The organism is Lentzea sp. NBC_00516 (genome assembly GCF_036346835.1).
In the GTDB taxonomy this organism is placed as follows: Bacteria; Actinomycetota; Actinomycetes; order Mycobacteriales; family Pseudonocardiaceae; genus Lentzea; species Lentzea sokolovensis.
The window spans coordinates 7,700,926-7,757,530 of record NZ_CP107840.1 but is presented as its reverse complement, the minus strand read 5'-3'; the positions used below and the strand labels follow the sequence as shown (position 1 = coordinate 7,757,530).

Sequence of the window (56,605 nt, the reverse complement as noted above, 5' to 3'; positions counted from 1 at the left end):
CAGGTAGATAGACCAATCACCCGCCGACAAGACGGCTGCCTGTAGTTGTGTTGTCACCGAACCTGTAGCCAATACGGCGCTTCACAGCAAGGACTCAGCGAGATGTCGGCCAAGACCTAGCCAGCCGTGCACAGGCGGAACATGTTTGGCGCAACCCAGTCGGCGCTACGCTGACAGGTGACATCCTCGCCGGATGCGGCCCACGGTTGGCCACCGGGGGCATCGGTGGGGACACATCCGGCGATGAGGCGGACCTATGGTGAACTCGGGTTTTCCTGCCCCTGCGCACACCACGATCGGGCAGCGCATCAGGTGGGCGCGAGAACGTGCCGGCATGTCGCGCCCCGTCCTCGGTGGTCTGGTCGACAGGAGCGCAGAGTGGGTCAAGGCTGTCGAAAACGGTCGGCTGCAAGCACCGCGCCTGGCGATGCTGCTCCGCATCGCGCACGCGCTCGGTGTGCAGGACCTAGCTGACCTCACCGGCAACGGCCATGCCGTGCCAGTCTCCGTGTTCGCTGGAGAGAAGCACGTAGCGCTAGCCGCGGTACAGGCCGCGCTGACCGACTACCACCTGACCAGCGATGCCCGCCCGCCGAACGTCGCGCACCTTGCGGTGCGCCTGGACCAGGCGTGGCAGGTGCGGCACGCAAGCCCCGATCACCGCACCCAACTCGGCCTGCTCCTCCCCGACCTGATCCGGGATGCTCAACGCGCAGTGCGCGTTATCCGCGGCGAGGAACGCCGTGACGCACGCCGCGTGCTCGCCGGGGTGTACCGGCTCGCCGACTTCTTCTGCGCGTACCAGCCGGCCGCGGAACTGGTGTGGCTCGTCGCAGACCGGGCGATGAACGAGGCGCTGGAAGCTGACGACCCACTTGCGATCGCCGGAGGCGCGTGGGCGAAAGTCCAGGCTCTGCGCGACGTCGGCCGTTGGGATGAGGCCCTGGACGTAGCGGCGTTCGGTACACGCGAGCTTGAGCCCTACCTCGATAGCGGCGACGAGTGGCGAGGTATGTGGGGCGCGCTGAAGGTCGAGGTTGCGTACGTCCACGCCCGCCGCGGCCGGCACGGTCAAGCCTGGGAAGCGTGGGAACTTGCAGACCGCATCGCGCAGGAACTCCCGGTCGGTTATCGGCACACGCAGTCCTCGTTCAGCCGTCCCGTGATGTCCGCGCACGCCACGACACTCGGTGTGGAGTTGCGGCGTCCTGCCGAGGCACTGCGTGCGGCTGACCAGATCGACCCGGACACCATCGTCTCGGTACCGCGCCGGGCCCGGCACCTGATCGAAGTCGCCCGTGCCCACGACCAGCATGGCGAGCGGCATGCGGTGTGGGCGCTGCTCAACCACTCGGAGCGCACTGCCTCCGAGACGATCAAGTACAACGGGTTCGCACGGGAGATGTTGATCGGCCTGCGCAGCAACCCACCGGCTGGACTACGGCAGGACGTTCACGACCTGTGCGAGCGAGTCGGTATCGCAGCTTGACCTGATCAGGTGGGGGTACAGGTTGTACCCCTTGGCATGTTGGAGCAGTTCTACGTTCCAAGCATGTGTTCGGTCAGCAATGCTTGTGGCGCAACGGTGGGCGAGGCATGAGCCCGCTCACCGACGCCGAGGCGGTGAAGCTCTTTCCCAGCCTCCAGTACCTGATTCTCATCCGCGAGGCGGACTGGATCTTCCTGCCGGTCGACGATCCCGGCGATCCCAACGCGGTGCTTGACGGTGCCAGGGTCTGGCCGGCCGGTTGGAGGGACTGCATCCGTGTTCGCGACGAGAGCGATGCGCTCGGCCTACGCATCCGCGTCATCACCGGACAGCCCTCCGAGATCGTGTGGGAGCGAAGCGGCACTCTCGCCGATGTCGTCCTAAAACTGCTGGAGCTTCCAGAACCTGGCACCCGACTCGCGCCAACGCTGGTCGTCGGCAAAGCGCAGAAGCTTTGGACGCCGTGACCGGGATGGACCTCACTCAAGCTGGTCGCATAGTCGCGCCCTACGTCACCGCGAGCACAGCCGAGCAGGACTTGAAGTGCAGCCTGGTCGTGCGGCCCGGCGGCCTGGGAATCGGGTACACCCAGGAGCTTCCTGGCGATCGCGACGCTCTCGGCGTCCTGTGGCAGAAAGTCGCTGAGCGGCCGAAGGAAGGCAAACCGGAGTTCGCCAGAGTGCACCCGGCGCGGCAGCGGCGTGCGATGAGCGAGCTTCTGTGTCAGGTGTGCGCGGGGCCTGCCGACCAAACGCCGGACGGTGCACTGTGGCTGCTGCGGGACCATCGAGGGGATTGGCCACGCTGGCCCGAAGGCATGGCTTCCGTGGAGCCGCCTGTTTGTGTGCGGTGCGTCGCGACCTCGCTGCGGCGCTGCCCGTCTCTTCAACGCGGCGCTGTAGCAATCCGGGTTCGAGGCTTCGAGGTTGTGGGTGTGAGAGGAACGCTCTACCGGCCAGGCACGTTCGCGCCGGCTCCGGTCGGGGCCGCTCAACTTGACTACGGCGATCCCAAGGTTCGGTGGATGGTTGCTGTGGCGTTGATCCGCGAACTGCGCGGTTGCAGCGTCGTCCCGTTTGACGAGCTGTGTGACGCGAGATAACCAAGATGGCAAAGGACTTCCGAGCCACGACGCTCGAACGCGCCATAGGGCGACAGCTGGCCGGATGGCGCGATGAACGCGACTTGAGCCTCACCGAGGCCGGCCAGCGTGTGGGCTTCAGCAGCGCCAAGCTGTCCATGATGGAGAACGCCGTGCAGTGCTCACGACCCGTGGACATCATGGCGCTCGGATTCGTCTACAAGGTGCCCACTCCGGAATGGCAGGCCGTGGTGTTGCGCGCGCAGTACGCGGAACGAGCACGCACGCATGGGAGCAACAAGGAACTGAACTTCGATCCGGCGGCGGACTTCGCGAACCTCGTGTCCGACGCGACGGTGCTGCGCGCGTTCACAACAGATCTCGTTCCCGCCGTGTTTCAGGTTCCCGGTTACACGAACGCTGTCATGCAGGACAACGATCCGGTCCGTACTGCGCAGCTGGCAATGGTGCGGGAGGCATGGGCAGCGCGTCTAAGCGACAAGGATCCGCTCGCGGTCCAAGCGGTGTTTCCGGATAGCCTGTTGCGACTGGTGATCGGTGGGCCGCGGGTGATGAGAGCGCAGCTGCTGCACCTCATGGAGATCAGCGAACATCCAACGGCGAGCGTGCTGGTGGTACCGCTCGCTGCCGGGGCCTATCCGGCAATGGGCTCCCCTTTCACGTTGCTCGGGTTCCCCCACCGCCAACACAACGACGTGGCGTATCTGGAGACAGTCATCAAGGGCGAGTACGTCGAGGACCAGGCGGTCACGGAGCGACTGGCACAGCGGTTCGCTGAACTGCAGAAGATCGCGCTAGGCCCTGGCGAGTCGCTGGAACGCATCGCCGAGGCTGCCGCAGAGCTGTAGTTCAACCACAGCCTGGTATGTCACTGAAGCCGCCATCATGAGCACACACGCCGTTGATCTTTGTCGAGCTTCAGGTGAAGGTTGACGATTCGGCTTCACCTGAGACTTGACACCAGACCTAGGCAATCCCGGTACAGCAGCAGCTTCTCCTGGCAAGCGTCGATCACGGCTACGGTGGTACGTGCGACAAGCGACGATATTCGGGGAGCCATGGAGATCCAAGCGCGGAGCAGGTACGACATCGTTCACTGCCTGGTGATCGGCCATGCTCGGTACGGGATCTTGATTGAATCTGAGGACAGCGAGCTTGGCTTTGTGGACAGTTCGTACATCACAGACCAGCCGGGCGAGCCGTGGCCTGAGGTAGGACAACGGTTGCGCTGCATGGTTTTGGGCTATGCGAAGGATGGCCGGCTCCGTGTAGCGGCAACACCGTTATGCGTCGAGATGGTGGCCGCGTCAGACGATCCTGCCGCCGCTGTGGAGCGGTGGAGCGTGCTGGCTGGGCGGGGACGACAAAGCGAGTGAGGCACAGGATTGGCCGCCCGCTGTCGCGCTGACGTGGGCCTGGAGGTCGAGTCGCCAGAGAGGCGATGTTCGGCGATCAAACCTGTGGCCAGCGGTGTCAAGCATCAGGTGAAGCCAATGTGTCAAGCATCAGCCGAAACACGACACACGCCGTTGATCTTGGGGTGTTCAGAGTTTCTTTTCGTCATCAAGGCGGCCCCTGCGGGCCGCTGGTCGTTCGTGTCTGCATCCGTCGCGGAGTTCATGTTGTTCGACGCCTCCAAGCGGGCCTAGCGGCCCGCGTCGGTGTCGGCGAGGCAACCGGGCCGTCCGCGACGAACGAGGCCACGACCAGCAACCCCCACAGGGAACCGCGAGGCACCGGAAGCCGCGGAACATCATCCCGACGCGCCCATCAACGGCCATAGTCAGTCGCTGCTCGTCAGGACTGGGCAGTACGTCGGTGTTTCAGCACCGATGCCCACAGAGCTAGATCGGGACGACGCTCGGATGCACATCGCGTTGGGGCGAGCGCCAACGGGTCAACTTGCCAAGCTGGTCAGGGCGCTCGGCTGCCGCACCTGTGGACAGCTCGCAGCCTTGCCGACATCGACCAGCACACAGGCTTGCCCTCGCAAGCCTTGCTGCCGAAGTGCTCCGTCCGGGCTACCGCAGAGGCAAGACCAGCATGATTGCCCCATAATGTCAGTGTGTAGGACAGTTAGATGGTGGACTGAGTACCGACCCGAGGGAGGCGACACACGTGACCAAAGTTGTCGATGTGACACGTGAGCAGCTGCTTGAGCGGCGAGAAGCCATCCTGAAGCGGCACGACACGAATCTTGAAACCCTCTCTGAAAAGGCAGCCAATTTTGAGCTCGCCGGTGAAGAGTGGGAGGCCTGGGACAGTCTCCAGGAAATCGCTTTCCTGCTAGGGGACAAGTGACCGACGATAGAGACGAACTCGAAGGCGCCGACGCAGACGATCTTGAGGGCAAGGTAAATGTCTTTGCCGAAGAAATATCCACTCTGCTGAACGCCGTCTTCGATGACGTTCCGTCAATCCTCGTTGAGCGACACCAAACCAAACGCGTTGTTCGCACTGAGTCTCCAGTGCCACTGCGCGGCAGCAACGGTGCAGAGCTGGGCAACCTTGACATCTCCTTGTGGTGTCAGATTGACGCCACAAAGAAGTATCTCGCAGTGTTCAAATCGTACGTGAAACTGGGATCTAGCGTCGATCGAATCCCGCTTATTCGCTGGGAATATGAGCGTGATGCCCACAGTAAGCCATGTGCGCACATTCAGGTGCACGCACATCGTGGCGCCCTTTCTCATCTTTTATCAAAAACCGGACATTCAACGCCTCACAGCATGGAATCACTTCATTTGCCTGTAGGTGGCGCGCGATTCAGGCCAGCTCTTGAAGACCTCATAGAGTTCTTGATCCGAGATTGCAAGCTGAGCGCGAAGCCAGGTTGGCGAGATGCCGTCCTAGAGGGTCGTGAGCGGTGGCGGCGCTACCAAGCGCGGACCGTGGTTCGTGACATGGCGGCTGAGGCAGCTGACGTTCTCAGGGGGTTGGGCTACACCGTCCTGCCGCCCCCTGATGGAGATCGTCCCGACTCCCTCAAGGCCCTGCAAGGCTGGTGAGATCAACTTCCCCCGTTTGTCCCTCGTTTTTATGGGCGCCAAACGTCCGCAAGAGCAACCACACGTATCAAGGGGCCGTCCCAGTGCATACTCCGGACATGCCGAAAAGTCCCCTTGACACGCGCGGTTGGGCGGAGCCGGGTCGGCGGGATAGGTGCGAGGCCCCTCTGATTAGAGAAAGCCTGGCTCAAATCAAGCCCTAGTTCACTGCTCGAAGAAGTCGATTCTTCCTGGTGGTGAATTCATCCATGAACTGAGTGCGCTTCATCCCGAGAACCTTCGCAAGTTCATCGGGTGTATAGTCATGATCATCGAGATGAACTTGAACTATGTCATTTAGCACAGTCGGATCTTCCCTTGGAACCGGGAAGGGTTCCGCTGAAAGGTATCCAAGCTTGTTCATGTAGGCATGAAGACTTCTGCACCTTGCCTGCGTAATGATACCAAGATGCTCAGCGCGTATAATAAGTGACTGCATCGAGACTTTCCAATACGGCTTGAGCACGGCCGCGCGCTTGAGATCTATGCTTCTTAGGTCACTGGCAACTTCAGCGGCAGGCATTAGGAATTCTTCCGCAAACCGGTCCGCTTCGCGCTCTGCGTCATCACGCGGCGGCTCCCCTTCGTGCATGACCATATGCCCCAACTCATGCGCGAGGACAAATCGCTGCTGCTCAGGGGTTAGTGTTGCATTAACCACGAATAGCGCAGGTGAGCCAGGGTGCCATACGCTAATCGCATTAATTCTGTGCGTTTTAAAGTCGTGTCGAACAATGACGCCACCAGCGCATTCGATGGCGTTGACAACGTTGCCCACTGGACCGATTGGAATCCGCCAGGCAGCACGAAGTCTCTTAGCGGCTTCCTCGGGTCCACCAATTCCGTCAGGATCAAGGTGAGGGATGGTCATCGCGACATCTACCTCAATACCCTGAGAGAGTCGCTGCACACGCATACGCAGAAAGTTGACTTGTGCCTGAATTTGTCGCAGTGTTTTCTGACTCAAGCTCTGTTGCTTACGATGGAAGAAACTTGCACTTCCAAACCCATGGACGTCATCAGGCCAGCTCAGAAGGTCGACTGTTACTCCAAGGCGATCTGCAATACGCCTTGCTTCGTCCGCCGTCAGTTCCTTCGTCCCGTTCTCAGCCTTGCTGATGTTCGACTGAGCGATACCGCAGGCTTCCCCCAGCTCCTTCTGAGTAAGACCCTGCGCATCCCGTGCCACGGTCAGCATGCGCGGGTTCATGTCACGCTCCTTCGATGTCCTTCTTGCGCCGGGTGCTACGCACACGAGGCTTGGCGGAGGTCGGATCTCCGGCAGGGCCGGAGTGAACCGTTGCAGTATGTCCGGTGGCCACGCTTGAGATCTCGATGGGAGCCCAGTAGTGATCCCCATCAACCAGACAGGTGACAGCCACCTTCTCGATGCCGGCCGCCAGCTCATCGAGCAGGTAGCCAGCAACAAGGTGAGTAACCGGCTGAACCGAGGTTTCCGGCAGCTCAAGCTGGTGCGTCTCAAACGCTGCCGTCTGCTGGTTCCAGTTGCCGGACGTCTTCAGCGACTTGCCGCGGAACTTCTTGAAGCGGATGACGACACGGTCGTGGAAGCACACCACCAACAAGCCACGCTTGTCCTTGATCTTCACCCCAGGGACCCCAAGGAACTTCTTGATCACCTCGGCCCTGATGAAGTCGTGCAGCGCCATCGCCCGCGTCAGCGCTGAGACATCGGCGGGCGAACCCTTCACGTTCGGAAGCCACTCCTGCCAGCGCTCCCAGGCCGTGAGGAAGCACTGATTGAGCACCTCAGCATGCGCCGACAGCGTCGATTCACACTCGTCGCGCGTCAGCAGGGTCGGTTCGGTCACGGACGCATCGTGACAGGTTGCAGAACACCTGTCAATTATTCAGCTTCCGATTCGTTCCGGTCGTCTACTAGCTCATATTACCTGTTCAGGGTCGCTATGCGTCCCTTCGTCATCGACACCATGAGCTTGCCGGTTGACGCGCAAGACCCGAAGTGTCAGGAGATCTCCACTGCTTTGGGGTGAGTATGCCGACGACGGATGAGTCGCCCGTACTGTCCGCGTGCTGTGAGCTCTGGCCGGTCCGGTATGCCACAGCCGCACCCGACTAACCTCCCGCGCAGGGCAGGGCCTGCACGTGCACTGCCGCAACGGGTTCCCAGGCTGTTGACGCGGGACAGTCACGGGACGATGACTAGCCTGTCGTGCGTATCCGCAGGTCAACGGCCAGACTGCTTGCGTTCCAAACGCCACGATGGAACTTCAGAGCAAGTCACCTACGTCGAGGCCTGGTAGCTAGCGACCTATCTGTGCGGCTTCCGTTAGAAGAAGTCAGCGGCGGCGGAGCAGTTCGTCCATCGCGTCTGCGGCAACCACGCACCTGAAGCCCGTGTCGTCGTCCTTCATGGTTGCGTTCGCGTCGTTGAAGGACGACGGAGTTGACCGGTTGAACGGGCTCGTCCAGGCGCCGCCCTTGAGTTCGTGGCGACCTGGCTTCGTCTCGGTGGAGCACCACTCCCAGACGTTTCCGCACATGTCGTACACGCCGTACGGGCTCACGCCACTCTGGTAGCAGTCACGTGGCGTGGTCAGTCCGACGCCGTTTTCGCGCACGTTGCACTTGGCCGGCGTCGGCTGGTCACCCCACGGGTAGACCGTGCCGCGCGTTCCCCGAGCAGCCTTTTCCCACTGCTGGCCTGTCGGCAGCGACTTCCCCGCCCAGGCGGCGTAGGCACTCGCGTCGTTCCACGTCACGAAGACCACTGGGTGGTCTCGGGTCTCGGCAGGGCACCAGCCGTCAGGCCAGTGATCCGGGGCCTGATGTCCAGTCGCAGCAACAAACCGCGCGTAGTCCTCATTGGACACAGGGAACACGTCGATGTAGTAGCCAGGTATCCAGGCAGGGGTGTTGCTGGGGCCGCTGAGAAAGACGCTTCCCTCAACCATGAGCATCGCGCTGCCGTCGGTCGGGTGGTGGACCTGGCCGCTCCCGATTGGCTCGACCTGTACGTCCTGCTCCCCTGCCCGAACCACGGAGTCGCCCACCAGGAAGGTGAAGCGCGCGTGCGTGTCAGGGTCGCTGCGGGTCAAGCACGTGTCCAGCGCCGCCTGGTTCACGGGCCGCGGCTGGATGTTCTCGCGGCCGGCCTCCCACTTCGAGACCATGCGCTCACTCACACCGAGATGAGCTGCAAACTCTCGAAGGCTCATGCGCATTGCATCGCGTAGGGCGCGAACTTCCACGCCGGTCCAGCGTTGCACGGTCGGCATTGCACACTCCCCCTTGGAGACCCTCCAAGGGAGCCTAGCGGGCCGAAAGCGCTGCCTATACCGGTTCCGCCGGAATGTCGGCATACAGCTCCCTCAGCTCCTTCAGAACGGGGTGAGTCTCCGAAGACCACTCCGTCGAGTCGATCGATGACACTGCTCGAACGCCGGTTGCGGCGTTGGTCGCGAAGGCCGCGTCCATGCTCGGAAGGTCCGAAAGCGTCAGAGGTTCTGTCACGATCTGCTCGTCCAATTCCTGGTGAAGCAGCGTCATAGTGATGCCTGCGAGGTACGCGGAACGCGGCCAAATGACGTGACCGTCGCGAACAAATCCGATGTTCGAGGTGGCAACCTCAGAAATGGTGCCGTCAGGATTGAGAAAAAGGACATCGTCGTAACCGTCTCGCTGTGCAGCCCGACGGCGCTGCATGGTTCCCCAAAGACCGACATGCTTCACAGACGGCATGTCGCGTTGATACGCAGCCGCCTGAAGCCGCCACGGCGCCGGAGATCCACTTCCCGCCGAGCGGTGCGTGACGAGCACATGAGGGTTCGAGTCGTGCCCGATGGTCCCCAGATCCAAAGCAGGATCGAAGACCGTTACACGCACGACCACACGGCCACCTGCGTGTTCACCGAGCGCCTTCCGCACGTAGCCGCGGACCTGCTCGGTGTCGAGGTCTTGATCAAAAAGCTGCAGGCAGTCGCGGGACAGCCGAGCCATGTGCAACGACAGTCCCCGCACTTCGCCGTTTTCCACCAGCATTGAGGTGAAGTGCCCGTAGTTCGTGAGGGCAAGCGCCTTCATCTGATCGAGGGTGGCGGGGACGCCATTCAGGTCCATGCACCCAGGCTGCCACCCCGTAGGCGGATTCAAAAGGTGAGCGCGCCGAAGTTCGGTGAAAGTTCAGTGCGGGAAGTTCAGCGGAAGTTCGGCATTGAGGTACTACTCGGGCAGTTCTCGTGTGACGCGGATCGCATCAAGCTTGGTGCAGAACGAACCGCCACCGAGAACGGAGCACCGAGATGGCTAGGAAACAGACGATGATGCCGCTTCCCACTGGAGGCGGAACCGGACGGCGCGCAGTGCTCACCTTGGCGGCCCTGGTCGTGCTCGCCTTGGTGATTCGGGACCCAGCCGGCGCAGCGGTCATCGCTCGCCAGTTGGCAACGTGGGGCGGAGCAGTGCTGGACGGCCTGGTCGCCTTCTTCCGCGCGCTGTCCTGATGTCCAGGGTCAGCGGTTCAGCTCTTCGACATGCGGGCGACCTTCGCGCTCAAGCCTTCGAGGCCGGCGCGCAGCTCCGCAACCTCGCCTCGGAGAGCTTGAACCTCGTCGTGCAGGTCTCGCGACGCATCGTCACTTGGCACCGGTCGGCCGGCGGCGACGTCTCCAAGGTGATCAGCCTTCCAGCCGAGCGCCGTGGACACGGCCGCAAGCGTGGTCGCGGACCGCGATGCATCCGCTCCCTGCTGCATCAGGCGGAGCGTCGCCGTACTCACCTTCGAGCGCTCTGACAGCTCCTTCTGCGAGAGCCCGAGTTGCTCCATTCGGGTGTTAATCGCGTCGGCCACGGCCTGCCAATCCTTCGCCATCCGAACCCCCGCCTAGCGCCAGTACCAGCGCAAATTCTAGCGCAGCACATCCGAAATCCGCACTAAGCGGCCTCATCATGTCCAGGTGATCGCTTGTTCTAGCGCTTGTTCTAGCGCTAGCGTTGGCGCATCACCTTCGAAAGGAACCCGGTGAACACCACCAGCAACTACCCCGATGGCATCACCGCCGAGGCTGTCACCAGCATCGTCAAGGAGCTGTCCGACGAGATCGGCTCTTCCTTCGCCCCGACCGCAGCACTGATGGACGGTTCGGCGGTTGCCCGGCGAAACGCCCGGATGTTGGCGCGTGCCGCTGCGGGGGTCTCGCCGAAGTACGGCATCTCGCTGGCGCAGGCCGTGCAGGAAGCAACGACGCCGATTCGGGCCGTTCCGACCGCCACGACGCCGACGCCCGTGCGCGGCAAGAAGCACAAGGACCGCCGGACTCGCCGCAAGGAACTGCGGGGCCAGGCCATCAACCGAGGCACCGGAACCGAGGCCGCCTAGTTGCCCCGGACCGGCGGACTCCCGCCAAGAAGTCACCGCCGGTCCGGGTTCTCGCACCACCATCCGATCTTGCAACCAGAAGGGGCACCCAAGTGTCCACCACGATCAACGCCCGGTCTTCGGGCTCCGAACCCACGATCTGCGAGCTTCTCACCACCTGGCAGGAGACGGCGCCACCGATGACCGCCCCGGACATCGAAGCCGCCGCCTGGTTCGAGCGGTCCGTCCACCTGCTCGCACCGATCACGGGGAACCCGGCGCACCCGCAGCACGCCGAGGCGTGTGCGCTCGCCGCAGAGAACTCCCACGACGCGCTCGCGCTGCGCGAGTCCGCACGTTCGAAGGGAGCGATGCGCTGATGGACGAGCCGATGTTGTTGCTGCTGCTGGGTTCTGGCGTCGCGTTCGTGTTCGCCGTGCTGCTGTGGAAGCTGTTGATCACCACGCTCGGCATCGCCTCCATGCAGTGGGCCGTGATCACGGGCCTTCCTGACGAGCCCGTGGCGCAGGTTCTGGCCTTCGGTATTCCCGCGCTGCTGGCCGCGTTCGCACTCCTCTACGTCCCGCGCATCGCCGCCCGTGGCACGGCGCACTCAATCACTCGCGTTCGCCTGAAGGGAGTTCGCCGATGACCAGCGCTTACCCCGTGCGCCTGGAGGAGCTGATCCCGCGAGTGCGCACGCTGGCGGAGGAGTCCGGAGAGAAGCCGTCCATCCGCAGCGTGGCGGGGACGTTCAACGTCGGCGCGAAGAAAGCACGTGCCGCGCTCGTCGCGCTCGGCTACATCGGCAGCAGCGAGCACGGTGCGACGAGCGAACGCCGGTTGCAGTCTGTCCCCGCAGTTGCAGACGTGGTCGTGAACGCACGAGAAGTCCACGACGACGTAGCGGAGGAGGTTGCAGAGCCGCACGTCACCACGGTCGTAGACGCACCGATGTCGCCCTCGAAGTCTGCGGGCCGCGTGGGCTCGCCACGAGCCCGCTCACAGGTCCGCCGGTGGCCGATCGTCCTCATCGCGCTCGGTGCGTTCGTCTCGATCTGGGGTGGATGGGTCGAGTTGGGCAAGCTCACCGGATTCGGCGAGATCACCCCGCTTCCCGGCATCGCGGACGGCTGGACGATCAACTCCGCGATCACGCTGCCGCTCGGCATGGAGGCCTACGCGGCGCTCGCGTTGCAGGTGTGGTTGTCCGGTCGCACCCGATCTGACAAGGCGCGCTCGTTCGCCAAGTGGTCCGCACTCGGTGCGCTCGTCCTCGGTGCGGGTGGCCAGGTCGCCTACCACCTGATGAAGGCCGCGGGCATGGCCGTTGCTCCGTGGCAGATCACCACCGTCGTGTCGTGCCTGCCCGTGGTCGTCCTCGGGTTCGGTGCGGCGCTGGTTCACCTGATGACCGACAACCCGGAGGAGGTGCGCTCATGAACAGCCCCGACACGCGGCCCGACCGCACCAACGATGCGGGCGCAACCGTCTACGACCTGAACGCTCGCCGGGCGGCAGCCAGCTCCGAACTCGAACCGCAGTACGTGATGGAGGGCGTTCTCCTCACCGACGAGGAGAACGCCGCACTTGACCGCCGCATCGAGCGGGGCGGTGGCATCGCTCGGGTACGGCAGGCTCACGCCACGGTCGTGCGCACCGTGCGGGTGGTGCGTCAGCACGAGCCGACCGTCAAGGCCACTCGGACCGTGCTCAGCAACTCCCTGTACGTCGTTCAGGGCTTCGAGTCCTGGGCACGGCGGCTCTGGGACGCGGGCACGTTCGGTGTGTACCGCCGCCAGATCAAGGCCGCTGAGGCGATGGGTGACCGGGAAGCGTTGCAAGAGTGGACGGAGCGCAAGGAACTCGCGCAGGAACGCCGTCACCGTCGGCTGATGGACCTGCCCGGCATGGCCGCCGGACTCGCCAGGGTCACCGCGGGATCGGTCGCGGCGCTTCTGGTGATGCTGCTGGTGGTCTCGACTCTGGTTCAGGTCACCGACACCGGCCGGTTCCTCGCAGTGTGGGAAGGAGTCCTGAACACGATCGGCTGGATCATCACCGCCGTGACGGTGGTGTGGACACCGTTCGTGCTCAGCCTGCCCGCTCTGGTCTTGCTCGGGGCATGGCGTGAGGGCCGCCGCCAGGGCACGGCTCCGGGCTGGCTGGCCACTGCGGCTGATGCCGATGCGGACGTCACGATCGATGAGACGACGATCGCGCGTGCGTTGGAGGCGCTGCGGATTCCGCAGATCACCGCGTACATCAAGCAGGGCTTGCCGTTGCAGTACATCACTACGGCACGCAAAGACGGGCGCGGAACTCACGCGGTGCTTCGGCTCCCGGCCGGCGTCACCGCCGAGAAGATCGCTCGCCGCCGTGGTGACCTGGCCACCGGTCTGCACCGGCTGTCCAAAGAGGTGTGGCCGACCACGGGCAGCGAAGCCGGAATCCTGGATCTGTGGGTGGCGGACAAGGGCGCGCTTGCCGAAGGAGCTGGCGCATATCCGTTGCTGTACGAAGGAAGCGTTGACATCTTCAAGGGTGTCCCGTTCGGACGGACACTACGCGGCGAGCCGATCACGGCTCCGGTGTTGGAGCGCAACACGATCGGCGGCGGCATGCCCGGCCAGGGCAAGTCATCGGCGGCCCGGTGCGTGATGGCAGGCGCTGCACTGGACCCGACCGCAGAACTTCGGATCTGGGTTCCCGACGCGAACTTCGACTTCGAAGCGTTCAAGCCGCGGTGCTCGCGCTACGTCATGGGTGCCGAGGACGAGAAGATCGCGGAGATCCTCGAACACCTACGAGAGCTGCACGACGAGGTGCAGACCCGCGGTGAACTGCTCATCAAGCACGAAGAACCAGCGGTGACGCGCAAGCTGGCCAGCGCCGGAATTGGCCTGCACCCGATTGTTGCGCTGCTGGAAGAGGCGCACGTGGCGATCCAGCACGCCGTCTACGGAGCCGAAATCGCCCGGCTGCTGGTGGACATCGTCAGGCTCGGGCGGAAGCGCGCCATCCACCTGTTCCTGTCGACGCAGGCACCGACGAAGGACAGCATGCCGCGCGACGTCACCCGCAACTGCTCCAACGGAATCGCCTTCGCCGTCGGTGATCACGTCGCCAACGACGCCCTCCTCGGCCAGGGCGCGTACGCGGCCGGCCACCGGGCAACCGAGCTGATTCCGGGCACTGACAAGGGAACCGCTGTGGTCAAGGGCTTCAGCGGGGAGCGCTCGGAGATCGTGCAGGTCTACTTCCTGGACGTCTCCCGCAACAGCGACCAGGTCACCCCGATCATCACGCGGTCGCTGGCCGCGATCGAGGCGATCGGGCGCGGCCTGCCTGGTACTGCCGTGGCGGCCCCGGCGATCGAGTTCAGCCGCAACCTGCTCGAAGACCTCGACGCGGTGATGGGAGAGGAGCCCATCAGGGTTGCCGACCTGCCCGCGCTCCTGGCGCAGCACGCGCCGCGCTGGACCCTCTACCGATCGCTCACTGGCAAAGCGCTGCGCGACCAGCTCGCCGAACTCGGCGTGAAGGTGCCGTCCACGAAGAACACCTACCCCGTCGATCCTGTGACCGTCCGTGACGCCCTCGCTCGTCAGGCGACGGCTGATCTGGACGACGAGAGCTAGTTCCGAGGTATGCCGGGTTAGGTCGCTGGACGAGACGCAGAACCACTCCGAACACCCCTTGCCAGGCCTCACTGCGCCCGACCTAACCCAGCTAACCAGCTGACTCATCGCAGCTCAGCAACGGTATCGCCCCACCTAACCCAGGTAGTTAGAAACCTAACCCGGACTCGGCGACCTAACCCGACCTGTTCACGGCTCGTCAGCTCTCAGCACGGCCTCGTTCTCGGTGTCCGTGCTGTCCCTGCACGCCCAACCACTGTTACTCAGAGCAACTGGAGATGCGACGTCATGACCAGCCGCCGCACGTTCCTCACCGATCCCAGCGACGTCCACGCGTTCAACCGCCGACCGCTGCGAGACCCGTCCGCCGTCCGCGCGTGGTGTGAGCCGATGCTCCGGCCGGCATGGGACGCAATGCGTCCCGGCGACTCCATGCCGCTGGCAGGAAGCCCGAAGTGGGAAGCGCTCAACGACGACGACCCGCGCAAGCTCGCCGCCGTACTTCATGCGGCGCTGGCACACCTCGATGAGTCCACACCGCACGCAATCGCTGCTCGCTTCGCTCACGAACTCGCGGCGCAGCACCAAGAAGAACGGGTGCTGCTGAAGGAGACGGCCGCCGCCGTGTCGGCCGCGATGTCCAGCGCAGGTGCGCTGAACCAGTACCTGCCCTTCTGCACGCTCGCGGCTCGGCGCACGACCTACGCGACGCCACCTCTGACTGCGGACGAGATCCGCCGCCGCGCCTCCCGTTCGTGGGGACTCGCCGACCACCCCAGCACACGCAAGCGGGCCGCGTGAACGAGCTGCACCACGAGATCGAAAGGAGGGACATCGCGTGAGCGCCTTCATCAACACTCTGGCGGACATCGACAACGTGATCGGAGAGGCCGACACAGACACGACCGCCACCGCCCCGGCTGCCGTGATGACCTGCCACACCTGCGGCAAGCCGCTCACCGAGTCCGTGTCCGACGACTTCTGTGACGAGCCCTGCCAGACCCTGTGGTTGGCGTCCCTCGCGGAGTCGAGCCCGCAGGACGGTGGCCAGTCGCCCGACGAGGACCAGCCCGAGGCCGCGCCGTTGACCCCGGTCGCGTCCTGGCTCGGTGCGCCACCCGGCGTGGTGTCTCGGCCCGGCCACGAACTGTTGGACGCGGTGACGGCTTTCCTGAACCGCTTCCTACGGTTTCCCAGCGAGCACTGCGCACCGGTCGTGGCGCTCTGGTTCGCTCACACCCACCTCGCAGACCGGCTCTACGTCACGCCGCGCCTGATCCTGTCGTCTGCTGAGCCCGGCAGCGGCAAAACCCGCGTTCTGGAGATTGGGCAGTACCTCGTCCACAAGCCCGAGATGACCATCTCCATGACCACGGCGGCCATCTTCCGTCTGCTGCTGGACGGCCCGGTCACGCTGATGTTCGACGAGATCGACGCCGTCTTCAGCACCCGAGGAGGCAACAACGAAGACCTGCGCGGGCTGCTCAATGCCGGGTACAAGCGGTCCGCCACGATCGCCCGCTGCGTCGGTGACGCGAAGTCCATGAACGTCCAGCGCTTCCCCGTCTACGCGCCCGTGGCACTCGCGGGAATCGCCGGACACATGCCCGCCACCATCACCAGCCGCGCGGTCACCATCCACATGCGCAAAGCCGCCTACGGCGACGATCCCGAGGAGTTCCTAGAGGAAGACGTCGAACTCGAAGCTGCACCGCTGCGGGCCGAACTCGCCGCGTGGGCCGCCACCGTTGCGGACCAGGTGGCCACGGCCCGACCTGAACGCCCAGAAGGTGTCCGCAACCGCGCAGCCGAGATCTGGCGTCCGTTGCTCGCGCTCGCCGAAGCCGCAGGCGGGGACTGGCCGGCCGTGACTCGCGCGGCTTGCACGCACTTCGTCATCGACACCGCGACGAGCCAGGAGGAATCGACCGGCGTCCAACTCCTGGCCGCGTTGCGCGACCTCTTCACCCAGCACGGCACGGACCGGATGCGCACGGCGGACATCCTGAGTGCCCTGCACGCGCTCGAAGAGGCCCAGTGGTCCGACATGGGCGACGGCAAAGTCCTTAACCCGCAAGGGCTTGCGCGCGAACTCAAGCGCTACGACGTCAAGCCCGTGGTGTTCGAACCGCTCAACCCCGGCGAGAAGGCCGGCCGCGGCTACGTCGCCTTCACCACCAACGGCGCTCAAGCCCAAACTGGGCTCGCCGACGCGTGGCGGCGCTACCTGCCGCCTACGCCTTCCGCACAGGCGTAAGACCCGTAAGGGCCGTAAGGAACCAGGTCACAGCGTCACCAGGGTGTAAGCGGCTTACGTTTCGAGCCGTAAGCCGCGTCAGGCAACACAGCAGCGGCTTACGCATCGGAACGTAAGCGGCTTACACCCCTGCACGCCTATGGCCAGGCGACTTACGGCCCCTACGGCCCTTACGGACATCACCGAATCCCGAGGCAATGCCGCACGCCCAGATCTCCACGGGCTCGCCATCTGCCGTTGCTCATCGTTCCAACAACACGCGGAGGTGGCGTGGTCATGCGCCGACGTGAACTGCTGACGGTTGCCGAGTTCTGCAAGGAGTTCAAGATTTCCCGCTCGACGCTCTACGAGTGGATTGCGAAGCAAACGGCACCGAGGTTCTCGCGGTTGCCCAACGGACAACTGCGCTTCGACCGGAGCGACGTGGACGACTGGTTCAACGGCTGTGGGGTGGCGGCATGAAGACGAGCTTCAACGTCCGGATCTACACCACCGATGTCTACAAGGGCACGCGAACCACGACGTACTGGGTTCGTTGGGCCGTCGAGAAGAAGCAGTTCAAGGAGAAGTTCAAGACCGCTGCTCTGGCGGACAGCTTCCGCTCGGAACTCGTCATCGCGTCGCGCAAGGGTGAGGCGTTCTGCGTTGAGACTGGTAGCCCAATGTCGAAGCTGCGCGAGGAAACCACAGACAAGACGGCGATGTCCTGGTTTGACCTCGTCGCGAAGTTCGTGGACATGAAGTGGGACGACGCTGCTCCCACGCACCGCAAGTCCATTGCGGACGCGCTCGCGCCGATCACCGAGGCCATGATCGCGACCGACCGCGGACGTCCCCGACACAGGGTGCTTCGTCGCGCGATCCGCCTCCACTGCAACAAGGAACGCCGTAACCAGGAGCACCCGAGCGACGTTGCGGCGGCGCTCGGGTGGTTGGCGCAGAACACGCGACAGGTGTCCGAGCTCGTGGACGCCGATTTCCTGCGGAAGGTGGTCAGCGCGTTCGAACGGAAGCTCGATGGGCAGCGCGCCGCCTACGACACGATCCGGCTGCGGCGGACGACGTTCGGCAGCATCTTGGCCTACGCCCACGAGATGGACGTGTTGTCCGAGAACCCTTGGAAGGAGGTGAAGATCAAGAAGCACAAGGCGGTGGCCCAGGAGGTTGACCGTCGTTGTGTGGCGAACCCGATCCAGTTTCGCACGGTGCTGCGCGAGGTGGCCGACATTGGCCGCACGGGTGCCAAGTTGGCGGCGTTCTTCGCGCTGATGTTCTTCGCGGCGCTCCGGCCTGAGGAGGCTTCCAATCTCAGGCTCTACAACCTGCGGCTCCCGCCAAAGGTGTGGAACGAGGAGGCGCAGCGTTGGGAGGTCCACGAGTGGGGCGTGATCCACCTTGAGGGTGCGGCTCCCGAGGTAGGTGCCGAGTGGACGGACAACGGCAAACGGCATGAGGAGCGCGAACTCAAGCACCGGCATAAGGGCTTTGGCCGGCCGGTCCCGATGTGTCCGGAGTTGGCTCTCTACCTCTACGAGCACATCGAGAGGTTCGGCATCGGACCGCGCGGGCTGCTGTTCGTCGCTGAGCGGGGTGGACACATTGGCAGCTCGACCTATGGGCGGATCTGGGACCTCGCTCGCAAGATCGCGTTCACGGCGGAGGTGGCGGCCGGCCCGCTGGCGAAACGACCGTATGACCTACGGCATGCATGCGTGACGTTCTGGCTCAACCTGGTCAAGGAGCCCAAGCGGGTCGCCGAGTGGGCAGGACACAGCCTCGCGGTGCTGCTGCGCGAATACGCAAAGTGCATCGACGGAGGGGAACAAGAGGCCCTAAGAAACGTGCAGGAAGGACTGACTGGCTCAGCCGTAGCCTTCAGCGCGGCATGAACCGCCCTTCACGGCAACCTCACGGACTAAGCCTGCGAAACCGCAATAGTCTGCCAGATAAATCGACAGAACATAGACAATTGCCCCGGAATCAGATCGAGGCGAATACCCCAAAATCAGCCGTAACGCCACACAGAGAATAGGGATCTCGCAAAATCGGCAATCCACTCACCGAGACCACTCGGAACATCAACACGAGCCCGAGCGCTTGAACCACATACTTTCCATGCGACCGACCCATCGGTACACTACTTCGGTGGCATTACTTTTCGCGGTGATACGTGCGCTACTCGTGGCCTCAGCGCTTACGGCGCTGATAATGGTGGATATCGGAGTACCTGACGAAGACTACTGGTCCGACAAGGACTACATCATTTATGTGGCACTAGGCATGGCATTCTTGTCCTACGTCCCCGGCGGGCTTGCTCAGTGGTATCTACGAAGAAATCAGGCCGAGTCCGCATACAAGTATCACAAGAACATCCAGGCGTCATTATCAGCCGCACTGGTCGAAGTCACAGAAAATACTAAGTCGTCGTGGCGTGAAGTCGGAGTTCACGCCTTCTGGATCAGAAAGAGCGTTCTCGGAAGAAGGCTAGTCAACATTGGAGGGGTTCGACTTGGGGCGACACCCTCAATGGATAGACCAGCTTGGAAGCGAGGAAAGGGGGTAATAGGCCGAGCATGGTCGATTGAAGACAAGGCGACGGCCAACTGGAGGGAATTCCACGAAATTAATCGCGCTCTAGGGAAGGAAGAATGGAACAAGAAGGAACACGAGTTCCGCTTTGGGATGAGCTGGAACGAGCTGACACAAAGTAGCGACTACGACGCAATCGTCGCCTATCCCATCGTCAACCTCTCAACGAATGAAATTGTTGGTTGCGTGTCTATCGATGGCCCTTTAAGTCGAGAGGAGTACGACGGAGACAAAGTTGGCACAGTCATCCAACAGCTGGCCCAAGCCGTACTCAAAGCAGGAGAGCCCCCTCACTACTGGTTTCAGCAGCGAGTATGACCCAAGGGAAGTGGTGAATCAAATGAACGATCCTAAAGATCTCCCCGACGGGTCACAGGTTGGCGATGATTTTATTGAACAGGTAGAAAACCTAGGCGGCTCGCCGGACTATATCCAGAGACTACGAGGTGGTACACCATCAAACAGAATTCGACTTTCGCAGGTTTTGAAGATATTCTTGATTTCACTTTGGGTCGCTGGCTCATCCGCCCTGATCTATCTATTGATATCTCAAGTTTTGGAGCCTTTCGGCCTCGACGCCGTGATAAATGTACTGCTCTTCATCATCGGAGCCATCGCAGTTGTAATGATAGTAATCGGCGGACTTCGTTACGTAACCTCTAACGGCGACAGCAAGGCAGTAGCGGCAGCCAAGGAGACCGTAATTTACTCGGTGATCGGATTGACAATTGCACTCATTTCCTATGCGATTGTAAACTTCGTCCTGACTGAGATTAGGTAGCCGCCGACAGCCTGACCAGCAACCATGGCATCACTAGGAAGAGTCGGCTGGCGGCTCGCTGTCCGAGCGTCGAACCGAGTGGCGGCAAGTTTGCCTTAACGAACCCGGCTCACCACCACAAATTCGGTTACAAGGATGACGCCGCAAGCACGGCAACCAGCTTCCTGGCAGAGACTTTGTCAGCAGGAGCGCCTCTCAGACACGCATGTCCAGACACCGGCTCCCCAGCATCGGCGCGGACGTACCCAGATCTGCCCACCGCGGCCAGACGTTCGCACTCGATGTCGGCCGACACGCTAGGGCAGACCACACATCCACGCGGCGGCGCCTTGGCCAGGGTTCCCACCCGTGCGGCCCTCACAGCCAAGGTGGCTCATGTGTGGAGGTCCTCACCCACACGGACACCTCGTGGCGCCCTCAGCATCTAACACCCAGCTCACGGCTCGATTGCGCGCGACAGTTGTCGAAGCTTGAGGTTCTGCCGAACTTCGGCACGTATTCGGCACAGACACCAGCAACGGACCGGATCGAGCCGTACGCAGCCGGACAGCACGACGAAGGCCCTGTGACCAGAACTTCCTGGTCACAGGGCCTTCAGTACTGCTGTGGCGGGTAGAGGATTCGAACCTCTGTAGCTTTCGCGACGGATTTACAGTCCGCTCCCATTGGCCGCTCGGGCAACCCGCCCCACACCGCCGTAACGGTGCGGGCAGAACAATACATAACCCCTTCGGGAGGCCCCAAATCGGGGTACCCCAGTAGCATCGACGCTGGCTGTGAACCCCGAGATCGTTGAGGAGTGAAGTCGTGGCGGACCCGTCGTTCGACGTGGTGAGCAAGGTGGACCGGCAGGAGGTCGACAACGCGCTCAACCAGGCCTCCAAGGAGCTGAGCACGCGCTTCGACTTCCGCGGGACCAACACCACAGTGGCCTGGGCCGGCGAGGAGGCGATCACCTTCACCTCCGAGACCGAGGAGCGCTGCAAGGCGGCGATCGACGTCTTCCAGGAGAAGCTGGTGAAGCGCAACATCTCGATGAAGGCGTTCGAGATCGGCGATCCCGCGGTGTCCGGCAAGGTGTTCAAGGTCACGGGAAACCTCGTGCAGGGCATCACGTCCGAGAAGGCCAAGGAGATCGCCAAGAAGATCCGCGACGAGGCGCCCAAGGGTGTTCAGGCGCAGATCCAGGGCGACCAGTTGCGGGTGTCCGGCAAGAAGAAGGACCACCTGCAGGACGTCATCACACTGCTGAAGGGTTCTGACTTCGGCATCGCAATCCAGTTCACCAACTACCGGTGAAGGGCATCGTCCTCGCCGGTGGCAGTGGGACGCGCCTGCACCCGATCACGCAGGCCGTCTCCAAGCAGTTGCTGCCGGTGTACGACAAGCCGATGATCTACTACCCGCTGTCGGTGCTCATGCTGGCCGGCATTCGGGAGGTGCTGATCATCAGCACGCCCACCGACCTGCCGCAGTTCCGGCGGCTGCTCGGCGACGGTTCCCAGTGGGGCATGAGCTTCTCCTACGCGGAGCAGGCCGCGCCGAACGGGCTCGCGGAGGCGTTCATCATCGGCGCTGACTTCGTCGGTGGCGACGACGTGGCGCTGGTGCTGGGCGACAACATCTTCTACGGCCAGGGTTTCTCCACCACGCTGCAGCAGCACGCGTCCTCTTTGGACGGCTGCGTGCTGTTCGGGTACCAGGTGAAGGACCCCGAGCGGTACGGCGTGGGTGAGGTCGACGCGACGGGCAGGTTGTTGTCCATCGAGGAGAAGCCCGCCAAGCCGAAGTCGAACCGGGCGATCACCGGGCTCTACTTCTACGACAACGGTGTGGTGGACATCGCGCGGAACCTCAAGCCGTCGCCGCGTGGCGAGCTGGAGATCACCGACGTCAACCTCGCGTACCTGAACGAGGGCCGGGCGCAGCTCGTGGACCTGAGCCGTGGGTTCGCGTGGCTCGACACCGGCACGCACGACTCGCTGCTCGAGGCCGGGCAGTTCGTGCAGGTGCTGGAGCACCGGACCGGTGTGCGCATCGCGTGTCCCGAGGAGATCGCGCTGCGCATGGGCTTCATCTCCGCCGACGAGTGCTACGCGCTCGGCGAGAAGCTCGGCAAGTCCGGGTACGGCGAGTACCTCATGGCCGTGGCGACGGCAGGGCGTTAGCGCCGGGCCATCTCTTCGAGCCTGCGGATGCGGTCGGCGATCGGCGGGTGGGTCGAGAACCACTTCGAGAACTGGTCCCCCGAGCGGAACGGGTTCGCGATCATCAGGTGGCTCTGCGACACCACCTCCGGCTCCGGCGCGAGCGGCGCCGCCCGCGTCCCCAGCTCGATCTTGCGCAACGCGTTCGCGAGCGACAGAGGGTCGCCGGTGAGTTCCGAGCCCGCCTGGTCGGCCTGGAACTCGCGTGAGCGGCTCACGGCCAGGCGCACGACGGTGGCCGCGATCGGCCCGAGCAGCGCGATCAGCAGCAGGCCGAGCGGGCCCGGCCCGTCGTCGTCGCCGTCACCGCCGCCGAAGATCCCGGCGAACAGGGCCAGGTTCGCGAGCATCGTGATCACGCCGGCCAGCGCGCCGGCCACGCAGCTGATCAGGATGTCGCGGTTGTAGACGTGCGCGAGCTCGTGGCCGAGCACGGCGCGCAGCTCACGCTCGTCGAGCAGGTCCAGGATGCCCGTGGTGCAGCACACGGCGGCGTTGCGCGGGTTGCGGCCCGTCGCGAACGCGTTCGGTGCGGCGGTCGGGCTCAGGAAGAGCCTGGGCATGGGCTGGCGCGCCTTCTGCGACAGCTCCCGCACGATCGCGTAGAGCACTGGCTGCTCCACCTGCGACACAGGTACCGCCCGCATCGCGCGCAGCGCGAGCTTGTCCGAGTTGAAGTACGCGTAGGCGTTCACGCCCAAGGCCAACAGCAGGCCGATGACCAGTGCGGTCCGGCCGAACAGGCTGCTGATCAGCACGATCAGCGCGCTCATCCCGCCGAGCAGCACGGCCGTCTTCAACCCGTTGAAGTGCTTGTGCACGGTTTTCGCCTCCGGGTTTTACGTCCTACCCCTCAACGAACCAGGCCGTCGTCCAGTTCCTGTCGCCGTTTCGGGTGCGGCCTCCGCGGCCGGGTCGAGCTGGGGCGGCGGTGGCACCTTCTCGACCCATGTGGACAGCACGTCCCGTTCGTGGACGAGCTCCGCGACGGCGCCCTCGCCGTCGATCGAGCCCGTGCCCGGATAACCGAACTCCGGCGCCCAGTGCAGGGCGTCGAACGGGCAGACCTCGACGCAGATGCCGCAGTACAGACACTGGCCGTAGTCGATCGCGAACCGGTCGAGCACGTTGCGGCTGCGCGGGCGGGCGCTGCCGGGCTGCTCTTCGACCTCGGTGTGCGACGTGATGTGGATGCACCAGTCTGGACACTCGCGCGCGCAGATCATGCAGACCGTGCAGTTCGCCTCCAGCAGCGCGATGACGCCCCTCGTACGCGGCGGAAGGTTCGTCACGACGTGCTCTCCTCTTCGCGGCGCGGACCCCAGGACGGATCCGGAACGCCAGGTGGTGCGGTGCGGCGGCGGCTCGGGGCGCTGGTGTTGTCCTCGCCGGGTTCGAGGGCGCCCGGCCACGGACGCACGACGCGGGAGGCCAGCACGAAGTCCTTGCGCAGCGGGTGGCCCTGGAAGCTGTCGGGCAGCAGCAGGTGCGCGGGCTCGCCGTCGACGGTGATGCCGAACATCTCCGCGGCCTCGCGTTCGTGCCAGCGCGCGCCCTTCCAGAGGTGGGCGATGCTCGGCAGTGCGTCGGTCTCCGCGATCTCGGTCCGCAGCATCATGCCTTCGCGCGTCTGCGGGTCGATGACGTGCAGGAACACCGCGTGGCGCTGGCCCGCGGCGCCCGGCCGGCCCGCGTCCTCGACGCCGAGCCAGTCGAACATCACGAAGCCCTGGTCGTGGTGGGCCGTGGCCGTGGTGAGCCAGTCGCCGAGCTCCACGTGGTGGACGGTCTGACCGAACGCCGTCTTCGGGGTGGTCACGCGTTCACCAGTCCATGCAGCGCCTTGAGGCCTTCGAGCAGCGCTTCGGGCCGCGGCGGGCAGCCGGGAACGGCGACGTGGACGGGCAGGACCTGGTCGATCCCCTTGGTGACGCTGTAGGAATCCCAGTACGGGCCGCCTGTGTTGCTGCAGGCGCCCACGGAGATCACGTAACGGGGTTCGGGCATGGCCTCGAAACTGCGGAGGACAGCAGGCAACATGACGTCCGTGACGGTGCCGGAGACAACGAGAACGTGCGCCTCGCCCGCGCCGTCGACCGGCGTGACGCCGAGGTCGGGAAGGCGGTCGAGAGCTGCCATCACTTCGACTCCGCAGCAGGCGAGTCCGAGTTCGAGCACGGTGACCTGGTAGGTGGTGCCCCAGTCCAGGCGAGCGGAAGCCGTCACAACGGCTGAGGGTAATACTTGGGGGCCCACCGGCTTGCGCTGGCGGACCCCCACCCCCCAATGATTCCCCCCGGAATCGGCTCCCACGCGTGGTCGCCGCGGATAGTTTTGTACACCCGCGCTATAAGTGTCCAGGGATTTGCCGACAGGATCTGCAGATAATTTGTCGGCGAAATGCGGTCAAGTTCAGTACAACTGATCGGCAGAACATCAGAGAGGGTCCCATGTCCGGCTCGTCCCAGTTGGTGCTACCCACCAGCACCTCGCTGCACCGTTTGCTGAACATGCCCGGTGCTCTACTGGATACCACGATGGACCAGCTCAGGACCCTGCTGACCGTGCACGAGACCCGTTCGGCCCTACGCGCCGCGAGGGCGTTGGGACGAGAGCAGTCGAGTGTGCAAAAGCAGCTCGACACGTTGAACAGGAACTTCCTGGAACTGTGCGGCGAAGCGCTCGTGGTGAAGCAGGGACGCGGAAAGGACGTGCTGTTCACACCGACTGGTGAGTCGCTCGTCGAATTGGCTCGAGAGACGCTCGCGGAGTGGCTCGACGGAATTCACGAGTGCCGCCGCAAGCTCGGCACGACCGTCACCGTGGGCACGACGCGATACATGCTGGACACGCTCGCGAAGGCGTGGCACCACGTGGCGGACGAGTTCCGCGAACGCGACGTGGACCTCAAGGTCGTGCACATCCGCACCAAGGACATCTGGACGAAGCTGGAGACGCGCGAGGTCGACGTCGTGTGCGGCAGCGTCGTGACGCGGGCCGGCGCGGGCTGGGAGCGGCCGGAGTTCGACGTGATCGAGTGGCGGCGCGGCGGCCTCGCGTTGCTGACGAACCTGCCGGAGACGGTTGTCGGCGACCGCGTGCGGGTACCTCAGCTGAGGTCGGTCCCGTTGGTCGTGCCGGGGGCGGGGCTGATCGCCGAGTTCCTGCGGGGCTGGTTCGGGCCGGACTACCGCCAGGGGCTCGACATCGCGGCCGAGATCGACGAGATCCAGTACGGCATCTCGCTGCTGCGCTCGAACCTCGTCCAGGGAGCCATGATCGTGACGTCTGGTTTGGGCGTGGTGGCGTCGAACAACGAGCTCCGGGAGGGAGGCGGCCTCCGGGTCGTCGAGCTCGCAGATGACTCAATGGAGCGGCTTGTGGGCGTTTTCGCCCGAACGGACGAACTGTCGAAGCATCCGGCGGATCATCCGCTGAACCTGCTGTGGTCGGCCTTCAAAGCAGAAGCGCCCCGGCCGTAGCCGAGGCGCTCTGCTGTCTTCTTTGCCTACTTCTTCGCGGGTGTCATGGCGTCGTGCTCAGGCCTGCGTTGCTCGACGTTGGGACGATGCTGGGCTTTGGCCATCTTGGCCAGCCAACTCGTCGCCTCCGAGCGGATCTTCTCCAGCTCGTCGTCGCGTGCCTGTTGCTCGTTCATCGGCCACTCCCTGCGTTCGGGGATCGCGTTCGATGGGAGCACTACCGGGCGTGTGCCCGCTAGGGCCGCCATGCTTGTGGGTGAACCTGTTTGACAGCATCGTCCGCCGATAGGTTTTGCGCACCCCCGACACGGCGATTTTGGCCTCTTTAGTACCCCCGGTACCCGCCACCGAGGCCCATGCTGACCAGACCGGGGTGGTTGTGGAAGCCGCCGTAGCGCGCGTAGGTGTAGCGAACGCCCGCGATGATGTTGTCGACCGGCGCGAGGATGTTGTCGTAGCCGGCCAGCTTGTAGGCGTTGAACGTCGGGTCGATGCACTGCATCAGACCCTTCGACGGCGTACCGCGCATCGCGTTGGAGTCCCAGTTGTTCACGGCGTTGGGGTTGCCGTTCGACTCCTTGATGATGATCGTGTAGATCTCGTCGACGCTGTTGTTGTCGATGTTGGTGCCGTTGGCCTGCAGGACCTTGATGGCGTCCTTGATCCAGCCCTCGACCTCGCGCTGCTTGGCGGGCTTGCGCATCTCGATCTGGCGCTCGGCCTCGGCCTTGGCGGCGGCCTCACGCTGGGCGTGCGCGTCCGCGGCGGCCTTGGTGGCCTGCTCGAAGGTCTGCTGCGCGTACATCTGCTGGAACTGCAGAAGGCGGCCGACCTGATTGCCGGGGTTGACGTCGTGCACCGTCTGGATCGTCTTGGCCTGCTGGTCGGGGAGAGCGCCCAGCTCGGCCGCGCCCGCGGCGAGTTCCGTCGAGGTGCCGCTGGTGGCGGCGTTGGCGATGGCTGCGGTGCCGGCGGCGACACCTGCTGCGACGAGGATCGCGCTCACCCGGTGAGCGAGCGGAACCTTGTCGTCCTCGACGCGGTGAGCGCCGGGCTTGACTTCTTGCATGGGCACGACCGTGTACACGGTTCGGCCATCGGCTTTGCTGTGCCGGGCCAAGGGGGAGCCTCCTGCGTCGGGGAGCTTGGTCTCCGGCAAACCCGGGCGGGGGTTTCCGGGGGACTTTGGACCCTTGGTGCTGTGGTTCCTGTGTCCTGCCGGTGACCAAACCGTTATCGGCGGGCGAGAACGTAACCTCGCGTCACGAGCGCAGGCAAGCTTGAGCGCCCGATGGGTGACTCTCGTCACGTTTCCGATGGGTTGGGCTATCCGTTGCTGACAGACAGTCAACGAGCCTTGTGAGTCCTGCGTAAGTTCATCGTTGCCTCCTGACGAACTGGCGGAGCTGTCTGTTAGTTCGCTGCTAGCCCGACTCTCGTTATGGGTTACATCCACGACCACGCGATCGAGTGATGCGGTCACGCTTCGTGGTCATATTGGGGTGCGTGGTGCTGACCTGCGGGGACTTGATCGCTGGACAGCGTTTTTCTCGTTCTGAAGAGGGGTACGGAGAGGCCGCGTGTCCGGTTCACCCAATGTTGTGGGTTAGCTCTTCCGCTTCTGCTCCAGCGCCTTGAGCACCCAGTCCGGGCTGTCGCCGGGGCTCTCGTTGAAGGCGATCGCGGCGTCCGGCTGATGCCAGTGCACGAGGTTGACCACGGTCTGGAAGAGCTCCAGCAGACCCGGTCCCTTGCGGATGCCGCCGCCGATCAGAACAGCGTCGTACTGCCTGCTTCCGAGTTTCTCGACGAGCTTGGCCTGGGCGCGGCCGTCCAGTTCCTCGAAGTCGATGAGGAAGAGGTCCTCGGTGAGTCCGAGCTCGGCGAACGCCTTGCTGCCCTGCTTGATGCCGGCGGCGACGGGAGCGGGGTCGAAGCCGGGGATGGTGTGGGGATCGAAGCCGATCGCGAGGATGTTGGGCACCCGTCCGAAGCTACTGCGGCCACCAGATGCCGGCCACGAGCTGTTCCAGGAGCCTCAGGACCCCGGACGGGTCGAAGGGGAGGTCGGCCATCAGGTGCGATGCCTCGCGCACCTCGCACTCCACGCGCAGGTCGTCCATGGGGATCTTGGTCGCGTTGGCGATGACGTCGAGCACGGCGTGCATGTGCGGGCCGCTGAACCTGGCCAGGAAGAACCAGTCGTCGAGCGGGTCGCCGAAGCGGGCCCACTCGAAGTCCAGCAGTGCGGTCAGTTCGGTGCCGTTCGCGAGCCAGTTGTCCCAGTGGCAGTCCGCGTGGACCGGGACGGTGTTCCGGGCGTGCTCTGGCGCGCGTGACGCGATCGCTTTGAGGCCGTCGAGCACGGTCGGCGGAACGACGCCCTTGAGTTTCTCCGTCTGGGCGACGAGTGCGTCCCTGCCGGTGAAGCCGCCGTGGTCCAGGGCTTCGGCCAGGATCCGCTTGGCCGGTTCCGGAGGCGATGAGCTTCACCACGACGTCGGCGCCCACGTACACCTCGTGCGAGCGGCTGCTCACCGGTGCGAGCGGGCCAGGGTCACGGCCGAGGGCCGACGGGGCGATGGCGCGAGCATCCATGCGGTGAGGCTTTCACCTGGCCGAAACCGGGGCGACAGCCCGTACGGGCCTGATTACGGTCGCCGCATGCTTGAAGGCCTCACGTGGCGACCTCTCACCCGCGACGACGCCCAGACGTCGGCCGACCTCCTCAACGCCATGGAGACCGCCGACAGGATCGGCGAGAACTACACCGCGGAGGACACCCTCACCGAGCTGGTCGACCCGTACGCGGACCTGGAACGCGCGAGCCTCGCGGCCTTCGACGGTGATCTCATGGTCGGCTACATGAAGATCCAGTACCGGCCGACCGCCTCGGAGGTCCATCGCGTCTCGCTGGACGGGGGCGTGCACCCTCGTTACCGCCGTCAGGGCATCGGCACGCGGCTCGTGCGGGCCGGGATCGAGGCGGCGCACGTCCTGCACGCGCTGCATCACCCGACGCTGAAGCTCGCGATCAACGTCCACAAGGCCGAGCACATCGCGGGCCTGCCTGAACTTCTGCGATCTCACGGCTTCATCCCGGTCCGCTACTACCAGCGCATGGAGCACTCGCTCGGTGACCTGGAGGTGGCTGACGAGCTGCGGATCGAGCCGTGGTCGGAGGCGGCCGACGAGGAGTTCCGGCTCGTGCGGAACGAGGCGTACCGCGAGAACTGGGGTGTCGTGCCGATGCCCGTGGAGCTGTGGAAGAACAAGGTCACCAACCAGACGTTCCAGCCCTCGGTCAGCTTCCTGCGGCGCGATGCCGGCGGGGCCGCGGTCGGCGTGCTGGTGACGATGAGCTGGGAGGCCGACACGAAGGCCACCGGTGTCCGCGACGCGCACTTCATGGTGCTGGGGACGCTGCCGGAGCACCGGAAGCAGGGTGTCGCGAGTGCGTTGATCGGGAACGCGCTGCGGGCCGCCGCCGACCAGGGTTACGACCGTGCGCTGCTGAGCGTCGACTCGGCGAACTCGTCCGGAGCGTTCGGCATCTTCGAGAAGGCCGGCTTCCTGGCGACGATGCGGTACGTGCGGTGGGCGCTGGAGGTCTGAAGTTGTCAGCGCGCCCGTAGAACGAGCAGGCGTCCCAGAAGGCCGGCGGCGAACATCACCAGGCCGGTGAGCACCGAGGGCAGCGGCAGGGTCGCGACGAGCGTGACGCACCCGGCGGCGCCGACGATGTTGAGCGCGCGCGGCCAGCGTCGGTGCTCGGCCCGTTGGCGTGCGGCGGAGAGGTTGGCGATCAGGTAGTAGATCAGCACGCCGAACGACGAGAACCCGATCATGGATCGTAGGTCGGTGGTGAGCACGAGAACGCCCACGACGACGGCGAGCGTGATCTCGGCGTGGTGTGGCACCTGGTGGCGGGGATGGACGGCGGACAGCCAATGGGGCAGGTCGTGGTTGCGGGCCATGGCGAGCGTGGTCCTGCCGACGCCGGCGATGAGCGCCAGAAGCGCGCCGAGGCTGGCCAGTGCACCGCCGATGCGCACGACCGGAGCCAGACCGGGTGAACCGGCGGCGGTGACGGCCTCGGTCAGAGGCGCTGTGGCAGCGGCGAGCCGGTCGGGGCCTGCGGCGAGCAGTGCGGCGGCCCCTACGAGGACGTAGACGGCCACGGTGATGCCCAGGGCGATCGGGATCGCTCGGGGAATGGTGCGCTGCGGATCGCGGACTTCTTCGCCCATGGTGGCGATCCGGGCGAAGCCCGCGAAGGCGAAGAACAGCAGCCCGGCGGCTTGCAGCGTGCCGTAGATCCCGCCGGTCCCCAGCGCGTGCCAGCCCCCGAGGTTGTCGGCACTCGCAGCACCGCCGGCCGCGATGCCGACGACGATGGTCGCGAGGGCGATCAGCGTGGCCGTGACGAGGACTCGGGTAAGTGCGGCGGTTCTCGTGACGCCGCGGTAGTTGAGGGCGGCGAGTCCGATCACGGCCGCGACGGCGACGAGCCGTTGCGCCCACCAGGGGCCGGGGACGGCGTAGGTGGCGAACGTGAGTGCCATCGCGGCGCAGGACGCGGTTTTGCCGACGACGAAGCCCCAGCCCGCCGTGAACCCCCACCAGTGGCCGAGCTGCTCGCGGCCGTAGACGTAGGTGCCGCCGGACGTCGGGTAGGTCGCGGCGAGCTGTGCGGACGCGGTGGCGTTGCAGTAGGCGATGACCGCCGCGATCACCAGGCCGATCAGCAACCCGGTTCCGGCGGCTCGCGCGGCGGGGCCGAAGGCGGCGAACACACCGGCGCCGATCATCGAACCGAGGCCGATGATCACCGCGTCCCTCGTGCCCAGTCGCCGTGCCAGTTGTGGCGCGGGTGATGTCACCGGCGCGGCTCGAACAGCTCGACGAAGTTTCCGGCGGGGTCGATCAGGAGGATCTGACGGCCGCCGGGCCCGGCGACGACGTCGTTGCGGAAGCGGACCCCCGCCTGACGCAGCCGGGCGATCTCGGCGTCCAGGTCCTCGACGACGAGATGAATCCGGTTCCAGCCCCCTGCCTCGGGAACCTCACCGTCCGGCATGGGACGCCCGCCGGAGCTCGCCGGGCCGGACAACAACAGCCTCAGGGGTCCGCGCACGACGTCGGCGAAGGCCGGAGCCGCCGACGAGAGCAGCGTGAACCCGAGGTGGGTGGTGTAGAAGTCGACTGCGGCCTGGACGTCGTCGACCAGGTAGCGCACGTGCGCGAGGTCCTTGGTCATGATCGCGTCTCCTGTGAGCGAGGGTGGGCCAGGTTCTGCAGCAGGAACCCGATTCGGGTCGACAACTCATCGGCCGCACGACTGAAGGCGGGGTAGCTGGCCTCGGTCGTGTCACCTGCGGCGGACGGGTCGGGCATGCTCCAGTGCACGAGGCCGGGATGGCCGGGGAACTCCGGGCACACCTCCCGCACCTTGTCGCAGAGGCTGATGACGTGGTCGAAGTGCTGCCCGGCGAACTCGTCGAGATGCTTGCCGCGGTGCCCTGACAGGTCGATGCCGTGTTCGCGCATGACCGCGAACGCGTTGGGATGCAACGGTTTCGGGTGACTGCCCGCGCTCGCGACCTCGACGTGCGGCGCGCGGTGTCGTAGAAGCGCTTCGGCCATCTGGGAACGGGAACTGTTGCCGGTGCACAGGAACAGCACCCTGCCTCGCACCGACTCCTCCGCGGGCGGTGCCGGTGGCACCAGGTCCAGGGCCGGATGCAGGCCCTCTCCCGCGCCGGCGAGCAGCTCCGCGCACCGGCCGAGGTCGAGGCGGTAGTACGTGTCGCGGCCATCAGCGGAGCTGCGGCGACTGGAGACCAGACCTCCCGACCGCAGCTTGCGCAGGTGGTACGACACCAGGCTCTGCGGCTGGTCCACGGCGGTGATCAGGTCACCTACCCGCAGGTCGCTCCTGGCCAGCTCACGCAGCAGGTTCCAGCGCAGCTGCTCCCCGGCGAGGCGGAGGAACAGCGGTGCGTCCGGAGTTTTACGGTCTGCTGCCACTGCCTGAAAATACATCAACCTAGATTGGTTGACCATCTTTCAACTGCTGATACCACTTCCGAGCAGCTGCCTGGGTTGGACCAGGCGAGCACGCCTACGTCACCCGTCGGAGTAAATCTGTGGTGGCGGAGGTAGACATTGTCGATCCGGTGTGTGTAGTCTTCTCCTCGTTGGACGAGAGAGAAGATGACACGGGAGATGACGAACTGCCCGTGAAGCAAGTGCAAGACGGTCAGGCGTGCCAGAGCTCGTCGTTTCGAGGGCTCGAGGCAGCGACCAAGGGAAGTCGGCGAGCAAGACCGGACGCAGTGCGCAAGACCCCGGAGCCGACAACCGCATGACCAGCAAGTGCAAGACGCAGTTCCGAGTTGAAGTCGAAGTGCAGGTTGCAGGTGCAAGACGGTCAGACGTGCCGGAGCCGATCAGTGGAAGGGGTTCTGGCAGGTGACCAAGGGCGGTCGGTGAGGTGAGTCCGGCATGTGCAAGAGGTCCGGTGCCGACAGCCACGTGAGTAGAGAAAAGTCAGTACTCAGAGGAGAAGGGAAGGGTTGCACACCATCGGATCGCCCGCTTTCGGCTGATCTTCGCCGAACGGGTACCGCGGTTCCATCAGATTGGAAGGTGGTCTTCGGTTACGCACACGCGATCCCCGCAGCGCCCGCTTCTAGTACGGGGCATGCGGACAGAGGATGCCGATCTCACGGTCGGCTAGGTGGAAGTGAAACCCAACAACCCTGGGGCCCCGGTGCTACGGCATCGGGGCCCCTCGTGATGTGGAGGCGCGATGAACCCAGACACAAACGAATCTGCGGAGAACGAACCGCAGACCACAGCAGAGAAGTTCGACGACGAGCACTACCCCGCCTACTCGATGGGCCGGGCCGCGGAACTGCTCGACACGTCAGCGAACTTCCTGCGCAGCCTGGACGAGGCGAAGCTCATCGAGCCGCAGCGTTCGGCCGGCGGCCACCGCCGGTACAGCCGCCACCAGCTGCGTCTGGCAGCCCGTGTGCGTGCGATGGTCGACCAGGGCACGGGATTGGATGCGGCGTGCCGCATCGTCACCCTGGAAGACCAGCTTCAGGAAGCTCAGGCACTCAACGCCAAGCTCACTCCCCCGTCACCGCCCGACGAGCCGTATCCGCCGCTGCAGAGCGTGTGACTCGTCCGCGCTTCGGGGCGGCGACGCAAGAGTTCAGCGGAACGCTTCCACGCGACTGATCTGCGCTGGCGAAAACCTGGTTGGGCTTTCACCGAGCGCAGATCAAACCCGCTAACCCTCTTCGGTGAACGCGCTTATTTCGGGTCGTCGCTGCGCCATGGGTAGTCGAAGAGTTCCGGGTGCAGGCCCCACTCCCCGAGAGCCGCAGCCAGTTCCGGCTCACCGACTACGGTCGCGCCTTTGACCAGGACTGCTCCGATGTCGTAGTCGTAGCCGTCGAGGCGGTCGGCCTCGTAGTCCCAGTGCTGCAGTGTGAAAGTGCGGGCACGGTCGGCTCGTTTCCAGCCTTGGCCGGCGGCTTCGCCGTCCGCCGGAGTGCGGAGAGGCCAGATGTCGACGAATGCGCGACGGCCTGACCGGGAAGCAGGCACCTCGGTGACCAGTCGCTGCCCGAGACGCAACGCGGCCAACTTGTCGGTGGGCCACTCCCACCTGCCGCCGGTCGGATGAGATTGCGTGCTCACGAGGTGAGCACAGCACGTGGCCTCGCAGCTCACAACGTCGTTTCGAGTCGGAAAGGGAAACGCCCCCGGCGATGATCGCCGAGAGCGTTCGCCTTGCACCCCTGATCAGCCCCGGAGTTCCATCGTGCAGCACTTCGGGCCGCCGCCCGACTTGCGCAGCTCCGAGATGTCCACGAACACGGGCTCGAACCCGCGTCGCGCCACCTGCTCGGCGAGGTGGGTGGCCTCGATCGGCATCACGACGTGCTTGCCGTCGGAGACCGCGTTCAGGCCCAGGCAGACGGCGTCGTCGTCGTTGGCGATGACGGCGTCCGGGAAGAGGCGCCTCAGCACCTGCTGGGAGCCCGGCGAGAAGGCTTCCGGGTAGTAGGCGATCAGAGGGGTCGGGGACTGGTCGTCGAGCATGAACAGGGCCACGTCGAGGTGGTAGAAGCGCGGGTCGACCAGTTGCAGGGACACGACCGGAACGCCGAGGACCTCCTGGGCCTCGGAGTGCGCGCCGGGGTCGGTGCGGAAGCCCGTGCCGGCCAACAACAACGAGCCGGTCCAGGTGAAGTCGCCTTCGGCCTCGTTCACGGCGGTGGGCATGACGACCGAGTTGTAGCCCGACGTCAGGAACCAGCGGCGGAAGTGGTCGGCCTCGGCTGAGCGTTGTTCGGCGCGGAAGCGGGAGCCCAGGACTCGGCCGTCGATCACGGTGCCGCTGTTCGCGGAGAACACCATGTCCGGCAGGCCCGGGATCGGGTCGATGACCTGTACGTCGTGGCCCAGGCGCTCGTAGGTCTCCTTCAGCGCGGTCCACTGCTCCACGGCCAGCTGCGTGCTGGTCGGCTGGGTGGGATCCATCCACGGGTTGATGGCGTACTCCACCGTGAAGTACGTCGGTGGGCACATGAGGTACCGACGGGTCGTGGGCACGCGCCCAGGAAGGAGATCCTGTGCCGCCGTGAGGGGCGTGGCGATGTCGAGCGTGATCGGCTCGCCCGGCCCGGAGATGGATACGGTCATGGATCGAAATGTAAACGGCGGTTAGACCATCGAACAACGCCGCGACATTGCGTTAACTAGGGCAGAATGTTGCGTGTGGACAGCATCGACCAGCGAATCATTTCGTGTCTCATGGCCAACGCCCGTTCCAGCTACGCGGAGATCGGCAAGGAGGTAGGTCTGAGCGCTCCCGCGGTGAAGCGGCGGGTGGACAAACTGCTGGACACGGGGGTGCTGCGGGGGTTCACGGCCGTGGTGGACCCGGAGGCTCTCGGGTGGGGTACCGAGGCGTTCGTCGAGGTGCACTGCAAGGGGAACGTCGCGCCGCACGACATCCAGCACCGGCTGGAGCCGATGGCCGAGGTCAGCGCCGCCTACACGGTGTCGGGGGCGGCGGACGCGATCGTGCACCTGCGGGCCGCGGACATCCACCACCTGGAGACCGCGCTGGAGCGGCTCCGGGCCGTCGAGATCATCGACAGGACCGTGTCGACGGTCGTGCTGTCCCGGCTCCTGGACCGGCCGCTGGCGCCCTAGGGTTCGGGGCATGGCTGAGGTTCTGCTGGAGTACGACGAATCCGTCGCCGTGATCACGATCAACGATCCGGAGCGGCGCAACGCACTGACCATCGACCTCTCGCAGGAGCTGGCGGACAAGGTCGGGGAAGCAGAGCAGAACGCCAACGCGCTGATCATCACGGGTGCGCCGCCCGCGTTCTGCGCCGGCGCGGACCTCACCCAGCTCGGCAACTCCAAGGACGAAGGCCTCAAGAAGATCTACAAGGGCTTCCTCGCGGTGGCCGACGCCAAGATCCCGACGATCGCCGCGGTCAACGGCGCTGCGGTCGGCGCCGGGCTCAACCTCGCGCTGGCGGCGGACGTGCGGATCGCCGGGCCCAAAGCGAGGTTCGACGCCCGGTTCCTGCAGCTCGGCATCCACCCCGGCGGCGGTATGACGTGGATGTTGCAGCGGATCACCAACCGGCAGACCGCGACGGCCATGACGCTCTTCGGGCAGATCCTGGACGCCGACCAGGCCGTCGCGCACGGGCTGGCCTACGCCAGGGCCGAAGACCCACTGGCAGTAGCAAAAGAGCTGGCCAGGGTATCTGCCGAGGCCCCAGCTGAACTCGTCCGGACCATCAAGGCCACGATGCGCGTGACCGATGTTCTCGACGACCACGCGGAAGCGGTGGAGACCGAGCTGACACCACAGGTGGTTTCGATCGACACTCCAGAGTTCGCTGCGAGGCTTGCCGCGATGAAGGCTCGGATCAGCGGGCGGTAGGTGTTACCTTGGGTAACAGGTATCGAGGGTGACGTCTGCCGCATTCGGGTATCCGCTGGTAGCGCTGTGCTTACCGTCTAGTTAAGGACCCGGTGCGGCAGATGGGACAGTTCGTCTCGCCTGGTGGTACACGGCCCGTCTCGCAGGCGGTCCTGGCGACTACCCTCGTGGTGGGGCACGGCCACCCTTGGAGAGAGGTATCGGCGTAGGAATGAGCACTGAGACTCGCAAGCTGGATCGCGTTGTGATCCGCTTCGCCGGCGACTCCGGTGACGGTATGCAGCTCACTGGAGACCGGTTCACGTCGGAAGCGGCGGCGTTCGGCAACGACCTCGCCACGCAGCCCAACTTCCCCGCCGAGATCCGCGCACCACAGGGCACGCTGCCCGGTGTGTCGTCGTTCCAGCTGCACTTCGCCGACTACGACATCCTGACGCCCGGCGACCGTCCCGACGTTCTCGTCGCGATGAACCCCGCCGCGCTCAAGGCGAACGTCGTCGACCTGCCGGACGGCGGCATCCTCATCGTCAACACCGACGAGTTCTCGAAGCGGAACCTGACGAAGGTCGGGTACGACTCGAATCCGCTCGAGGACGACTCGCTCGAACGGTTCCAGGTCCACAAGGTCGCCATGGCGACGCTGACCATCGGCGCTCTCGAAGAGACCGGCCTCGGCAAGAAGGACGCCGAACGCGCGAAGAACATGTTCGCGCTCGGCCTGCTGTCGTGGATGTACCACCGGCCGACCGAGGGCACGGAACGGTTCCTGCGCGAGAAGTTCGCGAAGAAGCCCGACATCGCCGAGGCCAACGTCCTGGCGTTCCGCGCGGGCTTCTACTACGGCGAGACGACCGAGGCCTTCGCCGTCACCTACGAGGTGGCGCCCGCGAAGCTCAACGTCGGCACGTACCGCCAGATCACCGGCAACACGGCGACGGCGTACGGCATCGTCGCGGCGGCGCAGCTGTCGGGCCTGCCGGTCGTGCTCGGCACGTACCCGATCACGCCGGCGTCGGACATCCTGCACGAACTGAGCAAGCACAAGAACTTCGACATCACCACGGTGCAGGCCGAGGACGAGATCGCGGGCATCGGCATCGCCCTCGGCGCGTCCTACGGCGGTGCGATCGGCGTGACGTCGACGTCCGGCCCCGGCATCGCGCTGAAGTCCGAGACCATCGGCCTCGGCGTGATGACCGAACTGCCGCTGCTCGTGATCGACGTGCAGCGCGGCGGCCCGTCCACCGGTCTGCCGACGAAGACCGAGCAGGCCGACCTGCTCCAGGCGATGTTCGGCCGCAACGGCGAGTCGCCGGTGCCGATCGTGGCGCCGCAGTCCCCCTCGGACTGCTTCGACGCGGTGGTCGACGCGACCAGGATCGCGCTGAAGTACCGCACGCCGGTGCTGTTCCTGTCCGACGGCGCGATCGCGAACGGCTCCGAGCCGTGGATGATCCCCGACGTCGAGACGCTGCCGGACCTGACGGTCGAGTTCGCGACGGATCCGGAGAACTTCCAGCCGTACTCCCGTGATCCGGAGACGCTGGCCCGTCCGTTGGCGGTGCCCGGCACTCCTGGTCTCCAGCACCGCATCGGCGGTCTGGAGAAGCAGGACATCACCGGCAACATCTCGTACGACCCCGACAACCACGACAAGATGGTCCGCCTGCGCCAGGCGAAGATCGACGGCATCGAGGTGCCGGACGTCGTGGTCGAGGACCCGGACGGCAACGCGAAGGTCCTGGTCGTCGGCTGGGGTTCGTCCTACGGCCCGATCGGCGCGGCGGCACGCCGGGTCCGCAAGCTCGGCCTTCCGGTCGCGCACGCGCACCTGCGGCACCTCAACCCGTTCCCCAAGAACCTGGGTGACGTGCTGAAGTCGTACGAGAAGGTCATCGTGCCGGAAATGAACCTCGGCCAGCTGGCGTTGCTGCTGAGGGCGAAGTATCTGGTGGACGCCGTGTCGTACACCAAGGTGCAGGGCCTGCCCTTCAAGGCGGAAGAGCTGCAGGACGTGCTCGCTGACGTGATCAAGGGGGTGTCGGCGTGACTGCGATCGACATCGGACTCCCCGGCCTGACCGGGGTTCCGACCACTGACGAGAAGCAGACGGCCAGGGACTACAAGTCGGACCAGGAAGTTCGCTGGTGCCCCGGCTGTGGCGACTACATCGTGCTCAACACCATGCAGTCGTTCCTGCCGTCGCTGGGTCTCAAGCGCGAGAACATCGTGTTCGTCTCGGGCATCGGGTGCTCGTCCCGCTTCCCGTACTACATGAACACCTACGGCATGCACTCCATCCACGGCCGTGCGCCGGCCATCGCCACGGGTCTCGCCGTGGCACGGCCGGACCTGAGCGTGTGGGTGGTGACCGGTGACGGTGACGCGCTGTCCATCGGCGGCAACCATCTGATCCACACGTTGCGCCGCAACGTGAACCTCAAGATCCTGCTGTTCAACAACAGGATCTACGGCCTCACCAAGGGCCAGTACTCGCCGACCTCGGAGCCGGGCAAGGTCACCAAGTCGACGCCGATCGGTTCGGTCGACCACCCGTTCAACCCGGTGTCGCTGGCACTGGGCGCGGAGGCCTCCTTCGTGGGCCGGGCGCTCGACTCGGACAAGGCCGGTCTCACCTCGGTGCTGCGCCAGGCGGCGGAACACCGCGGCTCGGCGCTCGTCGAGATCTACCAGAACTGCCCGATCTTCAACGACGGCGCGTTCGACGTGCTGAAGGACGCGGACGAGGCGCAGCGGCGGATCATCAACGTCGTCGACGGCGAGCCGATCAGGTTCGGTCGTGAGGGCGAGTACTGCGTGGTGCGCGAGGGCTTCGGCCTCGCGGTCGCGAAGTCCGCCGACGTCGACGCGAGCGACATCGTCGTGCACGACGCGTCGGACCTGAACCTGTCGTTCGCGCTCTCGCGGCTGTCGACGCAGGACCTCACGCACACCGTCACGGGCATTTTCCGGCGGGCAGACCGGCCGACGTACGACGACGGAGTGCGCGCGCAGGTCAACGAGGCCAAGAACGCCAAGGCCGCGGACCTGAGCAAGCTGTTGCACGGCAAGGACACCTGGACCGTGGTCGGCTGACCCCGGAACCACTCGAAGGCCCCCACCGAACGCGGTGGGGGCCTTTTTGTCACCTCTTGTGCGAGCGGCGGTCGTAGGAGACCGCGTAGATCGTGCTGCGGGCGGCCAGCACCGGGTCGTCCGACAGCTCGATGCCGGACACCAGCGAGGTCGGGTCGAACACCTGCGACTGCCAGTACTCCTGGTCCGGCGCCTCCCCGATGATCTCGATCCGGCCGACGTCGACGGACCGGCGATCGTCCGGCCACGCCACCGTCGAGTCGTGCGTCGGGTCACCCGGCTCGCCGAACGTCACGCGCAGCACGAACGAGATCGGCAGCCGGTCGCGCAGTTCCTCGGTGAGGTGGTGCGGGGTCCACGACGAGGGGTCGGCGGCGTCGACGATGCCCGCCTCCGGCACCCACGAGTAGCGGATCGGGCGCACCACACCGGCAGCGTCACGCCACAGGAACGCGTGGATGGCCCAGTACTGCGTGGTGCCGTAGCTGTCCGGGATCGCGATGGTCTTGGCCGCCACCAGCGCGGGACCGACGGTCGGGTGCGCGCCGACGAACGACTTGATGTGCGGCACGGACGGGTCGCGGGCATCGGTGTCCGCCTTGGCGGCCTTGATGAACTCCACGAACTCCTCGGGTGTCGCCGCGACGAACCGCTGCACGTTCACCATCACCAGGTCGGTGTTGGTGCCGTCGGCGAGGTGGAACTTCGTCGCGAACCCCCGCACCGACCGGTCGCTGTCGAACGCGTGCGGGTCGGCGTCGGTGTGCGAGAGGCGAACGGTCGCGCGGACCGGCGCGCCCTGCAGGTGCGGGGCGGTCGTGAACGGCGCCGCGGCACCGTTGGGCGTGAACACGGCTTCGTAGACGAAGCCTCGGGCGTGGGCGCGGCGGAAGCCGTGGTGGGTGCCCTTCAGATCCTCGATCGAGTCCACGATGGTCGAGGAGATCTGGGATTTCGCCAGCTCGGATGACATGCGTCGAAGCTATCGACGCACGTCATCCGCAGCCAGAACAGCGTTCCATTTGGCGGTGATCGTTCAGGGAGCGGGTCGGAAGCCGGCCTTCTCCGCGTCCGCCTCGGTGCGGAACCACACGTCGGCCCGTGTCGCCACGAAGTTCGCGGAGCCCTCGGCGTAGTAGCGGCGACCGGTCAGCGTGGCCTTCACCGAGAAGTCCGCGGCCGGCGCGTGGCCGTCCGACTTCGGCAGCACCGAGCCAGGACCGAACGGCGAACGCGGGTTGAAGCCCTCCGGCTGCTGGAACCGCGCCCCCGACGACGGACCGCCGGCGGGAGTGCCGTTCGGACGGCCCCCGGTGGACGGCGAGAAGCCGACCGGACGGGGACGGGCCGGGAGCGCCGCCGCGGGGGTGGGCTGAGGTTCCTGCTTCGGTGACTCGAACGCCGAGAACGCCGGGAAGCTCTGCTGACGCTGCGGCGTGGTGCGACGGGCCTCGCGGATCGGCAGGCCCGCCTCGGTGTGCCGCGGCGGCAGGTCCTCGATGACCGGTTCGGGGTCCGGCTCCGGAGGGGCGGCGAGCAGCGGCTCGCCGCTCGGCACGAACTTCGGCACGAACGGCTGGTCGTTGCTCGTGTCCGGCACCGCGCGGGTCTGACCGAGAGCCGGCAACGGCTCGTCGGCGTCCAGCAACGGTTCGAACAGCGAACGCGGGGCTTCGGCGACCGGGGCCGGTGGCGCCACCGGTGCGGCGGGGGCCTCGATCCCGTGGGAGAACGCGGCACCGACAGCACGCGGGGTGCGTTCCTGGACCTCGTCGAGCTCGACGCGCGGCTCGAACGCCGAGAACGGTGCGGGCGCCGGGGCACCGGGCGTCGAGAACGGCTGGGAGAACAGGGACTGGGAGTAGGTGGGCTCAGGCTCGTAAGCGGGCTCGGGCTCGACGAACTCCTCGAAGACCGGCTCAGGCTCCTCGCGCAGCGAGTGCGCGGATTCCTGCGCGGGCTCCGGCTCCGGTTCGGGTTCCGGCTCGGCCTCGGGCTCCGTGAACGCCTGTTCCTCGGCCAGCGTCGACTCGAAGACGCCGTTGCGGACGCTCGGCGCGTCCAGGTCGATCGGTTCGACGACCGGCTCGACGATCGGCTCGATCAGGCCGGTCTGCTCGGCCGGCGACTCGGGCTCGACCTCGTGCGCGGGCTCGGTGAAGCCGTCCAGCTGACCGGAGATCTCGTCGCGCAGGCCGGGGTACTCACCGGTGAGGTCGTTGTCCGGCCAGCTGCTCTCCTCGACGGCGATGAACGTCGTCTGCTCGGAGCGGGTGCCGGTGGGCTCGTCCTCCTGCTCGGCGGCCTCGTCGAGGAACGCCTCCTGCTCCTCCTGGCCCCACACCTCGCGCGGCTGGTAGATGAAGTCGTCGGCCTGCTCGTCCACCTCCGGCCCCGCGGTCGGCTGCGCGGCAGGGGCACCGGGCTCGGCGACCGGCTTGACCGTCGGCACGTACGACGTCTGCTCGGACGGGAGCTCAGGCTCGTCGTCGAAGTCCGCGGCCTCCAGGCCGGAGAGCTGCAGGACCGTCGTCTGCTCGGCCGGCGTCTCGGCGGGGACGTCCTCCGGCCCGAGGCGCTCGAACAGCGACCTCGGACGGTCGTCGTCGGCGTCGGCGAGTGCCTTCTGCTCGGCCAGCTGCTCCTCGAAGCGGCGCTGGGCCTCCTCCGGCTCCAGGTACTGGCGGACCGGCGCGGCAGGCTCCTCCTCGACCTCGGGCTGGGCCTCGAACGTCGTGGTCTCGTACGGCGCACTCTCGTACGGCGCACTCTCGTACGGCGCACTCTCGTACGGCGCGGGCTCTGGCTCCTCCACGACCGGGGGTGGCGGCGGAACCGGGAGCGGCGCCGGAGCGGGAGCCGGCACGGGCTCACCGAAGTAGGCCGGCGGCTCCGCGTACGGCGCGGGCGCGGGCGGAAGCGCCGGAACGGCCGTGGGCGGCGTCAGCACGTCGTCGCTCAACGAGCGCGGCGGCGCGTCCCACTCGACCTCGAAGTCCTCCGCCGCAACGGTCGCCACGACCGGCGACGCCGACCTGCGCGCGTCGAGAAGTTGATCATCGAGGTCGGCGATCTGCTTGCGTGCGGGGCGCACCATCACCATCCAGGTGAGCAGTACTCCCGCAACGAAGGACAGCAGGCTCCACAGCCAGACCTGCCCGAAGATGTTCACGGGTAAGCCCCTTCTAAGACCACACTCCGACCTCACTCACTCGGAAGGGTGAGCAGGGCCAAACTACAGTGCCTTTGATGATGCTCCGTCACTACGCCGTTCAGCGCAAATAACGGGTGGAAAGCCCAGCGTAGAGTGGGATTTTGTGCCCCCTCTGACAACCTCGGCCGCTACTTCGCCAGAAGTTCACACCCAGGGGCGAGGGCTCACCTACGGCGCACTCGCGTACGTCCTTTGGGGCCTGTTCCCGGCGTACTGGCCACTCCTCGTACCTGCCCAGCCGATCGAGGTGCTCGCACACCGGATCGTCTGGTCGTTCGTCACGCTCGCCATCGTCGTCATGATCCTCCGACGGTGGCGACCTTTCCTCGAACTATCCGGAAAAGGCTGGCTGATCGTTACCGCAGCGGCCGTGTTGATCACGGTGAACTGGGGCACCTACATCTACGCGGTCAACGCCCAGCACGTCGTGGAGGCCGCGCTCGGCTACTTCATCACGCCGTTGGTGAGCGTCGCGCTGGGCATGATCTTCCTGAAGGAACGCGTGCGGCTGCCGCAGACCGTAGCGATCGCTGTGGTGATCGTCGCTGTGATCGTGCTCACCGTCGACTACGGCAGGCTGCCGATCATCTCGCTGGTCCTCGGCTTCTCGTTCGGCGTCTACGGCCTGCTCAAGAAGAAGGTGCCGCTGGACTCCATCACCAGCCTCACCGCGGAGAGCGCCGTGATCGCTCCGATCGCGCTCGTCTACCTGCTCGTCCTCGGTGGTGCGAACACCTTCACCACCGAAGGCACGGGCCACACGCTGCTGATCCTGAGCACCGGCATCGTCACGGCGGTCCCGCTGGTGCTCTTCGGCGCGGGCGCGCAACGGATTCCGCTGATCACGATGGGCATGCTGCAGTACCTCGCTCCGGTGCTGCAGTTCGCCTGGGGCGTGTTCGTGGTGCACGAACCGATGCCGGCCAGCAGGTGGATCGGGTTCGGCCTCGTCTGGCTGGCGCTCGCGATCTTCACGGTCGACGCGATGAAGAACCGGCGCAAGCAGGCGCTCGCGCCGGTCAGCTGATCACTAGCGAGAGCGCTCCACGACGTACACGGCGAGGTCTTCGAGGGCGTCCCGCGCGGCGCACTCCGGCAGCTTGCTCAGCTCCGTGCGGGCCCGGTCCACGTAGTCGTCGAGCATCTCGCGCGACTTGTCCATGCCCGCGGACTTCCGCAGCAGGGCCAGGGCCTCGTCCACCAGCTCGTCCTCGGTGATCGGCTCCGCCAGCAGCTCGGCGAGCCGCGTCTCGGACGGGTCCGCCAGCGCGTAGAGCATCGGCAGCGTCTTCACGCCCTCGCGCAGATCCGTGCCCGGCGTCTTGCCGGACGTCACGGACGGCGAAGCGATGTCGATCACGTCGTCGGAGATCTGGAACGCCGCCCCGATCACCTCGGCGTACCGGCGCAGCGCGTCCGTCTGCTCCTCGGTCGCGTCGGAGAACATGCCGCCGAACCTGGCCGCGGTGGCGATCAGGACGCCCGTCTTCTCCTCGATCACCGTGAGGTAGTGGGAGATCGGGTCCTCGTCCGGCTTCGGCCCGACGGTCTCGCGCATCTGACCGGTCACCAGGACCGAGAAGGTCTCCGCGATGATCCGCGCCGCGTCCGTGCCGAGATCGGCGGTGAGCCGGGACGCGTGGGCGAACAGGAAGTCGCCCGTCAGGATCGCGATGCTGTTGTCCCACTTGACGTTCGCGGAGACCGCTCCGCGCCGCATGGTCGCCTCGTCCATGACGTCGTCGTGGTAGAGCGTCGCGAGGTGGGTGAGCTCGACCACAGCGGCCGCCTTGATGACCTTTTCCCGGTCCCAGTCGGCGCCGAACTGCGATGCGAGGAGTGTGAAGAGCGGGCGGATCCGCTTGCCGCCCGCCTCCACGAGGTGCAGGGACGTCTCCGTGACCGGGTGGAACTCGCTCTGCACGACTTCGTGCAGGATCTGCTCCACCTCGGCCAGGCCGTCCTGGACTACCTGAGTGAGCACGGGGTCCACCAACGCGAACCCCGGTCCCTCATGCTCGCTACTGGTCACACCAGCAGCCTACGTACACCTAGCTGAGGAAGGAGCCGGTACCCGCCCAATCGAGCACGAACGTGGGCCACAAACCCAGCACCAAGGTCACCACGGCGCCCAGCGTGATCGCGATCGTGGTGAACGCGCCGGGCACCGTCACGGTCGGGCCGTCCGGAGCCGGGTCGCTGAAGTACATCAGCACGATCACCCGCAGGTAGAAGAACGCCGCGACGGCCGAGGCCACCAGTGCGATCACCACGAGCGGCGTCAGGCCGGCCTCGATCGCCGCGCTGAACACGACGAACTTGCCGATGAAGCCGGACGTCAGCGGAATGCCGGCCAGGGCCAGCAGCAGGAACGTGAAGGTGGCCGCCACGATCGGCGACCGCTTCGCGAGACCCGCCCACTGCGACAGGTGCGTCGCCTCGCCGTCCGAGTTGCGGACCAGCGACACGATGCCGAACGCGGCGATCGTGGTGAAGCCGTACGCCAGCAGGTAGAACATGGTCGCGCTCACACCGGGTGCGTCGCCTTCCGGCGTCAGCGCGATGGAGCCGATCAGCAGGAAGCCCGCGTGCGCCACCGAGGAGTACGCGATCATGCGCTTCACGTCGGTCTGGGTGAGGCCCAGGATCGCGCCGATCACCATCGACACGACCGCGACGCCGTAGAGCACGCCACGCCATTCCCACTGCGTGTTCTCGAACGCGACCGTGAGCACGCGCAGGATGCCGCCGAACGCGGCGACCTTGGTGCACGCGGCCATGAACGCCGTGATCGGCGTCGGTGCGCCCTGGTACACGTCCGGGGTCCAGGCGTGGAACGGACCGACGGCGGCCTTGAACAGCAGGCCCACCACCAGCAGGCCGAAGCCCGCGAACAGCAGCGTGTCGGAACGGTCCGTGCCGCCGGCCGCGGTCGCGATGGCCGAGAGCTTCACCGAACCCGCGTAGCCGTACAGCAGAGCGACGCCGTACAGGAAGAACGCGGAGGCGAAAGCGCCGAGCAGGAAGTACTTCACGGCCGCTTCCTGCGAGAGCAGGCGACGGCGGCGAGCCAGGCCGCACAGCAGGTACAGCGGCAGCGACAGGACTTCCAGCGCGATGAACATCGTCAGCAGGTCGTTCGAGGCGACGAACGTCATCATGCCGCCGAGCGCGAACAGCGTGAGCGGGAAGACCTCGGTCTGCATGCCGGTCTTCGTCGCCTGCGCGCGGTCCTGCACGGTGCCAGGACGGATCGCGGCCTGGGCCACGAATGCGCCACCGGGCTCCACCGAACGGTCGGCGATCAGCAACACCGAGCCGAATCCCAGCACCAGCAACGTGGCCCACAGGAACAGCGACGGCGAGTCGACCGCGATCGCGCCCGCCAGCGTCGCCACGCCCTGCTCGGGAGGCTCCGACGTCGCGTAGACGATCAGTGCGCCAACGGCACCGACCAGCGTCACGAGCGTGAGCACGAGCTGCACGGCCCACCGCTGATGCTTGGGCAGCAACGCTTCCAGCAGCACGCTGACGCATGCCGCGCCGAGCACGATCAGCAGCGGCGCGATGGCGCCGTAATGGATCTCCGGCGCCTCGATCTGTTGCGCCTGAGCGACGAGAAGGTTCACGTCACTTGCCTTCCTGCACGGTGACCGGGTCGGTCACGCCGACCTCGGTCAGCGTCGCCCCAACGGTCGGGGTGATGACGTCGAGCACCGGCTGCGGGTAGAACCCGAGCGCCAGCACGATGACAACGAGCGGTGCCAGCACTGCGATCTCACGCTTGTCGAGGTCGCCGATGGTGGTCTTCTTCTCCGGGTCACCCACGGCACCCGGACCGGCCGCCGCACCGATGAGCGCGTCGCCGCGCAGCGGGCCGGTCATGATCCGCTGGTAGAGCCACAGCACGTAGAGCGCTGCGAGCACCATGCCGACCGTCGCGATGATCGTGAACACCGGCTGCGTCGGGAACGAGCCGATCAGCACCAGGAACTCCGAGACGAACGAGTTCGTGCCCGGCAGCGACAGCGTGGTCAGACCCGACAGCAGCAGCATGCCCGCGAGCAGCGGGGCCACCTTCGACATGCCGCCGTAGTCGGCGATCAGCGACGAACCACCGCGCGCGATCACCATGCCGACCACGAGGATCAGCATGCCGGTCGAGATCGAGTGGTTGAGCATGTACGACACCGAGCCCACGCCTGCCTGCGACGTGAACGAGAAGATGCCGAGCGCGATGAAGCCGAAGTGGGCGATCGAGACGTAGGCGAGGAACCGCTTCATGTCCCGCTGGCCCGTGGCGAGCAGCGATCCATAAAGGACACCGGCCACCGCGAGCACGAGCACGTACGGCGCCAGGTTCTTCGACGCCTCCGGGAACATCGGCAGCAGGTAGCGCAGCATGCCGAACGTGCCGACCTTGTCCAGGATGCCGACGACGATCACCGTCACGCCGATGGGCGCTTCGGCGGCCGCGTCGGGCAGCCAGGTGTGGAACGGCACGAGCGGCGCCTTGATCGCGAACGCCAGGAAGAAGCCGAGGAACAGCCAGGTCTGCGTCGTCGAGTCGGCGTCGCTGACCACCTTCACCAGCGTCGCCCAGTCGAACGTGCCCTTGCCCAGCTCGTCCGACGCCATCGCGTAGGCGCCGATCGCGGAGGCCAGCATGATCAGGCCGCCGAGGAACGAGTACAGGAAGAACTTGACCGCCGCGTACTGCCTGCGCGCGCCGCCGTAGCCGCCGATCAGGAAGTACATCGGGATCAGCATGACTTCGAAGAGCACGTAGAACAGGAAGACGTCGGTGGCGGCGAACACCGCGACCGTCACGGCCTCCTGGATCAGGATCAGCGAGAGGTACCCGCCCTGCGAACGGCCGGCGGGCAGCTTCTCCGTCCAGCCGGCACCGATCACCAGCGGGATCAGCAGCGCGATGACCGCGATCATCACCAGCGCGATGCCGTCGATGCCGAACTGCAGCCGCACGCCGAAAGCCGGGATCCAGTCCACGCCCGAGGCGAGCTGGATGCGGTCGCCGTCCGGGTCGTAGGCGGCCCACAGCAGAACGGCGAGCACGAGCTCGACGAGCGAGAACGCCAGCGCGACGAGCTTGGCCTTCTTGTCGTCCTTGCGCAGGAACGCCACCACCAGCGCGCCGACCAGCGGCACCACCAGCAGTGCGATCAGAACCCAGGTCACGAGAACCTCACCACCAGGAGCGCTCCGAGCACGAAGATCGAGCCCAGCAGCATGGACAGTGCGTAGGAGCGGACGAACCCGGTCTGCAGCCTGCGCAACCGGCCGGAGCTACCGCCGAGCAGCGCCGCGGTCCCGTTGACCAGACCGTCGACGCCCTTGAGGTCGAAGAACACCAGCGCGCGGGTGAGCCAGGTGCCCGGCCGCGCGAACAGGGCCTCGTTCAGTGCGTTGCCGTAGAGGTCCGCACGGGCAGCGCGCACCGGCCAGGACACCCGCACCGGCCGCTCGACCGGCTGCTTGCGCCGGCCGAAGAGCAGGAACGCGAGACCGGCGCCGACGAGCGCGAGCACGACGGTCAGGATCCCGACCATGCCGTGCGAGATCACGCCGTGCTCTTCCTTCAGCTCGCCCAGCGAGGGCTCCAGCCAGCCGGCCAGACGTCCGCCGGAGGAGAGGAACCAGCCGCCACCGATCGAGCCGACCGCGAGGATGATCATCGGGACGGTCATCGTCAGCGGGGACTCGTGCGGGTGGTATTCCTTGCCGTCCTCGGACTTCAGTTCCTTCCAGCGGGGCTTGCCCAGGAAGACGAGGATCAGCAGGCGCGTCATGTAGAACGCGGTCAGCGCGGCACCGAGCAGTGCGACACCACCGAAGACGTACGGGCGCCAGCCCTCCCCGGTGAACGCCGCCGCGATGATGGCGTCCTTCGAGAAGTAGCCCGCGAACGGCGGGATGCCGATCAGCGCGAGGTAGCCGAGCGTCCAGGTGACGAACGTGATCGGCAGGAACTTGTAAAGCCCGCCCATCCTGCGGATGTTGCCCTCGTCGTTCATGCCGTGCATGACCGAACCGGCACCGAGGAAGAGCCCTGCCTTGAAGAAACCGTGCGTCAGCAGGTGCATGATGCCCAGCGCGTAGCCGATCGGGCCGAGGCCCACCGCGAGGATCATGTAGCCGATCTGTGAGACCGTCGAGTACGCCAGGACCTTCTTGAAGTCGTCGTAGGCGCAACCGATGATGCAGCCGATCAGCAGCGTGACAGCACCGATGATCATGACGACCAGGCGGCCGTCCTCGCTCAGGTTGTAGAGCGGGTTGGAACGGGCGATCAGGTACACGCCCGCCGTGACCATCGTCGCCGCGTGGATCAGGGCGGACACCGGGGTCGGGCCGGCCATCGCGTCCGGCAACCAGGCCTGGAGCGGGAACTGACCGGACTTGCCGCAGGCGCCCAGGAGCAGCAGCAGCGTGATCGCGAGGACCTCGGCGCTGGAGAACTCGCTGACCCGGCTGAAGACCTCGGTGTACTGCGTGGTCCCGAGGCGGTTGAACATCATGAAGATCGCGATGGCCAGACCCAGGTCACCGACGCGGTTCATCAGGAAGGCCTTCTTGGCCGCCGATGCCGCTTCCGGCTTGTACTGGTACCAGCCGATCAGCAGGTACGAGGCGAGACCGACGCCCTCCCAGCCGAAGTACAGGGTCACGAAGCCGTTGCCCAGCACCAGCAGGAGCATCGCGGACACGAAGAGGTTGAGGTAGGCGAAGAACTTCCGCCTGCCTTCCTCGTGCGCCATGTAGCCGATCGAGTAGATGTGGATCAGCGAGCCCACACCGGTGATCAGCAGCACGAACGTCAGCGACAGCGGGTCGATCCGCAGTCCGAACGCGACGGTCAGCGCGTTGACGTCGATCCAGTTGAACAGGTGCAGGTTCTGCACCCGCTCCTCTGCGTTCGAGATGCCGATCGTCGAGAAGAACAACGCGAGCGCGTAGCCGAACGACGCCAGCAACGTGGCGCTGCCGAGCAGGTGGCCCCACTTGTCGGCGCGCCTGCCACTGACCAACAGCACCGCCGCACCGAACGCGGGCAGCGCGAGCAACAACCAGGCGAAGCTCGCGACCCCGCTGGCGACAACAGGTTCCGTCACCGGTGACCCCTCAGTACTTCAGCAGGTTCGAGTCGTCGACCGAGGCCGAGCGACGCGTCCGGAAGATGGACATGATGATCGCGAGGCCGACGACGACCTCCGCGGCGGCGACGACCATCACGAAGAACGCCATCACCTGACCGTCGAGCGAGCCGTTGATCCGCGCGAACGTCACCAGGGTCAGGTTGACCGCGTTGAGCATGAGCTCGACGCACATGAAGACCACGATGGCGTTGCGGCGCACCAGAACGCCGACGGCGCCGATGCTGAACAGCAGTGCCGACAGCAGCAGGTAGTACGTGGGAGTCACGACTCACTTCCCTTGAGCGCGTGCGCGTCGGCCTCGTGCCCGGTGCCGGCCACGTCGGCGACGTCGTCCGACAGCGTGGACTTGTCGGTCGCCTCGATGACGTCGAACAGCGACTCCTCCGACACGCTGCCGTCGGGCAGCAGGGCGGGGGTGGCCACCGAGTTGGCGGTGGCGAAGACGCCAGGGCCCGGCAGCGAGCCGACCCGCCTGCCGTCCTGGAAGCGCTCCTCGACGAGTTCCTTCTGCGTCTTCTTGGCGGGCTTCCCGTCGCGGCCGACGAAGGCCAGGATCATCGCGCCGAGGGCGGCGGTGATCAGCAGCGCCGACGTGAGCTCGAACGCGAACAGGTAGTCCGTGAAGAGCTTCTGGCCGATGTTGCCGACGTTGCCGCCGTTCGTGGTGTTCGCCTCGGCGAGGCCGCGGGCGTCGACACCGTTCAGCGCGCGGCCGACCGAGCCGACCAGCAGCACGGCGAACCCGATGCCGAGCAGCGCGGCCGCGAGTCGCTGGCCGCGGATCACTTCGACGACGGAGTCCGAACTGTCGCGGCCGACCATCATCAGCACGAACAGGAACAGCATCATGATCGCGCCGGTGTAGACGATGATCTGCACGAAGCCGAGGAACGGCGCCTGCTGGATCATGTACAGCACACCGAGGCTGAGCATCGTCACGACGAGCCACAGCGCGGAGTGCACCGCGTTGCGCGCGAAGAGCATGCCGAGCGCGCCGGCCAGCGCGAGCGGGCCGAGCACCCAGAACGCGATCGCCTCGCCCGTGGTCACGGTGTCGACCACGCGCTGCACGGGCTCCGGCTGCTGGGCGAGGAAGGTCAGGAAGCTCACTTCTGCTTCCCCTCTTCCTCCAGAGCAACCTTCGCGAGCTGCGGGCCGTTCACGTAGTAGTCCTGCTCGTTCTCACCGAGCCGCATCGGGTGCGGCGGCTGCTCCATGCCGGGCAGCAGCGGAGCGAGCAGGTCCTCCTTGGTGAAGATCAGGTCCTGGCGGTTGTCGTCGGCGAGCTCGTACTCGTTCGTCATCGTGAGCGAACGGGTCGGGCACGCCTCGATGCACAGGCCGCAGCCGATGCAGCGCAGGTAGTTGATCTGGTAGTCGGCGCCGAAGCGCTCACCGGGAGAGAACCGCGCCTCCTCGGTGTTGTCACCACCCTCGACGAAGATCGCGTCCGCCGGGCAGGCCCACGCGCACAGCTCGCAGCCGACGCACTTCTCCAGCCCGTCCGGGTGCCGGTTGAGCTGGTGACGGCCGTGGAACCGCGGCGCGGTCACCTTCTTGACCTCGGGGTACTCCTCCGTCACCACCTTCTTGAACATGGTGCCGAAGGTGACTCCGAAGCCTTTCAGGGACTCGAACATCCCTACTCAGCCTCCTTACCGGTGGTGACGGCTGCCGTCTCCTTGGGGAGCGTGGCAACCTTGACCTTGCGTTTCGGCGCGGCCTTGGGAACGACGAGGTCGAGGGGCGGCACGGGGAAGCCGGAACCCGCGAGCGGAACGCCCTTGGTGTCCTGGACCTTCTTGTCCGGCAGCAGGAACGAGACCAGCAGCACGAGGCCGACGATCACGCCGAGCGCGATGAGCCGCTGTGCCGTGGAGAGCTGCTGGATCGCGCCGGTGCGGATGACCGCCACGGCCATGATCCAGACGAGGCTGGTCGGGACCAGCACCTTCCAGCCCAGCTTCATGAACTGGTCGTAGCGCAGGCGGGGAAGCGTGCCGCGCAGCCAGATGAAGAGGAACAGGAAGCCCAGCGTCTTGATGACGAACCAGAGCAGGCCCCACCAGCCGCTGTTCATGAACTCACCGCTCCACGGGGCGTGGTAGCCGCCGAGGAAGAGCGTGGTCGCGAGCGCCGAGACGGTCACCATGTTCACGTACTCGGCGAGGAAGAACAGCGCGAACTTCAGCGAGCTGTACTCCGTGTGGAAACCACCGACGAGCTCCGACTCGGCCTCGGGGAGGTCGAACGGGGCGCGGTTGGTCTCGCCGACCATCGACACGACGTAGATCGCGAAGCTGGGGAACAGCAGGAGGCCGAACCAGCCCGGCGCGAACCCGAGCACGGTGGTCGCCTGCGCGCCGACGATGTCACCGGTCGACATCGAGCCGGTGAACATGATCACCGCGACGATCGACAGGCCCATCGCGATCTCGTAGGAGATCACCTGTGCCGCGGCGCGCAGCGAGCTCAGCAACGGGTAGGGCGAGCCGGAGGCCCAGCCGGACAGCACGATGCCGTAGACGCCGATCGAGGAGCAGGCGAGCACCACCAGCACGCCGACCGGGAGGTCGACGAGCTGCAGCGCGGTCTGTTCGCCGAACAGGTTGACCTCGCCCGCGAGCGGGATCACCGAGAACGCGAGGAACGCGGGGATGCAGGAGATCACCGGCGCGAGGAAGAAGACCCACTTGTCCGCGAGGACAGGCCGGATGTCCTCCTTGAACGCGAGCTTGAGACCGTCCGCGAGCGACTGCAGCCAGCCGTTCGGGCCCACTCGGTTGGGGCCGGGACGCTGCTGCATCCGCCCCACGACCTTGCGCTCCCAGTTGATCATGAACAGAGTCATGACCACGAGGAACGCGAAGATCGCGACGACCTTGATCAGGATCAGCCAGAACGGGTCGTCCGCGAGCAGCTTCGCGGTCTCGCCGATCTCAGCCGCGTGGATGTGCTGGGTCATTACTTCACCCCACTGACGGAGACGATCGAACCGTGGCCCGCGCCGAGCGTGCGGCGCACGGTCACGTCACCCGAGTTGGTGGGCAGCCAGATGACGCCCTCTGGCAGGTCGTCGGTCTCGACCGGGAGCGTGATCGCGCCACGCTCGGTGGAGACCGTCACGAACCCGCCGGACTCGAGGCCGAACTGCCGCGCGGTGGTCTCCGCGACCTTCGCGACGACCGGGCGAGCGGTGCCGGCGAGGTGCGGTTCGTCCACCTGCAGCGAGCCGTTGCCGAGCAGGCGGTGCCACGTGGCGAGCACGGCCTTGCCCGCGCCGGCCGGGGACACCAGCGGCGCGGCGACGTTGAGCGAGGAACCGCTCGGCGTCCCCTCGCCCAGGCGGGCCAGGTCGGCGGCGGAGGCTGCGGGCGTCTGCGTGAACAGGTCCGCGTCCATCTCCACCGCGAGGGTGTCGAGCACGCGGCAGTCCGACAGCGAACCGGCGGCTTCGAGGGTCGCGCCGAACTCACGGCGACGGCCCTCCCAGTTGAGGAAGCTGCCTGCCTTCTCGACCGTCGGGGCGATCGGGAGCACGACGTCGGCGTACGCGGTGACCGCGCTCGGACGGAGCTCCAGGCTCACGATGAAACCAGCGCCGGCCAGGGCCTTCTCCGCGAGCCGCGGGTCGGGCAGGTCGAACGGGTCGACGCCGCCGACCAGCAGGCCGGACAGCTCACCGTTCGCGGCGGCTTCGAGGATGCCCGTGGTGTCGCGGCCCGGCGTCGCGGGAAGCGAGCCCTCCTCGACGCCCCAGGTGCGCTCGACCTCGGTGCGCGCCGCGGCGTTCGCGACGTGGCGGCCACCGGGCAGCAGGTTCGGCGTGGCACCGACCGCGAGCGCGCCGCGCTCACCGGCACGGCGCGGGATCCACGCGACCTTGGCGCCTGTGCGCTCGGCCAGCCTGGCGACCGCGGAGAACGCGCCGGGGATCTCGGCGGCGCGCTCGCCGACCAGGATCACCGCACCGGGCTTGCCGAGCAGGTCGACGACGTCGGAAGCGTGCTCCGGCAACGCGTTGAGGGCGTTCGCCTCGGCACCGGGCACGCAGGCGAGCAGCGTGCCGTAGGTCTTCTCCACGGCCGGGGTCGTGTACTGGCCGAGGTGGAAGACCTTCGTGGTGCCCTTGCGAGCGGCCTTGCGCAGGCGCAGGAAGACGATCGGCGCCTCTTCCTCTGGCTCGAACGCGACCAGCAGCGCGGCCGGTGCGGACTCGATGCCCTGGAAGGTGACTCCGTTGTCCGGGTTGGTGAACACCGTGGTGCCGGACAGGAACTCCAGCTCCTCGGCGCTGTGCGGCCGGGCGCGGAAGTCGATGTCGTTGGTGTGCAACGCGATCCGGGCGAACTTCGAGTACGCGTAGGCGTCCTCGACGGTCAGCCGGCCACCGGTCAGCACACCGACGCCGTTGGCTTCGCGAGCAGCCGTCAGACCGGCGGCCGCGACCTGCAGCGCCTCGGTCCAGGACGACTCGCGCAGCTCACCGGACTCGGCGTCGCGGACCAGCGGACGCTTGATGCGGTCACCGGTCGTGGCGTAGCGGAAGGCGAACCGGCCCTTGTCGCAGATCCACTCCTCGTTGACCTGCGGGTCGTCGCCGGCGAGCTTGCGCTGCACCTTGCCGCGCCGCCAGTCGGTGCGCTCGGCGCAACCCGACGAGCAGTGCTCGCAGACGCTCGGCGTCGACACGAGGTCGAACGGCCGGGCGCGGAAGCGGTAGGCCGCCGACGTGAGAGCGCCGACCGGGCAGATCTGGATGGTGTTGCCGGAGAAGTAGCTCTGGAACGGCTTGTCCTGCGCCACACCGATCTGCTGCTGCGAGCCGCGCTCGAGCAGTTCGATGAACGGGTCGCCGGCGATCTGCGCGGAGAACCGGGTGCAGCGCTGGCAGAGCACGCAACGCTCGCGGTCGAGCAACACCTGCGTGGAGATGTTGATCGGCTTCGGGAACGTCCGCTTGTGCTCGTGGAAGCGGGAGTCGCTGCGGCCGTGGGCGATCGCCTGGTTCTGCAGCGGGCACTCACCGCCCTTGTCGCAGATCGGGCAGTCCAGCGGGTGGTTGATGAGCAGCAGCTCCATCACACCCTGCTGGGCCTTGTCCGCGACCGGCGACGTCAGCTGGGTCTTCACGACCATGCCGTCCGCGACCGTCATCGTGCAGGAGGCCTGCGGCTTCGGCATGGGCCGGCCGCCCATCTCGACCTCGACGAGACACTGGCGGCAGGCGCCCGCGGGCTCCAGCAGCGGGTGGTCGCAGAAGCGCGGGATGACCGTGCCGAGGCGCTCGGCCGTGCGGATCAGCAGCTCGCCCTTGGGCGCGATGACCTCGACGCCGTCGATGACGAGCTTGACGTGTCCTTCTGGGACAACGACTTCAGCCGTCGTGGGCTTGTCAGGCGCGATGGTCATGCGTTCGCTCCAGCCAGGACCTTGGAGTTCTGGTCGCACAAGGCGAGGAACTCGTCCTTGAAGTACTTGATGCCACTGGTGATCGGGCTGACGGCACCGTCACCGAGTGCGCAGAACGAGCGGCCGAGGATGTTGTCGCAGACGTCGAGCAACGTGTCGATGTCGCTCGCCGTGCCGTTGCCCGCCACCATCCGCTGCAGGATCTGCACGAGCCAGTACGTGCCCTCGCGGCACGGCGTGCACTTGCCGCACGACTCGTGCTTGTAGAACTCCGTCCACTTCATGACGGCCCACGGCACGGACACGGTCTCGTTGAAGAGCTGCAGGGCGGTGGTGCCCAGCATCGAACCGGCCTCGGCGGCACCCTCGAAGTCCAGCGGCACGTCGAGGTGCTCCGCGGTGAACATCGGCGTGGACGAACCACCCGGCGTCCAGAACTTCAGCGGGATGCCGTCCTTCATGCCACCGGCCATGTCCAGCAGCTGCCGGAGCGTGGTGCCCATCGGCGCCTCGTACTGGCCGGGCCGCGTGACGTGGCCGGACAGCGAGTAGATCTTCGGACCGGGTGAGCGGTCGCGACCCATCTCGCGGAACCAGTCCGCGCCACCGTTGACGATGAAGGGAACCGACGCGATGGTCTCGACGTTGTTCACGACAGTGGGCGACGCGTAGAGGCCCGAGGTCGCGGGGAACGGCGGCTTGAGTCGCGGCTGGCCACGACGGCCCTCCAGCGAGTCGAGCAGCGCGGTCTCCTCGCCGCAGATGTACGCGCCGGCGCCGGCGTGGATCACCACGTCGAGGTCGAACCCGCTGCCGAGGATGTTCTTGCCCAGGTAGCCCTTGGCGTACGCCTCGCGCACCGCCGCGTTGAGGCGGCGGATGCAGTGCAGGACCTCGCCGCGGACGTAGATCGCCGCGAAGTTCGCGCGGATGGCGAACGACGTGATGATCACGCCCTCGATCAGCGAGTGCGGGTCCGCCATCATCAGCGGGATGTCCTTGCAGGTGCCGGGCTCGCCCTCGTCGGCGTTGATGACGAGGTAGTGCGGCTTGCCGTCGCCCTGCGGGATGAAGCCCCACTTCATGCCGGTGGGGAACCCCGCGCCGCCGCGGCCGCGCAGTCCGGAGTCCTTGCACTGCTGGATGAGCTGGTCCGGGTGGGCCGTCAGCGCCTTGGGCAGGGCGGTGTAGCCACCGGTGCGCTCGTAGGTCTCGATGGTCCAGGACTTGGGCTCAGTCCAGCGCTTGGTGAGAACAGGAGTCAGCGGGTCAACCATTGGTGTTCCCCTACTTCTTTTCCGGCAGGGCAGGGAACTCGGCGTTGGACGGCGTGTTCGGCGCGTCCCAGCCTCGGTCCTTGGCGATCTGCGCACCGGCCAGCGTCTCCGGCGCCGCCGACGGGCCGTCGAGGTCGGCGTCGCGACCCTCGAAGAACCCGGCGAGCTGGAGCTCGGCCTGCTTGAAGTCGGTGAGCGGCGCGCCGCGCGTCGGGGCGGGCTTGTCCCCCGACTGCAACGCCTTCACGAGTCCCAGGGCCTTGTCCGGCGTCTGGTTGTCGTAGAACTCGTAGTTGACCTGGAGCACCGGGCCGAGGTCGCACGCCGCGAGGCACTCGGCGTGCTCCAGCGTGATCGAACCCTGCGTGCCGGGCTCGCCCGCGGTCTCCTCGTGGCCGACACCGAGGTGGCTCTTGAGCGTCGAGTAGATCTCGTCGCCGCCCAGGGCCGCGCACAGCGTGTTCGTGCACACGCTGACCAGGTGCTCACCGCACGGGCGGCGCT

Annotated in this window: 57 protein-coding genes, 1 tRNA gene and 1 pseudogene (1 of these 59 cut by a window edge); 27 read left to right on the top strand and 32 right to left on the bottom strand. The window is 66.1% G+C overall.

All coding sequences use genetic code 11. The features are described from left to right. Positions 1-256 precede the first annotated feature (256 nt). The 5 genes from OG205_RS35725 to OG205_RS35705 all read left to right on the top strand — a co-directional run bounded on the left by OG205_RS35725 (position 257) and on the right by OG205_RS35705 (position 5,599). Entirely contained in the window at positions 257-1,489 is a 1,233-nt protein-coding gene (locus OG205_RS35725; RefSeq protein ID WP_330272299.1) for a helix-turn-helix domain-containing protein, read from the top strand. A 107-nt stretch (positions 1,490-1,596) separates the two neighbouring features. Further along, a complete protein-coding gene (locus OG205_RS35720; RefSeq protein ID WP_330272298.1) occupies positions 1,597-1,956 on the top strand; it encodes a hypothetical protein in 360 nt (119 codons plus the stop codon). 640 nt (positions 1,957-2,596) lie between these two features. Continuing rightward, a complete protein-coding gene (locus OG205_RS35715; protein ID WP_330272297.1) occupies positions 2,597-3,439 on the top strand; it encodes a helix-turn-helix transcriptional regulator in 843 nt (280 codons plus the stop codon). Between the two features lie 1,270 nt (positions 3,440-4,709). Then, entirely contained in the window at positions 4,710-4,892 is a 183-nt protein-coding gene (locus tag OG205_RS35710; RefSeq protein WP_330272296.1) for a hypothetical protein, read from the top strand. Continuing rightward, positions 4,889-5,599, top strand: a complete 711-nt coding sequence (locus OG205_RS35705) for a hypothetical protein (protein ID WP_330272295.1) — start codon at positions 4,889-4,891, stop codon at positions 5,597-5,599. The genes OG205_RS35710 and OG205_RS35705 overlap by 4 nt, the downstream gene beginning before the upstream one ends. A gap of 199 nt (positions 5,600-5,798) precedes the next feature. On the opposite strand, the gene OG205_RS35700 is transcribed toward OG205_RS35705, so the two are convergent. The 4 genes from OG205_RS35700 to OG205_RS35685 all read right to left on the bottom strand — a co-directional run bounded on the left by OG205_RS35700 (position 5,799) and on the right by OG205_RS35685 (position 9,739). Then, positions 5,799-6,848: a helix-turn-helix domain-containing protein gene (locus OG205_RS35700; protein ID WP_330272294.1), complete on the bottom strand. Its 1,050-nt coding sequence runs from the start codon at positions 6,846-6,848 to the stop codon at positions 5,799-5,801. Position 6,849: 1 nt separating this feature from the next. Then, positions 6,850-7,470 carry a hypothetical protein gene (locus OG205_RS35695; protein ID WP_330272293.1) on the bottom strand — a complete coding sequence of 207 codons (621 nt, stop codon included), beginning with the start codon at positions 7,468-7,470 and terminating at the stop codon, positions 6,850-6,852. A 489-nt stretch (positions 7,471-7,959) separates the two neighbouring features. After that, entirely contained in the window at positions 7,960-8,898 is a 939-nt protein-coding gene (locus tag OG205_RS35690) for an SUMF1/EgtB/PvdO family nonheme iron enzyme (protein WP_330272292.1), read from the bottom strand. 55 nt (positions 8,899-8,953) lie between these two features. Beyond that, positions 8,954-9,739 (bottom strand): aminotransferase class IV family protein, encoded by a 786-nt coding sequence (locus OG205_RS35685; protein ID WP_330272291.1) that lies wholly within the window; start codon positions 9,737-9,739, stop codon positions 8,954-8,956. A 182-nt stretch (positions 9,740-9,921) separates the two neighbouring features. Here OG205_RS35685 and OG205_RS35680 point away from each other — a divergent pair, with 182 nt between their 5' ends. Beyond that, a complete protein-coding gene (locus OG205_RS35680; RefSeq protein ID WP_330272290.1) occupies positions 9,922-10,122 on the top strand; it encodes a hypothetical protein in 201 nt (66 codons plus the stop codon). A 17-nt stretch (positions 10,123-10,139) separates the two neighbouring features. Here OG205_RS35680 and OG205_RS35675 read toward each other — a convergent pair whose 3' ends face one another. Continuing rightward, entirely contained in the window at positions 10,140-10,490 is a 351-nt protein-coding gene (locus OG205_RS35675; protein ID WP_330272289.1) for a helix-turn-helix domain-containing protein, read from the bottom strand. A 150-nt stretch (positions 10,491-10,640) separates the two neighbouring features. On the opposite strand from OG205_RS35675, the gene OG205_RS35670 reads away from it, so the two are divergent. From OG205_RS35670 to OG205_RS35620, 11 genes are all read left to right on the top strand, one after another. Further along, entirely contained in the window at positions 10,641-10,997 is a 357-nt protein-coding gene (locus tag OG205_RS35670; RefSeq protein ID WP_330272288.1) for a hypothetical protein, read from the top strand. A gap of 92 nt (positions 10,998-11,089) precedes the next feature. After that, entirely contained in the window at positions 11,090-11,356 is a 267-nt protein-coding gene (locus OG205_RS35665; RefSeq protein ID WP_330272287.1) for a hypothetical protein, read from the top strand. Then, positions 11,356-11,628, top strand: a complete 273-nt coding sequence (locus tag OG205_RS35660; RefSeq protein ID WP_330272286.1) for a hypothetical protein — start codon at positions 11,356-11,358, stop codon at positions 11,626-11,628. Before OG205_RS35665 ends, OG205_RS35660 begins: the two co-directional genes overlap by 1 nt. Next, positions 11,625-12,419 (top strand): ABC transporter permease, encoded by a 795-nt coding sequence (locus tag OG205_RS35655; RefSeq protein WP_330272285.1) that lies wholly within the window; start codon positions 11,625-11,627, stop codon positions 12,417-12,419. Before OG205_RS35660 ends, OG205_RS35655 begins: the two co-directional genes overlap by 4 nt. Beyond that, the gene (locus OG205_RS35650) at positions 12,416-14,617 is read left to right on the top strand and encodes a cell division protein FtsK (protein WP_330272284.1); all 2,202 of its coding nucleotides are present in this window, start codon (positions 12,416-12,418) and stop codon (positions 14,615-14,617) included. The genes OG205_RS35655 and OG205_RS35650 overlap by 4 nt, the downstream gene beginning before the upstream one ends. Positions 14,618-14,905: 288 nt before the next feature. Next, the gene (locus OG205_RS35645) at positions 14,906-15,418 is read left to right on the top strand and encodes a DUF2742 domain-containing protein (RefSeq protein WP_330272283.1); all 513 of its coding nucleotides are present in this window, start codon (positions 14,906-14,908) and stop codon (positions 15,416-15,418) included. Between the two features lie 37 nt (positions 15,419-15,455). Then, positions 15,456-16,874, top strand: coding sequence for a DUF3631 domain-containing protein (locus OG205_RS35640; protein WP_330272282.1), 1,419 nt, complete (start codon positions 15,456-15,458; stop codon positions 16,872-16,874). Between the two features lie 276 nt (positions 16,875-17,150). Continuing rightward, positions 17,151-17,336: a helix-turn-helix transcriptional regulator gene (locus OG205_RS35635; RefSeq protein WP_330278301.1), complete on the top strand. Its 186-nt coding sequence runs from the start codon at positions 17,151-17,153 to the stop codon at positions 17,334-17,336. Continuing rightward, positions 17,333-18,763: an integrase gene (locus OG205_RS35630; RefSeq protein WP_330272281.1), complete on the top strand. Its 1,431-nt coding sequence runs from the start codon at positions 17,333-17,335 to the stop codon at positions 18,761-18,763. The genes OG205_RS35635 and OG205_RS35630 overlap by 4 nt, the downstream gene beginning before the upstream one ends. A gap of 256 nt (positions 18,764-19,019) precedes the next feature. Beyond that, the gene (locus OG205_RS35625; RefSeq protein WP_330272280.1) at positions 19,020-19,781 is read left to right on the top strand and encodes a hypothetical protein; all 762 of its coding nucleotides are present in this window, start codon (positions 19,020-19,022) and stop codon (positions 19,779-19,781) included. Positions 19,782-19,803: 22 nt separating this feature from the next. After that, on the top strand, positions 19,804-20,244 hold the full coding sequence (locus OG205_RS35620; protein ID WP_330272279.1) for a pilin: 441 nt from the start codon (positions 19,804-19,806) through the stop codon (positions 20,242-20,244). A 606-nt stretch (positions 20,245-20,850) separates the two neighbouring features. Here OG205_RS35620 and OG205_RS35615 read toward each other — a convergent pair. Then, a tRNA-Tyr gene (locus OG205_RS35615) sits at positions 20,851-20,931 on the bottom strand. A gap of 120 nt (positions 20,932-21,051) precedes the next feature. Between OG205_RS35615 and OG205_RS35610 the strand changes: the two genes are divergently transcribed. Together OG205_RS35610 and rfbA are read left to right on the top strand one after the other, a co-directional pair. After that, positions 21,052-21,543, top strand: coding sequence for a YajQ family cyclic di-GMP-binding protein (locus OG205_RS35610; RefSeq protein WP_330272278.1), 492 nt, complete (start codon positions 21,052-21,054; stop codon positions 21,541-21,543). Then, positions 21,540-22,412, top strand: a complete 873-nt coding sequence (rfbA, locus tag OG205_RS35605; protein ID WP_330272277.1) for a glucose-1-phosphate thymidylyltransferase RfbA — start codon at positions 21,540-21,542, stop codon at positions 22,410-22,412. Before OG205_RS35610 ends, rfbA begins: the two co-directional genes overlap by 4 nt. Here the strand turns inward: rfbA and htpX are convergent. The 4 genes from htpX to OG205_RS35585 are packed head-to-tail and all read right to left on the bottom strand — an operon-like array spanning position 22,409 to position 24,677. Then, positions 22,409-23,272: a zinc metalloprotease HtpX gene (gene htpX, locus OG205_RS35600; RefSeq protein WP_319976874.1), complete on the bottom strand. Its 864-nt coding sequence runs from the start codon at positions 23,270-23,272 to the stop codon at positions 22,409-22,411. The genes rfbA and htpX overlap by 4 nt on opposite strands. Before the next feature lie 18 nt (positions 23,273-23,290). Next, entirely contained in the window at positions 23,291-23,743 is a 453-nt protein-coding gene (locus OG205_RS35595; RefSeq protein WP_093606362.1) for a 4Fe-4S binding protein, read from the bottom strand. Then, positions 23,740-24,270: an NADH-quinone oxidoreductase subunit C gene (locus OG205_RS35590; protein ID WP_330272276.1), complete on the bottom strand. Its 531-nt coding sequence runs from the start codon at positions 24,268-24,270 to the stop codon at positions 23,740-23,742. Before OG205_RS35590 ends, OG205_RS35595 begins: the two co-directional genes overlap by 4 nt. Continuing rightward, positions 24,267-24,677 (bottom strand): NADH-quinone oxidoreductase subunit B, encoded by a 411-nt coding sequence (locus tag OG205_RS35585; RefSeq protein WP_330272275.1) that lies wholly within the window; start codon positions 24,675-24,677, stop codon positions 24,267-24,269. Before OG205_RS35585 ends, OG205_RS35590 begins: the two co-directional genes overlap by 4 nt. A gap of 224 nt (positions 24,678-24,901) precedes the next feature. Between OG205_RS35585 and OG205_RS35580 the strand changes: the two genes are divergently transcribed. After that, entirely contained in the window at positions 24,902-25,933 is a 1,032-nt protein-coding gene (locus OG205_RS35580; protein ID WP_330272274.1) for a LysR family transcriptional regulator, read from the top strand. A 26-nt stretch (positions 25,934-25,959) separates the two neighbouring features. Here the strand turns inward: OG205_RS35580 and OG205_RS35575 are convergent, their stop codons facing one another. The 4 genes and pseudogenes from OG205_RS35575 to OG205_RS35560 form a co-directional block, all read right to left on the bottom strand. Beyond that, entirely contained in the window at positions 25,960-26,109 is a 150-nt protein-coding gene (locus OG205_RS35575; RefSeq protein WP_157512956.1) for a hypothetical protein, read from the bottom strand. Between the two features lie 149 nt (positions 26,110-26,258). Beyond that, a pseudogene (locus tag OG205_RS46840) lies at positions 26,259-26,609 on the bottom strand (transglycosylase SLT domain-containing protein); the annotation flags it as partial. A gap of 930 nt (positions 26,610-27,539) precedes the next feature. Next, the gene (locus OG205_RS35565; protein WP_330272272.1) at positions 27,540-27,917 is read right to left on the bottom strand and encodes a hypothetical protein; all 378 of its coding nucleotides are present in this window, start codon (positions 27,915-27,917) and stop codon (positions 27,540-27,542) included. A gap of 10 nt (positions 27,918-27,927) precedes the next feature. Beyond that, complete coding sequence (locus tag OG205_RS35560; protein ID WP_330272271.1) at positions 27,928-28,299, bottom strand: phosphotransferase; 372 nt, start codon at positions 28,297-28,299, stop codon at positions 27,928-27,930. A 298-nt stretch (positions 28,300-28,597) separates the two neighbouring features. Between OG205_RS35560 and OG205_RS35555 the strand changes: the two genes are divergently transcribed. Next, positions 28,598-29,548 carry a GNAT family N-acetyltransferase gene (locus tag OG205_RS35555; RefSeq protein ID WP_330272270.1) on the top strand — a complete coding sequence of 317 codons (951 nt, stop codon included), beginning with the start codon at positions 28,598-28,600 and terminating at the stop codon, positions 29,546-29,548. Positions 29,549-29,553: 5 nt separating this feature from the next. Here OG205_RS35555 and OG205_RS35550 read toward each other — a convergent pair whose 3' ends face one another. From OG205_RS35550 to OG205_RS35540, 3 genes are read right to left on the bottom strand one after another with little or no spacing between them, the layout of a single operon-like run. Then, entirely contained in the window at positions 29,554-30,816 is a 1,263-nt protein-coding gene (locus OG205_RS35550) for an APC family permease (protein WP_330272269.1), read from the bottom strand. Further along, positions 30,813-31,193, bottom strand: coding sequence for a VOC family protein (locus OG205_RS35545; RefSeq protein ID WP_330272268.1), 381 nt, complete (start codon positions 31,191-31,193; stop codon positions 30,813-30,815). Before OG205_RS35545 ends, OG205_RS35550 begins: the two co-directional genes overlap by 4 nt. After that, entirely contained in the window at positions 31,190-31,963 is a 774-nt protein-coding gene (locus tag OG205_RS35540) for an arsenate reductase/protein-tyrosine-phosphatase family protein (RefSeq protein WP_330272267.1), read from the bottom strand. Before OG205_RS35540 ends, OG205_RS35545 begins: the two co-directional genes overlap by 4 nt. Positions 31,964-32,747: 784 nt before the next feature. On the opposite strand from OG205_RS35540, the gene OG205_RS35535 reads away from it, so the two are divergent. Continuing rightward, a complete protein-coding gene (locus tag OG205_RS35535) occupies positions 32,748-33,125 on the top strand; it encodes a helix-turn-helix domain-containing protein (protein WP_330272266.1) in 378 nt (125 codons plus the stop codon). Between the two features lie 134 nt (positions 33,126-33,259). On the opposite strand, the gene OG205_RS35530 is transcribed toward OG205_RS35535, so the two are convergent. Together OG205_RS35530 and ddaH are read right to left on the bottom strand one after the other, a co-directional pair. Further along, entirely contained in the window at positions 33,260-33,649 is a 390-nt protein-coding gene (locus tag OG205_RS35530; protein WP_330272265.1) for a hypothetical protein, read from the bottom strand. Between the two features lie 105 nt (positions 33,650-33,754). Then, entirely contained in the window at positions 33,755-34,657 is a 903-nt protein-coding gene (ddaH, locus tag OG205_RS35525; RefSeq protein WP_442916631.1) for a dimethylargininase, read from the bottom strand. Between the two features lie 75 nt (positions 34,658-34,732). Here ddaH and OG205_RS35520 point away from each other — a divergent pair, with 75 nt between their 5' ends. The 4 genes from OG205_RS35520 to OG205_RS35505 all read left to right on the top strand — a co-directional run bounded on the left by OG205_RS35520 (position 34,733) and on the right by OG205_RS35505 (position 39,020). Then, positions 34,733-35,173: an Lrp/AsnC family transcriptional regulator gene (locus OG205_RS35520; protein ID WP_035913697.1), complete on the top strand. Its 441-nt coding sequence runs from the start codon at positions 34,733-34,735 to the stop codon at positions 35,171-35,173. A gap of 10 nt (positions 35,174-35,183) precedes the next feature. After that, on the top strand, positions 35,184-35,924 hold the full coding sequence (locus OG205_RS35515; RefSeq protein WP_330272264.1) for an enoyl-CoA hydratase: 741 nt from the start codon (positions 35,184-35,186) through the stop codon (positions 35,922-35,924). Positions 35,925-36,135: 211 nt separating this feature from the next. Next, a complete protein-coding gene (locus OG205_RS35510) occupies positions 36,136-37,974 on the top strand; it encodes a 2-oxoacid:acceptor oxidoreductase subunit alpha (protein WP_319976844.1) in 1,839 nt (612 codons plus the stop codon). Then, complete coding sequence (locus OG205_RS35505; protein ID WP_330272263.1) at positions 37,971-39,020, top strand: 2-oxoacid:ferredoxin oxidoreductase subunit beta; 1,050 nt, start codon at positions 37,971-37,973, stop codon at positions 39,018-39,020. Before OG205_RS35510 ends, OG205_RS35505 begins: the two co-directional genes overlap by 4 nt. Before the next feature lie 49 nt (positions 39,021-39,069). On the opposite strand, the gene OG205_RS35500 is transcribed toward OG205_RS35505, so the two are convergent. Beyond that, positions 39,070-39,993 (bottom strand): catalase family peroxidase, encoded by a 924-nt coding sequence (locus OG205_RS35500; protein ID WP_330272262.1) that lies wholly within the window; start codon positions 39,991-39,993, stop codon positions 39,070-39,072. A gap of 63 nt (positions 39,994-40,056) precedes the next feature. Continuing rightward, positions 40,057-42,192, bottom strand: a complete 2,136-nt coding sequence (locus OG205_RS35495; protein ID WP_330272261.1) for a sunset domain-containing protein — start codon at positions 42,190-42,192, stop codon at positions 40,057-40,059. A 145-nt stretch (positions 42,193-42,337) separates the two neighbouring features. On the opposite strand from OG205_RS35495, the gene rarD reads away from it, so the two are divergent. After that, positions 42,338-43,261: an EamA family transporter RarD gene (gene rarD, locus OG205_RS35490; protein ID WP_330272260.1), complete on the top strand. Its 924-nt coding sequence runs from the start codon at positions 42,338-42,340 to the stop codon at positions 43,259-43,261. A gap of 3 nt (positions 43,262-43,264) precedes the next feature. Here rarD and OG205_RS35485 read toward each other — a convergent pair whose 3' ends face one another. The 11 genes in view from OG205_RS35485 to nuoE are tightly spaced (at most 26 nt apart) and all read right to left on the bottom strand, a layout consistent with a single transcriptional unit that may run on beyond the window. After that, on the bottom strand, positions 43,265-44,266 hold the full coding sequence (locus tag OG205_RS35485) for a polyprenyl synthetase family protein (RefSeq protein WP_442916630.1): 1,002 nt from the start codon (positions 44,264-44,266) through the stop codon (positions 43,265-43,267). 19 nt (positions 44,267-44,285) lie between these two features. Further along, positions 44,286-45,863: an NADH-quinone oxidoreductase subunit NuoN gene (nuoN, locus tag OG205_RS35480; RefSeq protein ID WP_330272259.1), complete on the bottom strand. Its 1,578-nt coding sequence runs from the start codon at positions 45,861-45,863 to the stop codon at positions 44,286-44,288. A gap of 1 nt (position 45,864) precedes the next feature. Next, on the bottom strand, positions 45,865-47,433 hold the full coding sequence (locus tag OG205_RS35475) for an NADH-quinone oxidoreductase subunit M (RefSeq protein WP_330272258.1): 1,569 nt from the start codon (positions 47,431-47,433) through the stop codon (positions 45,865-45,867). Continuing rightward, positions 47,430-49,367 carry an NADH-quinone oxidoreductase subunit L gene (gene nuoL / locus OG205_RS35470; RefSeq protein WP_330272257.1) on the bottom strand — a complete coding sequence of 646 codons (1,938 nt, stop codon included), beginning with the start codon at positions 49,365-49,367 and terminating at the stop codon, positions 47,430-47,432. Before nuoL ends, OG205_RS35475 begins: the two co-directional genes overlap by 4 nt. Before the next feature lie 10 nt (positions 49,368-49,377). After that, positions 49,378-49,677 (bottom strand): NADH-quinone oxidoreductase subunit NuoK, encoded by a 300-nt coding sequence (nuoK, locus tag OG205_RS35465; protein ID WP_109628915.1) that lies wholly within the window; start codon positions 49,675-49,677, stop codon positions 49,378-49,380. After that, positions 49,674-50,522, bottom strand: a complete 849-nt coding sequence (locus OG205_RS35460; protein ID WP_442916629.1) for an NADH-quinone oxidoreductase subunit J — start codon at positions 50,520-50,522, stop codon at positions 49,674-49,676. Before OG205_RS35460 ends, nuoK begins: the two co-directional genes overlap by 4 nt. Next, positions 50,519-51,052, bottom strand: coding sequence for an NADH-quinone oxidoreductase subunit NuoI (gene nuoI / locus OG205_RS35455; RefSeq protein WP_330272256.1), 534 nt, complete (start codon positions 51,050-51,052; stop codon positions 50,519-50,521). Before nuoI ends, OG205_RS35460 begins: the two co-directional genes overlap by 4 nt. Before the next feature lie 2 nt (positions 51,053-51,054). Next, a complete protein-coding gene (gene nuoH / locus OG205_RS35450; protein WP_330278297.1) occupies positions 51,055-52,350 on the bottom strand; it encodes an NADH-quinone oxidoreductase subunit NuoH in 1,296 nt (431 codons plus the stop codon). Positions 52,351-52,376: 26 nt separating this feature from the next. Beyond that, positions 52,377-54,824, bottom strand: a complete 2,448-nt coding sequence (locus OG205_RS35445) for an NADH-quinone oxidoreductase subunit G (protein WP_330272255.1) — start codon at positions 54,822-54,824, stop codon at positions 52,377-52,379. After that, positions 54,821-56,101 carry an NADH-quinone oxidoreductase subunit NuoF gene (gene nuoF / locus OG205_RS35440; protein ID WP_330272254.1) on the bottom strand — a complete coding sequence of 427 codons (1,281 nt, stop codon included), beginning with the start codon at positions 56,099-56,101 and terminating at the stop codon, positions 54,821-54,823. The genes OG205_RS35445 and nuoF overlap by 4 nt, the downstream gene beginning before the upstream one ends. 10 nt (positions 56,102-56,111) lie before the next feature. Beyond that, positions 56,112-56,605 carry the 3' portion of an NADH-quinone oxidoreductase subunit NuoE gene (gene nuoE / locus OG205_RS35435; RefSeq protein ID WP_330272253.1) on the bottom strand. Its footprint extends 226 nt past the window's final position, so only the last 494 of its 720 coding nucleotides appear in the window; the start codon falls outside the window, past its right edge; the stop codon is at positions 56,112-56,114.

What these genes read in the sequence shown, in the direction of transcription:
- OG205_RS35725 (WP_330272299.1), top strand. Translation starts at nt 257, where the DNA reads ATGGTGAACTCGGGTTTTCCTGCCCCTGCGCACACCACGATCGGGCAG.
- OG205_RS35720 (WP_330272298.1), top strand. Translation starts at nt 1,597, where the DNA reads ATGAGCCCGCTCACCGACGCCGAGGCGGTGAAGCTCTTTCCCAGCCTC.
- OG205_RS35715 (WP_330272297.1), top strand. Translation starts at nt 2,597, where the DNA reads ATGGCAAAGGACTTCCGAGCCACGACGCTCGAACGCGCCATAGGGCGA.
- OG205_RS35700 (WP_330272294.1), bottom strand. Translation starts at nt 6,848, where the DNA reads ATGAACCCGCGCATGCTGACCGTGGCACGGGATGCGCAGGGTCTTACT.
- OG205_RS35690 (WP_330272292.1), bottom strand. Translation starts at nt 8,898, where the DNA reads ATGCCGACCGTGCAACGCTGGACCGGCGTGGAAGTTCGCGCCCTACGC.
- OG205_RS35685 (WP_330272291.1), bottom strand. Translation starts at nt 9,739, where the DNA reads ATGGACCTGAATGGCGTCCCCGCCACCCTCGATCAGATGAAGGCGCTT.
- OG205_RS35680 (WP_330272290.1), top strand. Translation starts at nt 9,922, where the DNA reads ATGGCTAGGAAACAGACGATGATGCCGCTTCCCACTGGAGGCGGAACC.
- OG205_RS35675 (WP_330272289.1), bottom strand. Translation starts at nt 10,490, where the DNA reads ATGGCGAAGGATTGGCAGGCCGTGGCCGACGCGATTAACACCCGAATG.
- OG205_RS35660 (WP_330272286.1), top strand. Translation starts at nt 11,356, where the DNA reads ATGGACGAGCCGATGTTGTTGCTGCTGCTGGGTTCTGGCGTCGCGTTC.
- OG205_RS35655 (WP_330272285.1), top strand. Translation starts at nt 11,625, where the DNA reads ATGACCAGCGCTTACCCCGTGCGCCTGGAGGAGCTGATCCCGCGAGTG.
- OG205_RS35650 (WP_330272284.1), top strand. Translation starts at nt 12,416, where the DNA reads ATGAACAGCCCCGACACGCGGCCCGACCGCACCAACGATGCGGGCGCA.
- OG205_RS35645 (WP_330272283.1), top strand. Translation starts at nt 14,906, where the DNA reads ATGACCAGCCGCCGCACGTTCCTCACCGATCCCAGCGACGTCCACGCG.
- OG205_RS35635 (WP_330278301.1), top strand. Translation starts at nt 17,151, where the DNA reads ATGCGCCGACGTGAACTGCTGACGGTTGCCGAGTTCTGCAAGGAGTTC.
- OG205_RS35630 (WP_330272281.1), top strand. Translation starts at nt 17,333, where the DNA reads ATGAAGACGAGCTTCAACGTCCGGATCTACACCACCGATGTCTACAAG.
- OG205_RS35620 (WP_330272279.1), top strand. Translation starts at nt 19,804, where the DNA reads ATGAACGATCCTAAAGATCTCCCCGACGGGTCACAGGTTGGCGATGAT.
- OG205_RS35580 (WP_330272274.1), top strand. Translation starts at nt 24,902, where the DNA reads ATGTCCGGCTCGTCCCAGTTGGTGCTACCCACCAGCACCTCGCTGCAC.
- OG205_RS35575 (WP_157512956.1), bottom strand. Translation starts at nt 26,109, where the DNA reads ATGAACGAGCAACAGGCACGCGACGACGAGCTGGAGAAGATCCGCTCG.
- OG205_RS35555 (WP_330272270.1), top strand. Translation starts at nt 28,598, where the DNA reads ATGCTTGAAGGCCTCACGTGGCGACCTCTCACCCGCGACGACGCCCAG.
- OG205_RS35545 (WP_330272268.1), bottom strand. Translation starts at nt 31,193, where the DNA reads ATGACCAAGGACCTCGCGCACGTGCGCTACCTGGTCGACGACGTCCAG.
- OG205_RS35535 (WP_330272266.1), top strand. Translation starts at nt 32,748, where the DNA reads ATGAACCCAGACACAAACGAATCTGCGGAGAACGAACCGCAGACCACA.
- ddaH (WP_442916631.1), bottom strand. Translation starts at nt 34,657, where the DNA reads ATGACCGTATCCATCTCCGGGCCGGGCGAGCCGATCACGCTCGACATC.
- OG205_RS35515 (WP_330272264.1), top strand. Translation starts at nt 35,184, where the DNA reads ATGGCTGAGGTTCTGCTGGAGTACGACGAATCCGTCGCCGTGATCACG.
- OG205_RS35510 (WP_319976844.1), top strand. Translation starts at nt 36,136, where the DNA reads ATGAGCACTGAGACTCGCAAGCTGGATCGCGTTGTGATCCGCTTCGCC.
- OG205_RS35500 (WP_330272262.1), bottom strand. Translation starts at nt 39,993, where the DNA reads ATGTCATCCGAGCTGGCGAAATCCCAGATCTCCTCGACCATCGTGGAC.
- nuoI (WP_330272256.1), bottom strand. Translation starts at nt 51,052, where the DNA reads ATGTTCGAGTCCCTGAAAGGCTTCGGAGTCACCTTCGGCACCATGTTC.
- OG205_RS35445 (WP_330272255.1), bottom strand. Translation starts at nt 54,824, where the DNA reads ATGACCATCGCGCCTGACAAGCCCACGACGGCTGAAGTCGTTGTCCCA.
- nuoF (WP_330272254.1), bottom strand. Translation starts at nt 56,101, where the DNA reads ATGGTTGACCCGCTGACTCCTGTTCTCACCAAGCGCTGGACTGAGCCC.